This window comes from Bacillus sp. FJAT-29790 (genome assembly GCF_019039215.1).
Classification (GTDB): domain Bacteria; phylum Bacillota; class Bacilli; order Bacillales; family Cytobacillaceae; genus Cytobacillus.
The window spans coordinates 119824-166626 of the sequence record NZ_JAHNZZ010000003.1 but is presented as its reverse complement, the minus strand read 5'-3'; the positions used below and the strand labels follow the sequence as shown (position 1 = coordinate 166626).

44 protein-coding genes and 2 pseudogenes are annotated in these 46803 nt (G+C 39.3%); 38 read left to right on the top strand and 8 right to left on the bottom strand.

From position 1 onward, the window contains the following. Positions 1 to 188 precede the first annotated feature (188 nt). Positions 189 to 710 (bottom strand): MerR family transcriptional regulator, encoded by a 522-nt coding sequence (locus BGM26_RS17525; RefSeq protein WP_217041501.1) that lies wholly within the window; start codon positions 708 to 710, stop codon positions 189 to 191. A gap of 421 nt (positions 711 to 1131) precedes the next feature. Here BGM26_RS17525 and ald point away from each other — a divergent pair, with 421 nt between their 5' ends. Further along, positions 1132 to 2262 (top strand): alanine dehydrogenase, encoded by a 1131-nt coding sequence (gene ald / locus BGM26_RS17520; protein ID WP_217041498.1) that lies wholly within the window; start codon positions 1132 to 1134, stop codon positions 2260 to 2262. Positions 2263 to 2454: 192 nt separating this feature from the next. Beyond that, positions 2455 to 2838 carry a hotdog fold thioesterase gene (locus tag BGM26_RS17515; RefSeq protein ID WP_302053259.1) on the top strand — a complete coding sequence of 128 codons (384 nt, stop codon included), beginning with the start codon at positions 2455 to 2457 and terminating at the stop codon, positions 2836 to 2838. 267 nt (positions 2839 to 3105) lie between these two features. Here BGM26_RS17515 and BGM26_RS17510 read toward each other — a convergent pair whose 3' ends face one another. Then, complete coding sequence (locus BGM26_RS17510) at positions 3106 to 4122, bottom strand: DUF1646 family protein (protein ID WP_217041496.1); 1017 nt, start codon at positions 4120 to 4122, stop codon at positions 3106 to 3108. A 261-nt stretch (positions 4123 to 4383) separates the two neighbouring features. After that, positions 4384 to 4962 carry a hypothetical protein gene (locus BGM26_RS17505; RefSeq protein WP_217041494.1) on the bottom strand — a complete coding sequence of 193 codons (579 nt, stop codon included), beginning with the start codon at positions 4960 to 4962 and terminating at the stop codon, positions 4384 to 4386. A 577-nt stretch (positions 4963 to 5539) separates the two neighbouring features. Between BGM26_RS17505 and kapD the strand changes: the two genes are divergently transcribed. Next, entirely contained in the window at positions 5540 to 6160 is a 621-nt protein-coding gene (kapD, locus tag BGM26_RS17500) for a 3'-5' exonuclease KapD (RefSeq protein ID WP_217041792.1), read from the top strand. Between the two features lie 39 nt (positions 6161 to 6199). On the opposite strand, the gene kapB is transcribed toward kapD, so the two are convergent. Continuing rightward, positions 6200 to 6580: a kinase-associated lipoprotein KapB gene (gene kapB, locus BGM26_RS17495; RefSeq protein ID WP_217041492.1), complete on the bottom strand. Its 381-nt coding sequence runs from the start codon at positions 6578 to 6580 to the stop codon at positions 6200 to 6202. A gap of 402 nt (positions 6581 to 6982) precedes the next feature. Here kapB and BGM26_RS17490 point away from each other — a divergent pair, with 402 nt between their 5' ends. The 4 genes from BGM26_RS17490 (at position 6983) to BGM26_RS17475 (ending at position 9498) form a co-directional block, all read left to right on the top strand. After that, complete coding sequence (locus BGM26_RS17490) at positions 6983 to 7615, top strand: peptidylprolyl isomerase (RefSeq protein WP_483297822.1); 633 nt, start codon at positions 6983 to 6985, stop codon at positions 7613 to 7615. A 153-nt stretch (positions 7616 to 7768) separates the two neighbouring features. After that, on the top strand, positions 7769 to 7981 hold the full coding sequence (locus tag BGM26_RS17485) for a hypothetical protein (protein ID WP_217041488.1): 213 nt from the start codon (positions 7769 to 7771) through the stop codon (positions 7979 to 7981). Between the two features lie 365 nt (positions 7982 to 8346). Next, positions 8347 to 8901 carry a superoxide dismutase family protein gene (locus BGM26_RS17480; RefSeq protein WP_217041486.1) on the top strand — a complete coding sequence of 185 codons (555 nt, stop codon included), beginning with the start codon at positions 8347 to 8349 and terminating at the stop codon, positions 8899 to 8901. A gap of 336 nt (positions 8902 to 9237) precedes the next feature. Next, positions 9238 to 9498, top strand: a complete 261-nt coding sequence (locus BGM26_RS17475) for a DUF1871 family protein (protein ID WP_217041483.1) — start codon at positions 9238 to 9240, stop codon at positions 9496 to 9498. Positions 9499 to 9593: 95 nt separating this feature from the next. Here the strand turns inward: BGM26_RS17475 and BGM26_RS17470 are convergent, their stop codons facing one another. Further along, positions 9594 to 10418 carry an alpha/beta fold hydrolase gene (locus BGM26_RS17470; protein ID WP_483297821.1) on the bottom strand — a complete coding sequence of 275 codons (825 nt, stop codon included), beginning with the start codon at positions 10416 to 10418 and terminating at the stop codon, positions 9594 to 9596. Positions 10419 to 10605: 187 nt separating this feature from the next. Here BGM26_RS17470 and BGM26_RS22005 point away from each other — a divergent pair. From BGM26_RS22005 to BGM26_RS17385, 18 genes and pseudogenes are all read left to right on the top strand, one after another. Further along, positions 10606 to 10712, top strand: a pseudogene (locus BGM26_RS22005) (hypothetical protein); the annotation flags it as partial. 318 nt (positions 10713 to 11030) lie between these two features. Further along, the gene (gene yugI / locus BGM26_RS17465) at positions 11031 to 11435 is read left to right on the top strand and encodes a S1 domain-containing post-transcriptional regulator GSP13 (RefSeq protein ID WP_217041478.1); all 405 of its coding nucleotides are present in this window, start codon (positions 11031 to 11033) and stop codon (positions 11433 to 11435) included. 201 nt (positions 11436 to 11636) lie between these two features. Continuing rightward, on the top strand, positions 11637 to 11777 hold the full coding sequence (locus tag BGM26_RS22000; RefSeq protein ID WP_483297814.1) for a globin domain-containing protein: 141 nt from the start codon (positions 11637 to 11639) through the stop codon (positions 11775 to 11777). Between the two features lie 378 nt (positions 11778 to 12155). After that, positions 12156 to 13025, top strand: coding sequence for a 5-oxoprolinase subunit B family protein (locus BGM26_RS17455; protein WP_217041476.1), 870 nt, complete (start codon positions 12156 to 12158; stop codon positions 13023 to 13025). Next, positions 13022 to 13996 (top strand): 5-oxoprolinase subunit C family protein, encoded by a 975-nt coding sequence (locus BGM26_RS17450; protein WP_217041475.1) that lies wholly within the window; start codon positions 13022 to 13024, stop codon positions 13994 to 13996. The genes BGM26_RS17455 and BGM26_RS17450 overlap by 4 nt, the downstream gene beginning before the upstream one ends. Positions 13997 to 14012: 16 nt before the next feature. Beyond that, positions 14013 to 14255, top strand: coding sequence for an acetyl-CoA carboxylase (locus tag BGM26_RS17445; protein ID WP_217041472.1), 243 nt, complete (start codon positions 14013 to 14015; stop codon positions 14253 to 14255). Positions 14256 to 14281: 26 nt separating this feature from the next. Beyond that, positions 14282 to 15637: an acetyl-CoA carboxylase biotin carboxylase subunit gene (locus BGM26_RS17440; protein WP_217041471.1), complete on the top strand. Its 1356-nt coding sequence runs from the start codon at positions 14282 to 14284 to the stop codon at positions 15635 to 15637. Between the two features lie 5 nt (positions 15638 to 15642). Then, positions 15643 to 16407, top strand: coding sequence for a LamB/YcsF family protein (locus BGM26_RS17435; protein ID WP_217041468.1), 765 nt, complete (start codon positions 15643 to 15645; stop codon positions 16405 to 16407). A 260-nt stretch (positions 16408 to 16667) separates the two neighbouring features. After that, the gene (locus BGM26_RS17430) at positions 16668 to 17114 is read left to right on the top strand and encodes an SRPBCC family protein (protein WP_217041464.1); all 447 of its coding nucleotides are present in this window, start codon (positions 16668 to 16670) and stop codon (positions 17112 to 17114) included. Between the two features lie 33 nt (positions 17115 to 17147). After that, a complete protein-coding gene (locus BGM26_RS17425; protein WP_217041461.1) occupies positions 17148 to 17660 on the top strand; it encodes a (2Fe-2S)-binding protein in 513 nt (170 codons plus the stop codon). Beyond that, on the top strand, positions 17660 to 20005 hold the full coding sequence (locus BGM26_RS17420; RefSeq protein ID WP_217041459.1) for a xanthine dehydrogenase family protein molybdopterin-binding subunit: 2346 nt from the start codon (positions 17660 to 17662) through the stop codon (positions 20003 to 20005). The genes BGM26_RS17425 and BGM26_RS17420 overlap by 1 nt, the downstream gene beginning before the upstream one ends. Position 20006: 1 nt before the next feature. Beyond that, complete coding sequence (locus BGM26_RS17415; RefSeq protein ID WP_217041456.1) at positions 20007 to 20864, top strand: FAD binding domain-containing protein; 858 nt, start codon at positions 20007 to 20009, stop codon at positions 20862 to 20864. A gap of 183 nt (positions 20865 to 21047) precedes the next feature. Further along, positions 21048 to 21380 carry an XdhC family protein gene (locus BGM26_RS17410; protein WP_217041453.1) on the top strand — a complete coding sequence of 111 codons (333 nt, stop codon included), beginning with the start codon at positions 21048 to 21050 and terminating at the stop codon, positions 21378 to 21380. A gap of 25 nt (positions 21381 to 21405) precedes the next feature. After that, positions 21406 to 22227, top strand: coding sequence for an XdhC family protein (locus tag BGM26_RS17405; RefSeq protein ID WP_217041451.1), 822 nt, complete (start codon positions 21406 to 21408; stop codon positions 22225 to 22227). Between the two features lie 11 nt (positions 22228 to 22238). After that, positions 22239 to 22856, top strand: a complete 618-nt coding sequence (locus tag BGM26_RS17400; protein ID WP_217041450.1) for a nucleotidyltransferase family protein — start codon at positions 22239 to 22241, stop codon at positions 22854 to 22856. A gap of 99 nt (positions 22857 to 22955) precedes the next feature. After that, a complete protein-coding gene (locus BGM26_RS17395) occupies positions 22956 to 25004 on the top strand; it encodes a sigma 54-interacting transcriptional regulator (protein ID WP_217041446.1) in 2049 nt (682 codons plus the stop codon). 18 nt (positions 25005 to 25022) lie between these two features. Further along, positions 25023 to 25907, top strand: a complete 885-nt coding sequence (locus BGM26_RS17390; RefSeq protein WP_217041444.1) for a 5-oxoprolinase subunit B family protein — start codon at positions 25023 to 25025, stop codon at positions 25905 to 25907. Beyond that, positions 25908 to 26885 (top strand): 5-oxoprolinase subunit C family protein, encoded by a 978-nt coding sequence (locus BGM26_RS17385; RefSeq protein WP_217041439.1) that lies wholly within the window; start codon positions 25908 to 25910, stop codon positions 26883 to 26885. A gap of 176 nt (positions 26886 to 27061) precedes the next feature. On the opposite strand, the gene BGM26_RS17380 is transcribed toward BGM26_RS17385, so the two are convergent. Continuing rightward, the gene (locus BGM26_RS17380; RefSeq protein ID WP_217041437.1) at positions 27062 to 28483 is read right to left on the bottom strand and encodes a sigma-54 interaction domain-containing protein; all 1422 of its coding nucleotides are present in this window, start codon (positions 28481 to 28483) and stop codon (positions 27062 to 27064) included. Between the two features lie 940 nt (positions 28484 to 29423). Here BGM26_RS17380 and BGM26_RS17375 point away from each other — a divergent pair. Continuing rightward, positions 29424 to 30614, top strand: coding sequence for an ornithine--oxo-acid transaminase (locus tag BGM26_RS17375; protein WP_217041791.1), 1191 nt, complete (start codon positions 29424 to 29426; stop codon positions 30612 to 30614). Between the two features lie 297 nt (positions 30615 to 30911). On the opposite strand, the gene BGM26_RS17370 is transcribed toward BGM26_RS17375, so the two are convergent. Then, positions 30912 to 32075 carry an ROK family transcriptional regulator gene (locus tag BGM26_RS17370; protein WP_217041436.1) on the bottom strand — a complete coding sequence of 388 codons (1164 nt, stop codon included), beginning with the start codon at positions 32073 to 32075 and terminating at the stop codon, positions 30912 to 30914. 396 nt (positions 32076 to 32471) lie between these two features. Here BGM26_RS17370 and gndA point away from each other — a divergent pair, with 396 nt between their 5' ends. The 8 genes and pseudogenes from gndA (at position 32472) to larC2 (ending at position 41233) form a co-directional block, all read left to right on the top strand. After that, positions 32472 to 33884 (top strand): NADP-dependent phosphogluconate dehydrogenase, encoded by a 1413-nt coding sequence (gene gndA / locus BGM26_RS17365; RefSeq protein WP_217041434.1) that lies wholly within the window; start codon positions 32472 to 32474, stop codon positions 33882 to 33884. Positions 33885 to 34238: 354 nt separating this feature from the next. Continuing rightward, entirely contained in the window at positions 34239 to 35507 is a 1269-nt protein-coding gene (locus tag BGM26_RS17360) for a nickel pincer cofactor-dependent isomerase, group 22 (RefSeq protein ID WP_217041431.1), read from the top strand. Between the two features lie 208 nt (positions 35508 to 35715). Then, the gene (locus BGM26_RS17355) at positions 35716 to 36486 is read left to right on the top strand and encodes an SDR family oxidoreductase (RefSeq protein WP_217041430.1); all 771 of its coding nucleotides are present in this window, start codon (positions 35716 to 35718) and stop codon (positions 36484 to 36486) included. Between the two features lie 89 nt (positions 36487 to 36575). Continuing rightward, positions 36576 to 37375, top strand: a pseudogene (gene larE / locus BGM26_RS17350) (ATP-dependent sacrificial sulfur transferase LarE). 116 nt (positions 37376 to 37491) lie between these two features. Continuing rightward, positions 37492 to 38964, top strand: coding sequence for a gluconokinase (locus tag BGM26_RS17345; protein ID WP_217041427.1), 1473 nt, complete (start codon positions 37492 to 37494; stop codon positions 38962 to 38964). 21 nt (positions 38965 to 38985) lie between these two features. Next, positions 38986 to 39759 (top strand): nickel pincer cofactor biosynthesis protein LarB, encoded by a 774-nt coding sequence (gene larB / locus BGM26_RS17340; RefSeq protein ID WP_217041424.1) that lies wholly within the window; start codon positions 38986 to 38988, stop codon positions 39757 to 39759. Further along, positions 39740 to 40567, top strand: coding sequence for a nickel pincer cofactor biosynthesis protein LarC (gene larC, locus BGM26_RS17335; RefSeq protein WP_217041421.1), 828 nt, complete (start codon positions 39740 to 39742; stop codon positions 40565 to 40567). Before larB ends, larC begins: the two co-directional genes overlap by 20 nt. A 201-nt stretch (positions 40568 to 40768) precedes the next feature. Further along, complete coding sequence (gene larC2 / locus BGM26_RS17330) at positions 40769 to 41233, top strand: nickel pincer cofactor biosynthesis protein LarC2 (RefSeq protein ID WP_217041419.1); 465 nt, start codon at positions 40769 to 40771, stop codon at positions 41231 to 41233. Positions 41234 to 41355: 122 nt separating this feature from the next. On the opposite strand, the gene BGM26_RS17325 is transcribed toward larC2, so the two are convergent. Continuing rightward, on the bottom strand, positions 41356 to 42021 hold the full coding sequence (locus tag BGM26_RS17325; RefSeq protein ID WP_217041416.1) for a GntR family transcriptional regulator: 666 nt from the start codon (positions 42019 to 42021) through the stop codon (positions 41356 to 41358). 426 nt (positions 42022 to 42447) lie between these two features. Here BGM26_RS17325 and BGM26_RS17320 point away from each other — a divergent pair, with 426 nt between their 5' ends. The 4 genes from BGM26_RS17320 (at position 42448) to BGM26_RS17305 (ending at position 46658) form a co-directional block, all read left to right on the top strand. After that, positions 42448 to 43464: a zinc-binding alcohol dehydrogenase family protein gene (locus BGM26_RS17320; RefSeq protein WP_217041415.1), complete on the top strand. Its 1017-nt coding sequence runs from the start codon at positions 42448 to 42450 to the stop codon at positions 43462 to 43464. A gap of 257 nt (positions 43465 to 43721) precedes the next feature. Continuing rightward, a complete protein-coding gene (locus BGM26_RS17315; RefSeq protein WP_217041413.1) occupies positions 43722 to 44753 on the top strand; it encodes a TRAP transporter substrate-binding protein in 1032 nt (343 codons plus the stop codon). A 67-nt stretch (positions 44754 to 44820) separates the two neighbouring features. Continuing rightward, positions 44821 to 45381: a TRAP transporter small permease gene (locus tag BGM26_RS17310; protein ID WP_217041412.1), complete on the top strand. Its 561-nt coding sequence runs from the start codon at positions 44821 to 44823 to the stop codon at positions 45379 to 45381. Beyond that, positions 45378 to 46658, top strand: a complete 1281-nt coding sequence (locus BGM26_RS17305) for a TRAP transporter large permease (RefSeq protein WP_217041410.1) — start codon at positions 45378 to 45380, stop codon at positions 46656 to 46658. The genes BGM26_RS17310 and BGM26_RS17305 overlap by 4 nt, the downstream gene beginning before the upstream one ends. The last annotated feature ends 145 nt before the right edge of the window (positions 46659 to 46803 follow it).

The following is a 46803-nucleotide window of genomic DNA, read 5'->3' as shown; positions in this document are numbered from 1 at the left end:
TCAAATTCGCCTTGGCGTATTTGCGCCCAGATTTTTATCGAGCTTGCTCGATAAATTCCTTTGAAAAATCTGAGGCATCCGCCGGAGGCTTAACTTAATTCAGCCGGGGTTTGAACCCAAATTGATTTGGATACCTATTTGCATCCATCTCGCAACTTATAGAAATGGGGAACTTCTGCTGAATAAAGTTAAAAGCCAAACAGCGTGGTAATCAGTTTTCTCTTTTTTGTCTTTTTACTAGGCATCTGATTGTCAAAAACCAACAAATGATCTGTAGTGTTGCTTTTCTTCATGCCATTTTGATTTGCTTCAAGCTTTTCAATCCGCACATTTAGCTTCTTTACCTCGTTTTGCAGGTCTTCAATTTCCCGACGATGCTGTAAAAGCTGGTAGGACACCACATCATCTGCTTTTCCATTTAATTTTTGTTCTAAAACATTTATTTTTTCGAGAAGCTTATCAAAGGCTTGTTCGTTCAACGCAGTGTTAGTTGCCCCTTTACGGATTTTTCTTTTTCCTACAGTTACGTCTTGCAAAATGATTCCTTTATTCAGCTGATCCTGAACCTGCCTAAGTAATTGAATATCTTCTTCGGTAAATATATAATGGCCAAGTTCGTTCCGTTCCATCTCAAGCTCCAGTTGCTTTACCCAACGCTGAACCGTACTTTGTGAGACTCCTAACATCTTTGCGACGACACTTGTATTCAACCTGATCCCTCCTTAAAAATATCTACTATCTCACTTTATATATAAGGCTCAATTCGCAAATATTGTTGTTTTAGCCTTAAAAGTTTGCCCGTTGATTTCCGCTCCAATCAACTCAGATAGTTAAATAAAATCACACTAAAAAGCAACAAAGTTTACGAAAACAGTAATATAAAAGAGAATTCTTTATTAAAAATAGGATTCCTTCACAGTTGACAAAACAAGTTCCCATTCGGCAAAGAAAGTGGTTCGGTGACAGGCACCAACCAAATTTTGTCGGTTATTGTAGAAAAGGCGACTTATTGCAGTAGTTTAGTTAATTTATTTATTCTACTTAAAAATTGCAGTTGCTTAATTTTTTTGCAATTATTATACTTAGGTTAGTTTTAATAATAATCAGATTAAATGAAGGAGGAAGTTTTGCATGATTATCGGAGTTCCAAAGGAAATTAAAAATAATGAAAACCGGGTGGCAATGACACCGGCTAGTGTGTATACCCTTGTAACGGCAGGTCATGAGGTATTAGTTGAATTTGACGCTGGTCTTGGAAGCGGTTTCTCCAATGAGGATTATCAAGAAGTTGGGGCGAAAATCGTTCCTTCAGCAGCAGATGCGTGGGCAGCTGAGATGGTCATGAAAGTAAAAGAACCACTTGCTTCAGAATATACATATTTCCGTGAAGGATTAATCTTATTCACATATTTACACTTAGCTGCGGAGCCTGAATTAGCTAAGGCGCTGACGGATAAAGGCGTTACCGCAATTGCTTATGAAACAGTCGAGGTAAATCGTACATTGCCGTTGCTTTCACCGATGAGTGAAGTAGCTGGCCGTATGGCTACGCAAATTGGGGCTCAATTCTTACAAAAAACGAATGGCGGTAAAGGAATATTGCTAGCAGGTGTTCCTGGCGTTGGGCGCGGCAAAGTAACAATTGTTGGCGGAGGCGCAGTTGGAATTAATGCAGCGAAAATGGCTATTGGACTTGGTGCATCTGTAACGATTATTGATTTAAGCCCTGAGCGTCTGCGCCAGCTTGATGATATTTTTGGAAACAGCATTCAAACATTAATGTCAAATCCATTCAATATTGCTCAAGCTGTTAAAGAAAGTGATCTAGTTGTAGGCGCCGTTCTCATCCCAGGTGCAAAGGCTCCGAAACTAGTGACAGAAGAGATGGTCAAGGAAATGTCTCCAGGTTCCGTTGTTATCGATGTGGCTGTTGACCAAGGCGGAATTTTCGAAACTGTTGACCGTATTACTACTCATGATAACCCGACATATGAAAAGCATGGCGTTGTTCACTATGCGGTTGCAAACATGCCTGGTGCGGTTCCAAGAACATCTACGATCGCCCTTACAAATGTAACAATTCCTTATGCGCTGCAAATTGCTAATAAGGGTGTGAAGAAAGCGGTTGAGGATAACGCTGCTTTGAAACTAGGTGTGAACGTGATTAACGGAAGCATCACATATGAAGCAGTTGCAAGAGACCTAGGCTATGAATATGTACCGGTTGAACAAGCATTTGAAAACGCAAAAGTATCGAATTAATCATTTCCCCTTTGGCCCTTTGGTCAAGGGGGTTTTTCTCGTATTTAACTCAAGTCTGTCCATATTTGTACAAAGAATATATCGTCCAATCACTTATTAAAAAACAAAAATGGAGAGGGTTTCCATATTATGTGAAAGTGAAAGAATATACTGTTATAGTGTAAATAGTTGATGATGAAAGGGGAAATTAGGTTGGAATTGCAAAATACATTAATCCATGCACTAGGTATTGAAATGATCACCGTTGAAAAAGGCAAGGTTGTTGCAACAATGCCTGTAGACGAACGAACAAGGCAGCCATTTGGCCTGCTGCATGGGGGAGCATCAGTTGCCCTCGCGGAAACAGTTGCAAGTGTTGGGGCATTTGAACTTGTAGATAAAGAGAAAGAATCTGTCGCAGGACTTGAGATTAATGCGAATCATATTAAAGCTAAGCGGGATGGGGTTGTCACAGCGATTGGAACCGTACTCCACCAAGGAAGAACAACGATGGTATGGGATATTAAGATTGTAGATGAGGATGAGAAGCTTATTTGCGTCTCAAGATGTACAATGGCAGTGATAAAAAAGAAATAATGCTATTTTCTAAATGATTGCTATTTAAATAGACTTTTTAAGAAGTTGATTGGAGCGGAAAGTGAGCAACCTGGAACGGAAATCAACTAGACCACATTTTGATTAAATAGCAACAAAGTTTACGAAAACAGCCAAAAATAAAGAAAGGTCTGCTTTCCTAAGTTGAAAGCGGACCCTTCTTTGTGTGTGGATTTCGACAAAATTCAGGCGGTGCCTCTTATTCTAGATGACGGAGATCAGAAGCCGGAAATCAGATTTAAAAACGGCTTAGTGAAACAAAAGAATGACGATGAAGTACACTACCATTGTAATTAAACCAACTGGAACTCCGAAACGTGCCCATTCTTTACTTGTAATGTTCAGTTTGCCTGCAGCAATGATATTTGGAATATTTCCGGGGATAAGCATACCGCCACTGATCATTAGTCCGAGTAAAATCGCTCTAATTGTAGGTGCATCCATTGCTGGGCTAATTTCTGCTGCAGCAAGTGTTGCGTTATCCAATATTGCGGAAATCATATTGATCCAGTATAGAATAAGTGGACTAAGTCCAAGTAAATACTTTTCAATGAAAGGTTCAAAGCCTGCACCTAGTAATGTTAATCCCATGACGAAAAGATAGATTTTTAGAGAACGGATAAAAATCTCTTTATAGCTTTCCGTTTGAAGATTTGTAGAAAGCCCATTATCATTTTCTTTCGGGTTAATTAAGATTGCAGTTAGTATCCCAAAGGCAATGACTGCTATGATAACATCTGCACCAATTAGTCTAAGCAAATAGAAAAAGTCTTCATTCAACTTGCTGATGGCAATCGTTGATAATGGCTCTCCAATCGGTGTTAAAGCAGCTCCAAGTCCAATTGAGAAACAAGCCAAGACAACAAGTCGGATTTCAGATTTACGGTCAAGGCGCAAGACGCTAACAACGACGACTAGAACAATAGCGGCGATAATGGCCGTGATTACGCTTGAAATAATTCCGAGGATAATAACGACAAGTGCTAAAAATAACCGGAAGGGCATCGCTTTACTCATTCCGAGTATTCCTTTTTCCATTGGCGTTTGACACCATCTAAACAACAGACCGGCAATTAATACAGCCAATGTAATATGTATTGGATCCTCCAGTGCCTTGATAAATAAAGAACCGTCAAGAACTCCGCTAATATACGCTGCTGCAATTCCCATTAAAAATAAAAACGCTTCCAAATTATGTTCTACAGCTCGAACAGTGAATGGTAAAAATAAAACTAATACTAAGATTACAGTTAATCCTAAAATCATTATTCTCGTTCCTTTACTTTTTTTTTATATTATATCATGAAAACTGAATTTTTTTTCAATGATGTCGAATTAACGTTTTTTTTGTGGACTTTTATAATAAATAGGTAGAAACACGTAAAAAAGAGACAATTTTTTTAAAAAAATATTTTTTAAATAGCTATTTTGATCGAAAAAACAAACATTTTGTACTGATTGATTATGGATAAATTAAGTGAGTCAAATGAAAAAGAGGATGAGTCATTCTCATCCTCCTAAGCCGCTTTAATAATAAATGTTCGTGCTTGTGCTTCTTCCTTTATTATGGAAAATCATGATCAATAATGGCACAATGATAATCAATGAGAGGAAAAACATAAACAGGACTTGGGAGAAGGGGGTCATCGATTTGTCAATATTTTGGACATAAGAATCAAAGAAGCTTTTTACTTCACCATTCATCAGTACATTGCTAGAAGTTAAAAATTCTTTCTTGTCTAAATCATAATAGTAAAAATCGGTTTTTTTGAATGCCCAGAGGCTGTCACGTACTTGTTCAAGCTCAACGAAAGCAACAGCAAGATGAGAGGTATATTCTTCAGTGACTTCTTCATTTTCTTTCGTACCGGGATTATCTTTTTTAACAACCTTTACTACTTTTCCTTGTAAATCAAGTCCGTCAATCAACTGTACTGAATCTTGACGATAATAGTGTACGGTATTGCTTAGCTGTTTATTTAGTGCATTTAAGAATTCAACCTTACTATTTGCATCCATACTATTTGCATGAATAAAAGCCGGTTTCAATGAGGTGGACAATGTCAGAACCATACAGAAAGCAAAAATCATCACTAGTTTTTTCATTTGATTTTCCTTTCTTCAATCATATTAATCTTTGTTTATTCTGTATGCACCTGTGAACGGGTAAGGTTTCAGCAAAAAGTAGACAATCCCCCCTTTCTCTGGAAATGTTTTAACTTTATTCAGCAGAAGTCTCTAAACGATATAAGTGGCGAGATGAATGCAAAAAGGTATCCAATTCAGTGGGGGTTCAAACCCGGCTGAATAAAGTTAAGCCTCCGGCGAGCCTTTAGATTTTTTTTAGGAATTTATCGAGCAAGCTAAGTTAAAAATCTGGGCACAAATACGCCAAGGCGAATTTGATTTTTCTAGTACTAAATCTATGCTGAAAGTCTTGGAAATATACAGTGGAGCCATTTATCATTAAATAAAGATAAAAAAATGAAATTACACAGAAAAATTAAAATATTTCATGGTATAATAAAAGAAAAAATGTGTGCCTTACTATTTATTGATTTTTGCTAACATTCCTGTACTTTAAATAGATTAAATGACTTCGAAATTCATATCTTATATAGGATGGGAATCTAAAGGGAGTCTAGAAGTGATCGGCAAATTTTTAACGAAAGAAGGTGAAAACATGGGGGAGGAGCATCGCTATTTATTCATTGATTTTGAATTTACGATGCCGGAAAAGGGAGGACGTTTCAAGGGGTTTTATCCGGAAATCATTGAAGCTGGGGTCGTTTCTGTGGCAAAGGAACGGATATGTGACCAGTTCTCGTCATATATTGCTCCTGTTCGTTTCCCGAAATTGTCTGAGCGCTGCAAGTCGTTTCTTCATATTTCACAGGAACAGGTAGACCAAGGGATTTCCTTTCTTGAACTTGTCAAAAAGCTAAAGGAGTTCAGCGGCAATCAATCCTGCACGATTATCACTTGGGGAAATATGGATATGAAGGTGCTGCGGAATAATTGTCACCAAGCTGGGCTCCCATTTCCTTTTAAGGGAAACGAAGTAGACCTGTCGATGGAATACAAGCGCTTTTTTGGAGATCAGAACCAAACAGGCTTATGGAAAGCCGTCCAGGAATATGGGAAAGAAGGAACGGGCAAACATCATCGAGCTTTAGATGATGCAATGACTACGTATAATATTTTCAGATTGGTTGAAAAGGATAAAAGATACCTTCAGCGACCTGAACCAACAACCATTGGGGAGCGGGTCGATTTTTCAAAACTACTGAATAAATTTGCATAAAAAAGCCAAATCGCATTCGATGTGATTTGGCTTTTGTTCTTATTTGAAATAATCCTGTTCAAGTGATTCGATATTTTTTAGGCTTTGGTCTGCCCATGGGGTAGAAGTTTCTTTTAGTTCCTGCTTCATTTTTTCTAAAGCAGCTTTTAAAGAATCCTTATAATCGGGAATTTCTTCCTCATAATGTTTAACCATTTGTTTTGGCACATTTGTTTGTTCTCTGAATGCCAATGCCCTGCGCTCGTGAAAGAACATAACTTCGGCATCCTTTGGGCTATGCAAATCCCCTTGCATCGGATGCTTTATGACCCCTAATACACGGACTAAATAATGCTGTGGGCGAATGTCCGTTATCTCTCCAACATATTTCCCTGTTTTATAAATAGCTGTTACCTTGTCACCAATTTTAAATTCTGACATGAAATTCGTCCCCTTTCTTTAACTTTATTCAGCAGAAGTCTCTAAATGATATAAGTGGCGAGATGAATGCAAATAGGATCCAATTCAGTGGGGGATCAAACTCCGGCTGAATAAAGTTAAGCCTCCGGCGGATGCTTCAGATTTTTTAAAGGAATTTATGAGCAAGCTAAGGTAAAAATCTGGGCGAAAATACGCCAAGGCGAATTTGATTACTTAATACTATTATGACGGAGAATTTTGGAAAAACAAAGTGCAAAATTTCACGAAATCAGGTAAGCTAAGAGGGGATATACAGGCTTTGTATGGGAAATGCATTGAAAAATTACCGCGAACTAAAGAACCTTTGTATTATGGAGGAGTAACCTGATGAAATTAAGATTATTTGTCCCGATTTTGGCAATCATGCTATTGTTAGCGGCATGTGGAAAAGAGAACGACAATAAAAACACAAATTATCCACAATTGACGAATGAAGTTCAAAAAGGCGAGAAGTTAGTCGAAATGGAAACGTCAATGGGAACGATAAAAATTAAGTTGTTTCCTGAATATGCGCCAAAGGCCGTTGAAAACTTTATTACTCACAGTGAGAACGGCTATTATGACGGTTTGATATTTCACCGGGTCATCAAGGATTTTATGATCCAGGGTGGGGATCCGCAAGGTACGGGTTTTGGTGGAGAAAGTATTTACGGAAAACCTTTTGAAGATGAGTTTTCCGACAAATTATTTAATCTTCGTGGAGCACTTTCGATGGCTAACTCTGGAGCGAATACAAATGGGAGCCAGTTTTTCATCGTGCAAAACAGTTCCGTTGATCCCAGTTTGGCGGATCAAATGGAGAAGGCTGGCTATCCGAAAGAAATAATAGAAGCATATGGCAATGGTGGTACGCCATGGCTAGATTTCAAGCATACGGTTTTTGGTCAGGTCATTGAAGGCATGGAGATCGTTGATAGTATGGCAAATATAGAGACTGGTCCAAATGACAAACCGGTTAAAGATGTTGTAATTAAAAAGATAAAGGTCGTAAAATAAAGGGATTCATGTAATCAATATGGAGATGAGGAGTTTTTTCCTACAGCATATTGATTGGATAGTCTCTCCATTGTTGATATAATTATTCACTGAACGACTGCTTTGGTTGTTCCGAAGGCGTTTTCGCTTTTCTAACAGAAAGGATCGAATGTTATGTTGCAATGGTATGTACTGTCTTTGTTTTTATATTTTCCACAAGATAAATCAGAATATTTTCCGGCGGCCATTAGTTTTGCAGTTTTTTTTATTGCGTGTATTTTGACCTTTCGCTTTATTCTTCGCATATCCAAACGCCAAGCTGAAAAGGCAAAAGAATTAGAAGAACGTTTAAAGCAAGAAATGAATAATGGTGGTGAGAACAGCTAAACTGGGCTGTTCTCTTTTTTTAGGCTCATTTATAAAGATTGTTGCTTTTATTATTTGATTTTTATTTAATAATCTGAGTTGATTGGAGCAGAGGGTACTTGACTCCTCGAAAATGCTATCACATTTCCTTCGTGCGTGGGCAGATTCAAGGATGTAAATTCAGTATCCTGCGGGAATAGAGGAAGCGGAGACCCCAAAGGCGGTAACGCCGAGGAGGCTTCCGTCCCTCCCCGCGGAAAGCAAGTGCCCGCAGCGGAAATCATCGGGCAAACTTTGAAGGCTAAAACAGTCATTATGAATTTCGTTTATTCAATGATAAATTTGGAAACAATAGAGCCATATAATTAGATGGAGGATTTATCATAATGAAAAAAGTTTGGGTGTTCGTATTATTTCTTTTTCTTACAGGGTGTGGAGAAGAAAACGTTAAAAACGTTGATGTTAAAATGTTTAATTCTGTCAACGATTCGTTAGGCACTATTAAATTAGAACAACAAGCAAAGGGTGTAAAAATGAAAATTAATCTAAAGGGGCTATCTCCCGGAGAACATGCCATCCATCTCCATGATACCGGAAAATGTGACCCCCCTGATTTTAAATCGGCAGGAAACCATTTCAATCCCGAAGATAAAGAACACGGACTGCTGCATCCGAAAGGAGCCCATGCTGGAGATCTTCCAAATCTGATTGTAAAGGGAGATGGCAAGGTAAAGATTGATTTGATGGCACCTAATGTTACGTTAAATGAGGCAAAAAACTCATTATTTACGAAAAAAGGGACATCCATTATCATCCACAAATCATCGGATGACGGCATGACCCAGCCTGCCGGCGATTCAGGAGAGCGGATTGCATGTGGTTCCATTTCAAAAGTTAAAAAGGGCCAGGGACAGAAAAAGGCACAGGATGATAAAAAATAGTGGTGAATAAAATGAGAAAGGCAGCCTGAGAAGGCGGCTTTTCCAAATTAAGAAGATAACAGCGTAATTTTATTTAGAAATTGAGAAGTTCTTAATGGGGATTTTATCCATCTAACAAAATAAAGACCATTTTAGAACCAATATCAGCGGATTTTCGAATATATCGCGATTTCGAGTATTATATCAGCGAAATTCTGGATATATCAGAACTCTATTCAACACGGGCCAATTATAATTATATTCATTCATTTCGTCTCCTCTCCTCCTTTTCATTTGTTTAATCTTATTCTATGATAAGTGATGAAAATATAAAGTAAAAATAAAAAAGGTGATTGGATGCAATTACAGGAAATGAACCTTCAACTTGTGTATATGTTAAATGAATGGGACCCATTCGGAATAGGTCCGGGAAATTATGATACAGAAATCGCGGATATCGTACAAGCAATCCATGGATTGGATGATCAAGAAAAACTGGCTCGGAAAATTCAAGCGATCTATGAGTTTTCCTTTGAAGAACTTATTCCGCTTGAAACATGCAAAGAGATCGCAGGGAAGCTATTAGCCATTAAAGATAGCGGGGCCTGCGCCTTATAAAAGGGAATTTCCAGCTAGAAGGATTCCGGCCGTAAATACGAAAAAAACGGCAACCTTAAAGGATTGCCGCTTTTTTCAATATCTCTGCAACAGTTTCAGTCCATAAATTGCTTAATATACATCAAAACCTCTTCTGGCCGTTCTTCAGGCACGAGATGACCTGTTTCCTTCAACACAATAAGCTCTGAATTTTTTAAGTCTTTATTTAACCGTTCACCGATGGATAATGGTACAACCTTGTCATGCTCTCCCCAAATTAATAGACACGGTGTTTCAATTCCATTCAGCGTTTCCACAGACAAGTCCCCTTCCCGGTCCCTAATCATCCTTGTAAGGGCGTGAAAAATATCATCTTCTAGAAATGGAACTAAATAGCCTTGCTCCATATCTTCGTCAATCAAAGAATGATCATAGACAACTTGTCTTAAATTATTCTTTACTCCAGATCGCTTAAGCCACAGTTTTACATACAAGTGAAAAAAGGGGATATAACTCGAAAAAATGAGCGGCAGCTTAGACTTTTTCAGATAAGAGGAGCTGCATAATAACACGGCTAATTTTACAAAATCGGGCCGGAAGTGCAGAATGTTCAAGGTGATTTGCCCGCCCATGGAATGTCCAATCAAGATGATATTTTGCCCACCTAGTTTTTCTACAAGCTGAATCACGGTATGTGCGAGATTTTCGTAAGAGTAAATAAAGCTCTTGGATTTCCCGCTTTTTCCAAAAGGGGGCAGGTCAACGGATATCACATTAAATTCATTTATTAGTAATGGGATTAGGCGCCGATAACTGAAAGTGGATGAAAGGAAACCGTGCAGCAGAACAACAGTCTCCTGGGAAGATTCATGCCGGTAGTGCTCATAGTATACTTTAGTACCGTTTATTGTCGCATTTCCTGTTATGATACCTTGTTTCATTTTCATCCGTACCTCCTTATTCATACGAAAATTATAACTCAGCTATAAAACAGTCATGAGCGTCTACTCTCAATCCAGTATGTAAATGTCGGCCGACTGACAATTTATTATTTGCACAAAAAAAGAAATTCATCCCTAATTATAGTAGTGTTATTGGTATATTGCCCTTTTTATTCGCTATTAATGACCCGGGAATGTTTTTGGTGAAGCGGGGAGGGGCATGTCCGCTGCTCCTATGCGACATCAATGGAGAAGCTGAAGGAAGCAATAAGAAGGATGATCCTGAAAAAGTAAAAAAGGGACAATCCAAAACGGATTGTCCACTTCAAGAAAGGGGGAATACTCGAAAGCCTTTATTATATAAGGATATCCAGTATTCCCTTTTTCATACAAGCTATTTCTAAAAAAGATTGAAAAACATTCTATTTATAAGAATCCTAATATAATTGCGTTTAAATGGAAGGAAAGGGAATGATCCTTTCAATAATAATGATAAAAAGGAGCAAAATAGAGATAACCCTTAAAAAGAATTTTTGATAATTTAGTTAAACTATGGTATAATTTTTAATTGCGAATAAAGGGATAAATATTAAAAAAATTAGGAGTGTTTTCATGTCGGAAAAAATCGAAATAGGCAGTGTTATTACAGGAAAGGTTACTGGTGTTCAACCATACGGTGCATTTGTTGCATTGGATGAAAACACACAGGGTCTTGTTCATATTTCTGAGGTAACTCACGGATTTGTAAAAGATATTAACGAGCATCTTAAAGTAGGAGATGAAGTAAACGTTAAGGTTTTATCTATCGATGAAAAAGCGGGTAAAATCGGTTTATCGATTCGTGCAACAGAAGAAGCCCCAGCTGCTGCAGCTGAAGCAAAAGTGAAAAAACCACGCAAACGTCAAGCGGCTCCAATTAAAATGGAAGATGACTCAGCACAAGGGTTCAATACTCTTAAAGATAAGCTTCAAGAGTGGATTGACCAATCTCAACGTAATGACTTAATTAAAAAGTAAGATCTGAACCGGGCTTAGGCCCGGTTTTTTGTATTTTTTGGATGGGAAAGAGTAGAATACAATCGGTTTATATTCCAAACAATAATCCCTGTTCATTAAAATGCTAAGGAGTGAATGATACATGGCGGAACAAACAGTTTTTGAAAAAGTTGGCGGGGAACAATCGATTGAAAAGGTTGTGGATTATTTTATTCGGAAGGCATGAATTTAAAGCCCGAACATTTCAACGCGATTGCCCAGCATCTCCAAGACGCCCTTGCCCATTTTGGAGTGAATAAAAGGGAAATTGATCAAGCTTTAAGTAAAATTGCCACACTTAAAGATGATATTTTGTATAAATAACGCCCCTGCTAAGCGGTTTTATTTGTTTGGGCTAAATTATTAATGGTTTTTGAAGAAAGTCATGTTTAATTTTATTGCAGATATGGTAGTTTTATTTTGTCTAAGCAATGTAAGAAATTGAAATATGAAAGACTGCAACATGCTTTAATAAAGCTTTGCGGTCTTTTTTGCATTTTTGGCTTAGTCTTTTTAATCGATAGAATCGCGGATATTATTTCAGATTTGAAAGATTAAATTTCAATTCTGAAATAATACAAGAGTAATCAAGACGTTTAATGATTTAATTGTCTGAAAAATCACTAACTTATATAATTTTTATTCTTGGCACATATCTTGCAACTATATTCAGTGTAAATACAAAAATTGAGGTGAAGTCTATTGACCCGTTACGAATACGGCGGCGATGAGTTTATTTTCGTTGAATTAGCTGAGGCAATGAGTCTAGAAACGAATTTTCAAGCGATGGCAATTACTAAGACACTAAGAGAGGAAAAGTTACCAGGAATACTTGATATATGCCCCTCGAATGCTTCCTACATGATTCGTTTTAACCCAGACCTGATTCATCCTGACGAATTAATTTCAAAATTGAAAGAACTTGAAGAAGATGTTTCATTGGAAAATTTCGAAATCACAGCCCGTGTGGTTGATGTACCCATTTTATTCGAGGATCCTTGGACACATGAGGCGTTAATGCGCTTTAGAGATCGGCATCAGGACCCAGCAGCAACAGACCTCGAATATGTGGCACGTACAAATGGCTTTCAATCGAAAGAAGATTTAATTAAAGCGATCACTGATGCTCCTTACCTTGTGTCGATGATAGGCTTTGTACCTGGGCTGCCATGGTGCTATCAAATGGTACCAAGAGAACAGCAAATTGAAGCACCTAAATATGTCCGTCCTCGGACCTATACACCAGAGCGAGCATTCGGATTTGGGGGTGCATTTGCCGTTATTTACCCGGTACAAGGTGCAGGTGGCTATCAATTGTTTGGTATTGCGGCGGCGCCGATTTTTGAAAAAGAGCAGCGATTGCATGATTTCAAAGATTCAATGACCTTCCCGAGACAGGGGGATGTTTTTAGATATCGAAGCATTACGCTGGAAGAATATGAAGGCATTCGAAAAGAAGTTGAAGATGGGAGTTTTCGTTATTTGACGAAGGATATTACCTTTAAACCTAGACAAGTGCTCGAAAATCCGAAAGCGTTTTCAGATTCTGTGTTAAGGAGGTTGTATGCATGATTAAAGTTATTCAACCTGGTCTTCAAACGACTGTTCAAGATTACGGCAGAATTGGCCATTATGAAGTGGGGATGCCTCCATCAGGAGCAATGGATAAATACTCATACCAGGCAAGCAATTTACTTGTCGGGAACGACGAGAATGCCGCTGTTCTCGAGGTCACCTATATGGGTCCTGTTTTAGAATTTCATCAAGATTTACTTATTGCCATAACGGGAGGAGAGATGCCTCCGAAAATCAATGGACAGTCTGTTCCGATGTGGGAAACGTTGTCGGTCAAGGCTGGAGATGTGCTTTCATTTGATTTTGTTAAACAAGGAGCACGGGTATATTTAGCGGTAGCTGGCGGCTTCGATGTGCCACTTATTATGGAATCCAGGTCTACCTATACATTGTGTGGCATCGGAGGTTACCAAGGACGGGCTCTTCAAGCAGGGGATGAATTGAAAATCGGCAGTGATCAAAGGTCAAACATAGCAATTGGCACGCGCATTAGTGACGAATTGATTCCAGTGTTTTCAAAGACGCATGTGATTCGTGTTGTCATGGGATTATGCAGCTATCGTCTGACTGAGGAAAGTAAAGACCGCTTTTTCTCAATCGATTGGACGGTTACGCCGGAAGCGAACCGTGTTGGCTATCGTTTTAAAGGCGAGCGTCTGAATTTTGCCCCACGTGAACAACCATTTGGAGCTGGCAGCAACCCATCTAATGTTGTGGACCTTGGCTATCCAATTGGATCTATTCAAGTTCCAGATGGTGTGGAACCGATTGCCTTGTTAAACGATGCCGTGACAGGTGGCGGGTATGCGACAATTTGTACAATTATTAGTACTGACTTGAACAAAATGGCTCAAATCAAAACGAACGAAAAGGTCCGATTTATGGCTGTTGATATTCACGAAGCGCTGAAGGCTAGAAAAGAATACCAAGATAAAATCAATCAAATGAAGCAGCAAGTATTAGGGTAATTGAGGAGGAGAAAAAATGGCTGAACAAAAAAGAATTCTAACACCGATTCCAGGCGTTTTTTATCGTAAACCAGCTCCTGATAAGGATGTGTACGTAAAAGAAGGAGATACAGTGAAAGTAGGAGACGTAATAGCGATTGTGGAAGTAATGAAAAATTTTTATGAAATTAAAGCAGAAACGGTTGGAGTTATTGAGAGATTCTTGGTTGAGGACGAAGAACTTCTAGATGCAGGTCAGGAAATTGCGGTAATTATTTAAAAGTTTTGCGAAGGGTGAGAAAACAGATGGGGTATTTTAGTAAAGTGCTAATTGCAAACAGAGGGGAAATTGCAAGAAGAATTATTCGTACATGCAATAAGCTCGACATTAAAACAGTCGCTGTCTATTCCGAAGCCGATGCAGAGGCGCCTCATGTCAGCGAGGCAACCGAGGCAGTATGCATCGGTCCGGCTCATGCAAAAAAAAGCTATCTTAACATTGAGAAAGTGATCCAAGTAGCAAAAGAAACTCATGCCGATGCCATTCATCCTGGTTATGGATTCTTATCTGAAAATCCGGATTTTGCTCGCCGTTGTGAGGAAGAAAACATTGTCTTTATCGGTCCTTCCGCGGAAACGATGCGCATAATGGGCAGTAAGCTTGAAGCACGCGCTCAAATGCAAAAAGCGGGTGTAAGAGTTGTGCCAGGCACGGATAAAAGTCTTGAGTCGGTCGAAGAAGCATTAGAGATTGCAGATGAACTTGGCTACCCGCTCATGTTAAAAGCGAGCGCCGGGGGTGGCGGGATCGGGATGCAGCTTGTTCAAGATCAGTCCGAGCTAATGAAGGTGTTTGATGAAACGAGGCAAAAAGCGAATTCGTTCTTTAATGATGGCACTGTCTTTTTAGAAAAATGGATTTCAAAACCTCGCCATATTGAAGTGCAGATAGTGGCTGATGCATATGGAAATGTCTTGCATTTATTTGAAAGAGAATGTTCGGTACAACGAAGAAATCAAAAGGTGTTAGAAGAAAGCCCTTCTCCATTTCTTAATGATGCACTCAGAAATGAGCTGTTGGAAGCAGCCATTCTTGGTGTAAAACAAATCGGTTATACAAATGTGGGCACAATGGAATTCATCTTTGATGAAAATGAAAAATTTTATTTTCTTGAAATGAATACTCGTCTGCAAGTAGAACATCCAGTAACGGAAGAAATAACTGGACTTGATTTAGTTGAGTTGCAATTGAAAATCGCTGCTAAAGAAAAATTGTCTATCACTCAAGAAGATATAAACAAAACAGGACACGCCATTGAATGCAGACTTTATGCGGAAGATCCGGATACGTTCTTCCCTAGTCCAGGAGTCATTTCTCGTTTAATATTACCCGAAAACGATGTGAGATTAGATTTGGCGATCATTGAAGGCAGTGCGGTTACCCCATTTTATGATCCAATGATTGGAAAAGTTATTGTTCATGGTTTAACCCGTGATCATGCAATTACCAAAATGCAGCGAGTGCTTAAAGAGATAGACATACAGGGAATAAAAACAAACATCCCGCTTCTCAAACAAATAATGAAAAATAGCTCGTTTATTAGTGGGAATTACACAACTGAATTTTTGGCAGAAAATAAAGCTCAATTACTTGAGAGGTGACATATTTGTATAAAGTAGATTTAAACTGTGATATGGGCGAAAGCTTCGGCCTTTATGAACTAGGCAATGATGAAGAAATGATGCAATACATTACTTCAGCCAATATTGCATGTGGATTCCATGCGGGAGATCCACATGTTATGAGGAAGACAGTGGAGCTGGCAAAGAAATATGATGTCGGGATTGGGGCACATCCGGGATTCCCTGATTTATTGGGCTTCGGCCGCCGCTACATGACTTGTACGCCAGGAGAAATAAAAGACTATGTGATGTATCAAGTAGGCGCATTACGAGAATTCGCATCAGCAGTTGACGTCAAAATCCAACATTGTAAACCGCACGGAGCCTTATTTATGAAAGCGGCGGAAGATAAAGCATTAGCACGGGCGATATTAGAAACGATTCATGCCATCGATCCGAACATGATCATCTTTGCACTTAACCACTCTGAAGTGATGGAAGAAGCGATAAAGATGGGCGTTCCTGTAGCGAAAGAAGCTTATGCTGACCGAGAACATACTGAAAATGGATCGATTGTGCTAACAAGAAGAGGTTCACAAATCAACGATTATGAAGCCATGGCGCAGCGAGTGGTACGAATGGTAAAAGAAGAAAAAGTTATCACTCATGATGGAAAAGATGCTTCCATTAAAGCAGAAACGATTTGTATTCATGGAGATACTCCGGGAGCTCCTATTTTGGCTAAACATATTGTATCGGCATTAAAAATGAGCGGTGTTGAGATTGTATCCATTAAAAATATTATTTAACAATTTGTTCGTCCACAAATTTGAAAATAAGTCTGCTATAATTAATCTGAATATTTACTGTTTATAGAAAATTTAGAACAATGTAATGTTTATCGTAAAAATGCGATTGGATAAATTACCCAAATTTCATTTTACTAGTTTCATAAAAACCCTCTGTTATCTCTAAACAATAGTTTAAATGAAAATAGTAATTGCGATATTAATGAATCATACATGTTTCAGTTGAGATAAAAAAAGTTCCAACAAGGAGGAGTTTTACCTTGAATATTGAGTATTCATATACTTTCGAGAACATCTCCAGAGAAGTGCTGTGGAAAACAATTCAGGATAAGGAGGTGTTAAAAAGATCATTACCAGGTTGTAAGTCATTTATTGAAGTGGGAGACAATGTTTTTGAGTCAGAGCTCGGCATCAATATTGGTCCAGTAAAAGGGGTCTTTACCGGGAGCGTTCGCCAAGTTGATCTGAAGGAACCAGAATATTACCGTCTGCTCGTTACTGGTAAAGGCAGGCCAGGTGAGATCGATGCGAATGCTGAAATGGGTTTATCGGAAACAGAGAATGGAACGAAACTTACATGTCGTGCAGAAGTAAAAGTGACTGGTATTCTAGCGTCTGTCGGACAACGGGTCATGGGTGGAGTTGCAAAAGTTATATTAGGTCAGTTTTTTAAAGATGTTGAAAAAGAGGCAAAACAACTAGTCTAGCATTATCAAGAAATCATTTAGGAGGTGCGGTATATGGCAATTGAAAATGTAAAAGTGAAAGTAAAAATCAACGGAAAAGAAAGAAGTGCTGAAGTAGAGCCTCGTACTCTGCTCGTGCACTATATTCGTGATGATCTCGGTTTGACGGGTACGCATATTGGCTGTGATACAAGTCAGTGCGGAGCTTGTTCGATTATGGTGAATGGTGAAGTAGTGAAATCATGCACGATGCTTGCTGTGCAAGCGGATGAGACAGAAATTACTACAGTAGAAGGCCTCGGCACAATTGATAACCTGCACCCGATCCAGCAAAGCTTTTGGGAAAAACACGGACTGCAATGCGGTTACTGTACACCTGGTGTCATGATTGCAATGGTTGGCCTTTTAAAAGAAAACCCAAATCCTAGTGACGAGGAAATCCGTGTCGGTCTTGAAGGTGTGATTTGTCGTTGTACAGGCTATCAATTTATCGTTGATGCTGTCAAACACGCAGCGAAGCTAATGGCAGAATCGGAAATGCAATTAGTAGGGGAGGAGCGCTCATAATGACGAATATTGTAGGTGCTCGGTTGAAGAGAAAAGAAGATCCTAAGCTAATAACGGGGAACGGTTACTTTTCAGATGACATTCAATTACCAGGGATGCTGCACGCAGCAATTTTGCGAAGCCCGCATGCACATGCAGTAATTAAGAGCATCAATGTGGAAGAAGCGTTAAAGTCACCTGGAGTAATTGCTATTTATACAGGAAAAGATCTAGAAGGAAAAATTGGCCCAGTACCTTCATCGTGGCTTGTTCCTGGCGCTAATCTGAAAGAAGCGCCTCAATATCCGCTAGCGATTGATCGAGTGAGGTATGTCGGAGATGGTGTCGCGCTTGTCATTGCAGAAGAGCGCTATGCTGTTCGTGATGCCATGTATCTAATCGATGTAGAATATGAAACGCTTCTTCCGGCTATCGGGCAGAAAAAGTCCATGCAAGATCATGCGCCTCTTGTGCATGATGATATCGAGAATAATATTGCCTTCCATTGGATGGCGGGAGCGGTACCGGATGAGGTTTGCGAAAATGCGGAAGTGGCTATTCGGCAATGCTTTAATGTACAAAGGGTAGCCCCTAGCCCAATGGAGACACGCGCAGCAGTTGGGCAGTATAATCCTGGAAGCGGGGAACTAACTCTATGGTGTACTTCCCAAAATCCTCATATTCATCGGATGGTTGTATCTGAAGTGCTTAGCATATCAGAAGCGAAATTGCGCGTTATTGCTCCAGATATGGGTGGCGGTTTTGGCGGCAAAATCGGCGTTTATCCTGATGAAGCACTTGTTGGTTATGCAGCGCGTGATTTAGGGCGTCCTGTGAAATGGATTGAGGAACGAAACGAGCATTTTATTGCATCGAATCATGGGCGCGATGAAATCATTGATGTAGAGTTATTTGGAAAAAGGGATGGGACGCTGAGTGCTATTCGTGTGAAAAATACAGCGAATATGGGCGCATATTTATCAACGATGGGCCCTGGGGTCCCGACGATTGACTTTGGTTTGATGCTAACAGGTCCATACAAGATTCCGTATGCTTCTTGCGAAACGTTTGGCGTGTATACAAATACAACACCAACTGATGCCTATCGCGGTGCAGGTAAACCTGAAGCAACCTATCAGATTGAACGAGTAATTGATTTATTTGCAAGAGAAATTGGGATGGACCCAGTTGAACTGAGAAGGAAAAACTTTGCGCAAAAAGAAGAGTTTCCTTACACAAATGCGCAGGGACTCGTATATGACAGCGGCGATTATGAAAAGCCGTTGAAAAAAGCATTGGAAATCGTCGATTATCAAAAGCTGCGGGAAACACAGGAAGAATTGCGCAAGCAGGGGAAATTAATTGGAATCGGGTTCTCCACATATGTGGAACTTTGCGGTTTTGGGCCATCAGCAGTGGCTGGGGCCATCGGATTCCAAGGTGGTGTATGGGAAAACTCTACAGTCAGGGTTCATCCTTCTGGAAAGGTTACTGTCTTTTCTGGAACATCCCCTCATGGCCAGGGACATGCGACAACGTTTGGTCAAATTGTTGCGGAGAAGCTGGGGGTTCCAATGGATGATATTGAATTTGTATTCAGCGATACAAAATCTGTTTCCATGGGGTGGGGGACATACGGTTCTCGCTCAACGGCTGTAGGGGGAGCGGCTGTATCGATCGCATGTGATCGTGTCATCGAAAAAGCAAAGAAAATTGCTGCTCATGAACTTGAAGTAGCTGTAGAAGATTTAACATTTGAGAATGGGATCTTTTATGTGGAAGGGGCTCAAGAACAGAAACGCACTTTTCAGGAAGTGGCAAAGTCTGCAAATATGGCATGGAACTTGCCTCCGGGACTTGAACCATCGCTTGAAGGCCAATCCTTTTTTGACCCTGAAAATTTTGTGTATCCGTTTGGCACACATATTGCGGTTGTTGAAGTTGATAAAGACACAGGGGAAATTACCATCAATCGTTATGTGGCCGTCGATGATGTTGGTCGAGTTATCAATCCAATGACAGCAGAAGGTCAGGTCCATGGGGGGATTGCTCAAGGAGTAGGCCAGGCACTATGGGAAGGTGCTGTTTACAGCGAAGAGGGACAGCTTTTATCCGGTACATTTATGGATTACGCCATGCCAAAAGCACGTTTCTTCCCTAAAATCGAAACAGCGTTTACAGAAACCTTATCTCCTGTTAATCCGCTTGGCGCAAAGGGTGTAGGGGAAACAGGAACAACGGCATCCATTCCAGCGATTATGAATGCCGTGATGGATGCGTTAGAGCCATATGGGATTAAAGATATTGAAATGCCGCTCACACCTCAAAAAGTATGGCAGGCCATTTCAGAAAGCGAGGGCAAGTGATTTGATACCTTCTAAATTTGATTATGTTCGCGTAAATTCTATTGACGAGGCGATCCAAAAATTAAAGCAGAATAACGGCGAAGGAAAGCTGATTGCTGGCGGTCACAGCTTAGTTCCGCTTTTAAAATTCAGATTATCGGAGCCTGGCACATTGATTGATATTAGTTGTATTACAGAACTGAGCGGCGTTCGAAAAGAAGGGGATCGAATCGTTATCGGGGCATTGACAACCCATCACCAAGTTGCGAATGATCCAATTGTAAAAAAATATCTTCCGGTGCTATCTGAAACTGTCCGCCAAATTGGAGACTTACAAGTCCGCAATCGAGGCACCATTGGCGGGAATATTGCTCACGCTGATCCAGCTGCTGATTTGCCAGCTGCTGCTTTTGTTCTTGATGCTGAAATAGCCATTCAAGGAGAAGAAGGTCCAGAAACGATGAATATCGATAGCTTTATTATTGGACCACTAATTACTATGTTGCCTGAAAATAGTGTTTTGACAAACATTTCATTTGCGATTCCACCAGCCCATACAAAATCAACGTACCTCAAATTTTATCATCCGGCGTCAGGGTATCCAGTTATTGGTGTTGCGGTAGTTGCGGGAGTAGGGGAACAAGATGTGATTGATTACATTAGAATCGGCGTTACTGGTGTAGGGGATGTCGCTTATCGGGCAACTTCTGTAGAAGAAAAGCTTTTAGGGCAAAAGCTATCTGAAACCGTGATTAAGGAAGCAGCCAAATTGGCGGCAGAAGATGGTGAAATGGCAAGTGATCTATTCGCTTCTGAAAATTATCGAGAAAACTTATGTAAGGTGTATACAGAGCGTGCGTTAAAATCGGTATTTTATTAAAGGATGCTGAATAAAGGTTAAGCCTCTGGCTGATGCCTCAGATTTTTGAAAGGAATTTATCGAGCAAGCTAAGGTAAAAATCTGGGCACAAATACGCCAAGGTGAATTTGGTTAGTAAGAATAGGGGCCCTTCTTTCAGTAGCAAGGCCTCTTATTTCTTTTGAATTTTAGGAGGTAAAGGATATGACTGATAATGAATTAATTTTTGAAGCGATGGATCGAACACGAAAATCAGGTCGAAGATCTGCATTAGCTACGGTAGTGAGTGTTGGTGGTTCCGCTTATCGTCGAGAAGGGTCGAAAATGCTTGTTGATGAGGAAGAAAACATTATTGGGATGATTTCTGGAGGCTGCCTTGAGGGGGATGTCGCTGAAATTGCAAAATCCGTGATTGAATCCGGACAGCCAATTTTAAAGACGTATGATCTTGATGAGGATCTTGTCTGGGGACTTGGACTCGGTTGTCCTGGTACTGTAAAAATTTACATAGAACCTGTCGAACCAGTGACTAGATAGACCTGAAAAAAGATGGAGGGATAAAATGAGTAACCTATCACCATTTGATGCATGGATAAGGAGTTTCAAAGAAGAGCAGGAGAGTGTGATGGCGACCATCCTGCAACTAGATCAATCGCAGGCTGGAAATGAACCAGTGCGTCTATTTATTTCTAGAGAAAACGTTTCGATCGGTGATCTTGGCGATGAGGAAATCAATTTACGTGTGACGGAAATTGCGAGGAGAAAATTGAATGAAACAAACCCGAAGTCTGAAACACGTACATTTACACTCCCAGATGGAAAAGAAATTAATGTTTTCATTGATGTGTATTTTCCACCAGCCGAATTGATGATTTTTGGTGCAGGTCATGATGCAATCCCGGTGGCAAAATATGCGGTTTCTCTAGGGTTTAAAACAACAGTTGTTGACCAAAGAGAATTTTATAATAGCGAGCAACGGTTTCCAGGAACAAACAGGCTTATTGTGAATACGAGTGACTTTCATGAGAACATTAAGATTGGCCGCCGAACCTATATCGTTGTAATGAATCACCACATAGAGAAAGATAAGGAAACATTAAAATTCGTATTGCGTTCCTCATCTCCCTATATCGGTGTTCTTGGTCCGCGCTCTCGCCGTGACCGTATGCTGAAAGCGCTTGAAGATGAAGGAATCTTCTTTAGTGTCAAAGAACTGGAAAGAATGTACAGCCCGATTGGTCTAGACATTGGCGCAGTTTCATCCGAAGAAATAGCTATCAGCATTCTAGCGGAAGTAATCGCGAAAAAAAGTGGCCATACGGGAGGATTCTTACAAGGGTCTGAATTTATTCATCATGCAGCGAACTCAAAAACGCCAGTATGAGAGGGAACAGAATGAGTTCATCAATATGTTCAATCATTCTTGCTGCTGGTACATCTACTAGGATGGGAAAATCAAAGCAATTGCTTTTATTAAATGGGCGACCGCTTTTAGAACATGTAATTCGAAGTGTAATAGCGGGGGGATTTTCTGAAATAATTGCTGTAATCGGCTATGAAGCATCCAATATACAAAAAGCCATTACAATTGATGATCCTCGCTTTCGCTGGATCGTGAATAAGGATTACTTAGTGGGTCAAAGTTCTTCATTAAAAATGGGAATTTCAAACATTAGAAAGCATCACGCTGGCGTAATGGTTTTTCTTGGCGATCTGCCTTTTATTTCAGAAAGAACCGTTCAGTCCATTTTTCAATTAGGTAACGAAATGTTACTAGAATACGAGGAGAGTTTTATTATTCAACCTAAGTATCATGGGGCACCGGGGCATCCGGTCTTTTTTGGGCATATGGATAAAAACCTATTTACACAACTTCAGGGTGACCATGGTGCAAGGAAAGTAATGGATAAAATCGCACATCGCATACATCTTATAGTGGAGGACGAGGGTATTTTGTTTGATATTGATACCCCAGATGCATATGAAAAGGCGAAACAATATACTAAAAAATAGGAATATTTCTATTTTTTAAAATTTTTGTATACCTATTCATTGTTAGAAAAATTATAATAAGTAAAAATGAGGTTTTTTTTATAGGAGGGATCGGCTAACTTGATTATTTGGCAAGATATTCTTAAACCGATTTCTGTCTTCGTTGATATACATAGCACTGTAGGAGCGGTCGTTCAAAAATTAGCAGATCATAACACAGATATTGTATTTGTGAAGGATAAGGGATCATTAATTGGCTATTGTACAATAGAGCTTCTAATGAATCAAATTACGCAGAAGGAAGATTTAACGCAGCTGATTAGTTATAAAAATGATATTTTACAAGTACCACAGTCTTCGCATGTGGAATTTTTCCATAACGTTTCACTTATTATCGGGAAAAATGATAATGGAGAAGTCATCGGCTACACTACAATTGAGCAGGCGCAGCATAAAATTAGTGAACTGAAATTGAAGGATTTAAATCTACTTTTGCATGGAGCTGGAGTAGGGATTATCCGAACAAATATCGATTACAAAATTGAATATATGAATGAAACGGCAGAGAATATTTTAGGTTTCCCAAGTTCGTTTTTGCTGTTTCGAAATTTTAAAACACTATTAAATTTCAATAAGAATCTTGATAGAGTCATGAATGGGGAAACACTTGTAAGTGTGAACTCTTCCTTTAATTTTAAACATATAATTGGAAATTTTTATCCCCTAAGAATTGATGGGAAAATAACTGGCCTTATACATATTTTTTTCTTACGAGAAGATTTCGAAGAATCCGTGCAAGAATTAGATTTTGTTCGTAATCTGAACTCGGATTTACAAGCGGTATATGCCTCTTCCCAGGAGCAAATACTGGTCATTGACGAAAATGGTAAAATTATTCGTGTAGCGGGTATGTTCCTTAGTCATTTTTGGAAAGTGGATAGGCCCGAACAAATTATTGGTAAACATATAAGCGAATATACGAAAAAAAACATTTTTCAGCCTAATGTTTTTGAATTATGTCAGAAACAGAAGAAAAAGGTTACGGCCATTCAGGATTCAATGGGGAATAGGAGAGTCTGGTCTGTCGCAACCCCTGTTTATCACGAAGGGAAGTTAGAAAAAGTAGTTGTACTTTCAAGGGACATAACCCAGGAAAATTCCTCCATTCCAAATCATTCTGACGAAGGTTTCAACCATTCATTGCAAGAACGTGATGATATAAACAATAAAGAAAAACAGCTTGTTTACCGTTCGAAAAAAATAGAGCGGTTAGTAGCAGAGATAAAACGAGTTGCTCAATTTAATTCAACCATATTACTCGAAGGCGAATCTGGTGTTGGGAAAGAAGTATTCGCTCATCAAATTCATTCAGCCAGTCCTCGAAGTAAGCAGCAGTTTGTCCGAATTAACTGTGGTGCTATTCCAGAAACACTCATTGAAAGTGAATTGTTTGGTTATGAGAAAGGTTCATTTACGGGAGCGGACAAAAGTGGAAAAGCAGGCTTATTTGAGATTGCTCATAATGGAACGCTTTTTCTCGATGAAATAGGCGAACTTCCTTTAAATATGCAGGTGAAGCTATTGCGAGTGCTGCAGGAAAGGGAAGTGACTAGAATTGGCGGAGTTCATCCAATTTCTATCGATGTTCGGATCATAACGGCAACGAATAAAGATTTACGAGAGATGGTGAATCGAGGAGAATTTAGGGAGGATTTATTCTATCGATTATATGTTATACCTTTTCGAATTCCATCATTACGTGAGCGAAAAGAAGATATCCTTCCTTTGTCTATTTATTTTTTGGAGCAATTTAAGCAAATGTATGAAATCAAGAAAAGTTTTACCCCAGAAGCAATTGAAGTTTTTGAGACGTATTCATGGCCGGGAAATGTAAGGGAACTCCAAAATATTGTGGAGCGATTAATCTTATTGACCGAAGATGAATGGATTCAACGGGAGCATGCATTGAAATTTATTTACGGAGAAGTACAAAGAAAGAAAAAACAACTGTATGTTTTAGAACTGATGCCACTTAAGGAAGCCGTAGAAGAATTAGAAACCCAACTAATTGAACGAGGGATGCAAACCTATCGAACGGCCGATAAATTATCTAAAATACTAGGTGTTAGTCCAGCTACAATCAGCAGGCGGATGAAAAAGCTGAAATAATAAAGGGGGTGACTTCTATTGTTTAATTTACCTGAAACTAAATTTAATTTCGGCGGCGATGAATACATATATGCAGAAATTTCCCGTGATATGAGAGTTGAAAGTAATTTTAAAGCGCTTGCGGTCACAGAGGAACTAAGAAAAAGGGAGATCCCAGGTATTACTGATATTGTTTCATCTAATGCGTCCTATTTAGTTCGTTATAATCCGGACATCATCGCAGCGAGAGATTTACTCGATTATATAAAAAAAATTGATTTAACGAAAAGCGATCCAGCAGAGTTGAATTTATCCGTTCGCATCGTAGAAATTCCTGCTTGGTATGATGACCCTGTGACGAGAGAATATTCCCGCCGCTTTAAGAATAGACACCCCGAACCTGACTTAACTAATTTCGAGTATGTAATGAAATTAAATGGATTTATAGATAAAGAATCATTCATACAATCTCATTCAGAGACACCCTATTTAATCACGATGGTCGGGTTTCTCCCAGGTACGGCCTGGCATTTTCCGCTCGGCTTGCAGCCAGATGAAATTATTCAAGCACCGAAATACAATAGTCCCCGAATAGATACGCCCGAAAGAAGCATTGGGATTGGCGGAGCATTCAACGTGATTTATCCTGTCAATGGGCCAGGAAGCTATCAGTTAATTGGCCGATCTGCCATCTCTGTAGTAGAGCGAACAAATCATTTAGAAGAACTACAAGAGACTTCTTTTTTGGCTAGGCCAGGAGATATTTGGAAATATCGTCCTATTAATGAATCCCAATATAATGAGATTACAAGTGACGTAAGAGCTGGAAAGTATCGTTATAAAACGAAAGATATTGACCTTTCTCCACTTGAATATGTTGAAAAAGGTAAAAAATACATCCATGAGCTAATGGGGGACTTTTAAATGATTGAAATTAAGGAGCCTGGGTTATGGACAACGGTACAGGACATGGGACGTTTCGGAAAGTATCATCTGGGCGTGCCACCCTCAGGAGCAGCTGATAAATATTCATTTATGATTGGAAATCTTCTTGTAGGGAACCCGGTTGAATTTGCGGCGCTTGAGATGACCTTAATAGGGGGAACGTTTGAGTTTCATAGAAATTTAATTATTGTCTTAACAGGTGCACCAATGGAAGCATACTTAAATAATAAACCGTTACCTTTCTGGGTATCACGCCAGGTAAAAGAGGGAGATATTCTAACGATAAAAGCTTGCCAGAAAGGGGTAAAAAGTTATCTGTGTATCTCTGGAGGAGTCAAGGTTCAGGATGTCTTGGGTAGCAAGTCTACTTATGAACTAAGCCAGATTGGGGGTTTCCATGGCAGAAAGTTGGCTGCAGGCGATAAGCTTCAGATAAATGAACCATTGCCAGGGGCTTCAAAACAGATTGGAAAATCAATTCCATTAGAATTTGTCCCGTCCTTTAATCATTTTCAGGAAATACGCGTCACGATGGGGTTATCTGGTTACTTAATGAGTGACCACGGGTTGAAAACATTCCTCAATTCGGAATGGACGGTTTCGCACGAATCTAATCGAGTTGCCTATCGATATACAGGTGCAAGGGTGTCATTAACTGGGCAACACCCGCCATTCGGTGCAGGAAACAGTTTTTCAAATGTTGTTGATTTCGCATACCCCATTGGCTCGATTATGTTTCCAAACGAGGAAGAACTAATTGTTTTACAAAATGATGCAACGACAGGTGGAGGCTTTGTCACAATTGGCACCGTCATCAGCCAGGATTTAGATCGAATTGCTCAATCAAGACCATCTTCGAAATGCCACTTTATTGCAGTGACCATTGATCAGGCCATTCAAGCACGTGCAGAAAGAAGAAATAGGCTAGAAACACTGGTCAAAATGATTAAACGATAGGATAAGCATAAATATAAAATTAGTAAAAATATATGGGAAAAAGATTAGTGGAAACTTATATTATAGAAAAATTTAGTATGATCAACGGAAATTTAATATATCAGCGAAAATCCAAATATATCCCCCATTGAGCAGGCGGGGGATAAGTTCTTCTCATAAAACTTATAATTACTATATCAATTCTGTCTGCTGATCTGATATTTCTTGAGACGATATTGAAGGTTTTGCCGGCTCATGCCAAGGGATTTTGCGGCTTTGGTTATATTATGATGATGATGTTTTAATATTTTTTGTAAATAATATACTTCTGTTTCTTCAATATATTGATCCAAAGGTTTGATTTGGCAGCCTTTTACAATATGTAGGTGATTCTCAATTCCGTCCGATATAATTTCTTCCGACTTGAATTGCGGCTTATTTCGGAAATGAATCGGCAAATGGGAATAGTCAATTACCTCCTCATGATCAATTAAGTTCATTGCTCCCTCAACAACATGCTCTAATTCACGGACATTTCCGGGCCACTCATATTGTTCAAACTTATCGAGAACACCCTCATCCATTCCTTTAACACCCATCCCGAATAATTGGTTATATTTCACAATGAAATATTGTACAAGATCTTTAATATCTTTTTTTCTTTCTTTTAACGGAGGAATGAACAGAGAAACGACACTTAGCCGGTAATATAAATCCTTGCGGAGTCTGCCCTCGGAAATCGCATCGATAGGGTCTTCATTTATCGTCGCGATAAATCTGACATCCACCTTTCGATCCTTCGTATCACCAATTCGCCGGACGGATTTTTCTTGCAATACTCGTAAAAGCTTCGCCTGGAGAGCGGGATTAAGCGAATTAAGTTCATCGAGCAGCAATGTGCCGCCTTCTGCCTGTTCAAAAAGCCCCGGCCGCTCTATCGCACCAGTAAATGCCCCTTTTTTTGTTCCGAAAAGCAATCCTTCGATTAAGCTATCAGGCATGGCAGCACAATTTTGCGAGATGAATGGTTTTGACGTGCGGCTGCTGCCATTATGAATACTCTGGGCAAATAGTTCTTTTCCTGTGCCTGTATCCCCGATGATCAGAACTGAAGAGCTCGTACGGGTTGCACGTTTGCTGGCTTCGATAACATCCTTAAGCTGGCTGCTGCTCCCAATAATACTGTCGAATGTAAAGCGGGTATCCCCTTTTTTATTCATATTCTCGCGAATGAGTTTTTCTAATTTTGTCACGTCGCGGGCAATTTCCATCGCTCCAATGCGGACGCCATCTTCCGTAATCGGAAATGTATTGTTAATTGTTGTGATTTCCTGGCCCTTATTATTAAAATAGGTTTGTTTGGCATTTTTGATCTCGTCCCCTTTTGCCAGGGCCTTAATAAGTGTACTATCTTCATTCGTGTGAAAAGAAAAAACGTCTAAGAGGTCTTTATCGAGAACATCTTCAAACTCCATTCCCTCGATTTCAGCCATTTTTTTATTATAGATGATGGTTTTCCCTTCATGATCGATGACATGGACGCCAATATCGATTTCTTTAAGGATTTGCTGGAAAATCTCATTTTTCAACTGAAGCTGAGCGATTTCTTTCTTGTGCATACACATGCTCCTTATTTGATTCTTCCCTTAAGTGTATACAGATGAATACTGAGGTGCAATTAAATTTTGCTCTTCTGAAAAATAAAACGATTAAAAGGCAAATATTATTTGCGTGTAAAAATTAAAGGCTCATTTCTAATAGATTGTTACTTCATAGCACCAAATGATTTTTCGATCCTCATCCCCCCATTATGAGGATCGTTTTTCTCTTTTTTGAGTAGAATTTGGTCCTCATAACGCCTTTATGAGGCTCGTTTTTCTGTTTTCGAGTAGAATTTGGCCCTCATGACGCCATTATGAGGCTCGTTTTTCTCTTTTTGAGTAGAATTTGGTCCTCATAACGCCTTTATGAGGCTCGTTTTTCTGTTTTTGAGTAGAATTTGGTCCTCGTGACGCCATTATGAGGCTCGTTTTTCTGTTTTTGAGTAGAATTTGGTCCTCATGAGGCCTTTATGAGGCTCGTTTTTCTGTTTTCGAGTAGAATTTGGTCCTCATAACGCCTTCATGAGGCTCGTTTTTCTGTTTTTGAGTAGAATTTGGTCCTCATGAGGCCATTATGAGGCTCGTTTTTCTGTTTTCGAGTAGAATTTGGTCCTCATGACGCCTTCATGAGGACTATTTTTCCTTTTGCGAGTAGAATTTGGCCCTCATAACGCCTTCGTGAGACCCGTTTTTCCTTTTTTGAGTGGATTTCGGTCCTCATGAAGCTCTATTGGTGAAACTTTTCACCTTTTCAAATTGATTGATCGTATTTAAAAGCAACAAAGTTTGTGAAAAGATCCAAATTAAAAAACTATATTTATTCATTTTTTGAAAAATGGCATACTTCTTGCAAGTTAAATAAATATCAAAAAATCTCCGGGGGTTTAAATTATTGGCGCTTACGTTACAATAAGGGAGATTAACCCGGAAGTAGGAGGAATATATAATGAAGACTGAAATGACTAAATCCAATTCATTAATTGAACAGACTGAAAAGTACGGTGCTAATAACTATCACCCGCTGCCGATCGTAATTTCGAAAGCAGAAGGTGTATGGGTAGAGGATCCTGAGGGAAATAAATACATGGATATGTTAAGCGCCTATTCTGCAGTTAACCAGGGGCATCGCCATCCTAAGATTATTCAGGCATTAAAAGATCAGGCTGACCGTGTAACATTAACTTCTCGTGCGTTCCATAATGACCAGCTTGGCCCATGGTATGAAATGATCTGTAAATTAACAAATAAAGAAATGGCTCTTCCGATGAACACAGGGGCAGAAGCAGTTGAAACAGCGATCAAAGCTGCGCGCCGCTGGGCATATGAAGTAAAAGGAGTAGCGGATAACCAAGCAGAAATCATTGCTTGTGTGGGCAACTTCCACGGCCGTACTATGACAGCTGTTTCCCTTTCTTCGGAGGAAGAATACAAACGCGGATTCGGCCCAATGCTTCCAGGCATTAAGCTAATCCCTTACGGCGATCTTGAAGCGTTGAAGAATGCGATTACCGAAAACACGGCTGCCTTCTTAATTGAGCCAATTCAAGGTGAAGCAGGAATTATCATTCCCCCTGAAGGATTCATGAAAAAGGCTTATGAGGCTTGTAAAGAAAACAATGTTTTATTTATTGCAGATGAAATCCAAGCTGGTCTTGCGCGTTCGGGTAAGATGTTTGCATGTGAATGGGAAGATGTAGAACCGGATATGTACATTTTAGGAAAGGCGCTTGGCGGGGGAGTATTCCCAATTTCTTGCGTAGTTGCGAACAAAAGTGTGCTTGGCGTATTCAATCCTGGTTCACATGGCTCAACTTTTGGCGGGAATCCGATGGCATGTGCGGTCTCCATTGCATCCATGAATGTCCTAGTTGAGGAAAACCTTGCAGATCGCTCACTTAAGCTTGGTGAATATTTTGTGGATAAATTAAAAGAAATCAATAACCCTCTTATCAAAGTAATTCGTGGTCGCGGCTTATTTATTGGTGTTGAACTTACGGAACCTGCACGTAAATATTGTGAGGCATTAAAAGAAGAAGGCTTATTATGTAAAGAGACGCATGATACAGTCATTCGTTTTGCTCCTCCACTAATTATCAGTGAAGAAGAATTAGATTGGGCAATTGAACGCATAAAAAAAGTTTTAGGGTAACGATCCAAAAAAGCGAAAAAATCCTTGCACGGTGCAAGGATTTTTTGCGTATTATTACTTGAATTTTCCTCAAAAAGGTTGGGTGAAATATCATTCGTGACGACTGATATACTTAAATGGAATTTTTGTAACGCTTCCAATTCACTGCTTTTTTCTAGTATTTTAAATCCTTTCAAAAGTGTTTAATGAAAGAACGAAATTGTCGACTGCAAAAATGATTCTTTCTGTTACAGGTATATTTTTAGCTACTTTTGTTCCAGGTAGCCATTGGGATATTCATATAGCCATTTGAACATCTTAGCCTTCGAGTGGTAGATTTAGCATTGGAACATCTAAGAACTGTTTAATTGCAAGTGCACAAGCACCCATACTGCACGCACTGTTGCCGATTGAAGAAATTAACAATTCTCGATAATGACTGATGGAGGAATTCAGATTTTTGTTAATTTTATTTACGGATTCTGGAAACATACGAAGCAGTTCACTATCAAGTACTAGCACGTCTGGATTGTACATGTTAATAATATTATTCAAGCCAATGGAAAGGTAGTAAATAAATTCTTCCATCTGTTCGTATACAACTTTATCGCCTTCATCAAACCAGCTTTGAATATGCTCATAAGTCAGACTCTTAACTTCCTTTTTTTCGGCGAGTAGTTTTAATATAATGGATTCGGACGCGTACTTCTCCCAGCATCCTTTGTTTCCACATTCACATTGCTTCCCTCTAGGTTCAACAATCATATGGCCAATTTCACCTGCATATCCATCATTCCCCCGAAAAAACTCACTGTTCATCATCATCCCGAGACCTATGCCAGAATAGAGGGTTACACATAATAGGTTATCTGTATCATGGTGTGCAAATACTCGCTCGGCAAAAGAGCATAAATTCGCATTGTTTTCGAGAGAAATTGCGATATCGATTTCTTTTTCTAAATCTTGCTTTAGGTTAATATTATGCCACTGAAAACGAGGGACATAGTGAATGACTTCATCTTTTGATATCAGCCCATGGATACCAATAACAATTCCAGCAATTCCGTAGCGGCTTTCTATGAAACCTTCTTTGTATTTGTTAATCTGTTCAATTAATAGACGAAGAATCTCCGAATAGTCGGTCGTATTTATTTCAATAACTGTTGACGAAACGGGTACACCGATAAGATCTGAAAGTGTAAAAGAAATTTCACCATAATCAAGGTCAATACCGATCACATAGCCTGCTTGCCTGTTTAAAGAAAGCATGATCGGTTTTCTTCCGACAGAATTATGCTCAAGTTGTGTCTCTACTAACAGTCCTTCATCGATTAAGTCTGCAACTTGTGCTGAGACGGTCGCTCTCGTTAATGCTGTAACCTTGGATAAATCTGCCCTTGAAATCATCCCTTCCTTTACAATTTCACTGATGATTAAAGACCGATTGATTTTTTTTATATAAGCCGCATCACCGGTAACCATTTATATCCTCCATTCGAGCATCATTCATGCGTCTCTCTTATAACAGTACCTTAAATGATAAGGGCTTGCTGATTCGTATTTACTTACCAATGAGTTCAATTGACGAATTATTATAAAAGTGATAAATTAAGTATATAATTAATTAGTTTAATAAACAAATTAAAATAATAAAACTTTCGTTTACATTTTATTATTTTTGAAAAGGTTTACAGTAGGCCGTGATATTAACTAGGTAGAAAAAGGATTAGCACATTATGAAGGAAGTTTCTTGAACAAACAACAGGGGATATTGGTAATCATAATAAAGAAATATGCTTTTTTGGAACGATAATGGTACTATGTGAAATATTGATATTTATAAAATTATGTTCATTTAGAAAGGAATGGGATTAAGTTATGTCTAAGCAACAAATTGGTGTTATCGGTTTAGCGGTGATGGGAAAGAACTTGGCAATGAATATTGAAAGTCGAGGCTATTCTGTTGCTGTTTATAATCGTTCATACGATAAAACAGAAGCATTTCTTAAAAACGAGGCAGAGGGGAAAAACTTTGTCGGCGCACAAACAATTGAAGAATTTGTGAATTCTCTAGAAAAGCCACGAAAAATACTATTAATGGTTCAAGCAGGTAAGGCAACAGATGCTACAATCGATTCATTAAAGCCATATCTTGAAGAAGGCGATATCCTTATTGATGGTGGCAATACCTTCTTCCAAGATACAATCAGAAGAAATAAGGAGCTAGAAACTGCTGGATTCCATTTTATTGGTACAGGTGTTTCCGGTGGTGAAGAAGGCGCATTAAAAGGTCCTTCTATCATGCCAGGCGGTAAAAAAGAAGCCTATGATCTTGTAAAGCCAATTTTAGAAGCTATTTCAGCTAAGGTTGAAGGGGATCCATGTTGTACATATATTGGGCCAAACGGTGCCGGACATTACGTGAAAATGGTTCATAATGGGATTGAATACGGAGATATGCAATTAATTTCAGAGGCGTATTTCATTCTGAAGAATGTACTTGGCTTAGGTGCAGCTGAGCTTCATAATGTATTCGCTGAGTGGAATAAAGGTGAACTAGATAGCTACTTAATTGAGATTACCGCAGACATTTTTACAAAAGTAGACGAGGAAACAGGTAAACCAATCGTTGATCTGATTTTAGATAAAGCTGGACAAAAAGGCACAGGCATGTGGACAAGCCAAAATGCATTGGACTTAGGTGTTCCGCTTCCATTGATCACTGAATCTGTATTTGCCCGCTGTATTTCAGCAATGAAAGATGAGCGTGTGAAGGCTAGTAAAGTGCTTCATGGTCCAGAAGCGGAAACTTATGAAGGAAATAAAGAAGAATTAATAGAAGCAGTCCGCAAAGCATTATATATGAGTAAAATTTGTTCATACGCACAAGGATTTGCGCAAATGCGTGCTGCGTCCGAAGAATACGATTGGAATCTTCAATATGGTGATATTGCGATGATTTTCCGGGGCGGCTGTATCATTCGTGCACAATTCTTACAAAAAATAAAAGAAGCTTACGACCGAGATCCAGCATTAGCGAATCTTTTATTAGATCCTTACTTTAAAGAAATTGTTGAAAGCTATCAGCAAGCGTTACGTCAAGTTCTTGCAGTGGCAATTGAGCGTGGGATTCCAGTGCCTTCGTTCGCAAGCGCTATTGCTTACTATGATAGCTATCGGACAGAAACTCTTCCAGCAAATCTGTTGCAGGCACAACGGGACTACTTTGGAGCGCATACTTATCGCCGAGTGGATAAAGAAGGAGATTTCCATACGAACTGGATGGAGTAAGAGATTGATTTAATAAATAAAAGTATTCTTCCATAAATATAAGAGGCAATCAGCTTAGTTCAGCTTGGAATTGCCTCTTTTTTTTAGGGAAATGGTTTGGAGCGGTCTTATATTACATGTAATGTGATCTCATGAGGAACATTTTAACTTTATTCAGCAAAAGTCTAAACGATATAAGTGGCGGGATTAATGGGAAAAGGATCCAATTCAGTGGGGGGTTCAAACTCTGGCTGAATAAAGTTAAGCCTCCGGCGGATGCCTCAGATTTTTTAAAGGAATTTATCGAGCAAGCACGATAAAAATCTGGGCGCAAATACGCCAAGGCGAATTTGATAAGAAGGGGTGAGGGAGATCATGGGTATTCTTCAAGAATTAGTAAAAGATATTCCAGTGCCAAAAATGGCAAAAGTTAAAGTGAAGTTTGATGATAAGATGATCGATGATCTTGGGCATGCGCTGAATGAAAAATTACAGCAAGTACATATTCAGAAAAAAGTTCAGCCTGGAATGGAAATCGCAATTGCAGTTGGAAGCAGGGGTCTTGATCGTCTCGTGGAATTAACTGCGGTAACGGTGCAATTTCTAAAAGAATTAGGAGCAAAGCCATTTATCGTACCGAGTATGGGAAGCCATGGAGGTGCAACAGCCGAGGGGCAGACCGAAGTTTTAGCGCATCTTGGCGTTACCGAGGAAAGCGTCGGTTGTGAGATTCGCTCCTCGATGGAGGTAGTTAAGATTGGTGAGTTGCCAAATGGATTGCCTGTTTATGTCGATAAATTCGCAACCAAAGCAGATGGCATTGTCGTCATTAATCGAGTGAAGCCACACACCGCCTTCCGGGGACCGGTTGAAAGCGGAATTATGAAAATGATCAGTATTGGTTTAGGGAAGCAAAAAGGGGCAGAAGCCTGTCATCAATTGGGTTTTAAATATATGGCGGAAAACGTCCCAGCAATGGCACAGATGATTATGGAGAAGCAGCCGGTGCTTTTTGGTGTGGCAACGGTTGAAAATGCTTTTGATAAAGTGGCGATTGTGGAAGTGCTTACGCCAGAAGAAATTAATGAAAAAGAAGCGAGCCTGCAAATAAAAGCAAAAGAATTATTACCAAAGCTTTTCTTTGAACAATTGGAAGTTCTTGTGATTGATCAAATCGGGAAAAACATCAGTGGAGATGGAATGGATCCGAATATTACAGGCCGCTATCCAACCCCTTATGCTTACGGAGGGCCAGATGTCAACAAAATGGTCGTACTCGATTTAACTCCCCAAACTGAAGGGAATGCGAACGGGGTAGGAACAGCTGATTTCACTACGCAAAGACTTGTAGACAAGATGGATTTAGAGGCGACATATGCAAATGGGTTGACATCTACTGTTGTGGCGCCGACCAAAATAGCAACAACATTGCCTAATGATCGCGAAACGATTCAAGCAGCGATTAAAACAAGCAATATCTTAGATTTTAAAAATGTAAAGATGGTTCGGATTAAGAATACTTTAGAGCTAAGTGAGATTGAAGTATCTGAAGCTTTGCTCGAATATGTGGCAAAACATCCGAATATGGAACAGAGTTCAGATCTTTTCGATTTCCCGTTCGACGAAAAAGGGAACTTATTTTAACTTTATTCAGTAAAAGTCGCCACTTCTATAAGTGGGGAGATGAATGCAAATAGGTATCCAATTTAGTGGGGGTTCAAACCTTGGCTTAATAAAGTTAAGCCTCCAGCGGATGCCTCAGATTTTTTAAAGGAATTTATCGAGCAACTAAGGTAAAAATCTGGGCGCAAATACGCCAAGGTGAATTTGATAATTTAGGGAGAGTAGAGACATGACACAATTATTCGATTTAAGCGGAAAAACAGCGGTTGCAATTGGCGGAAACGGTGTATTAGGATCATCAATGGCAATAGGGTTGGCAGAACACGGAGCAAAAATTGCAATTGTTGGCCGTAATTTAGAAAAAGCAGAGGAAGTTGTTAAGGAAATCGAAAATAATGGCGGAGTAGCAAAGGCATTTCAAGCAGATGTTAGCTCACGCGACTCTTTAGTTCAAGCTGCTAGTGAAATTGAACAGTGGTCCGGCGGATGGGACATTCTTTTGAATGCACCAGGTACGAATAGTGCGACCCCGTTTTTTGAACTTGAAATGGACGAATGGGACAAAATAATGGATATTAATTTAAAAGGAATCGTGTTAACATGCCAGATTTTTGCGAAGAAAATGATTGAGCAGGAACGAAAAGGAAGCATTATTAATATCTCTTCTGTTTCTTCGACCACACCATTGTCAAGGGTATTTACGTATTCTGTCTCAAAGGCAGGGCTCAATAGTGTGACACAGTTTTTAGCGCGTGAATTCGCACCAAATGGCATCCGTGTTAATGCAATTATTCCAGGATTTTTCCCGGCGGAACAAAATAAGAAAATTTTAAGCCCAGAAAGAATTGAGTCGATCATGAACCATACACCAATGAATCGATTTGGTTCACCGGAAGAACTACAAGGTGCTACCGTTTGGCTTGCATCTGAAAAAGCGTCAAGCTTTGTTACAGGGACACTGATCCGTGTCGATGGTGGATTTGGAAGCATGACTATTTAATCTAGATACTCACACAGTAACGCCATTATAAAATAAGTTAACATTGGTTGGATTTAGAATAGAGAAAGTAAATAAAGGGAGATGAGACAATGTTAGCAGAGAAATACAAGAAATTAACATCTATTCTCCGAGAAATGGAATCAGTAGTTGTTGCATTCTCAGGAGGAGTCGATAGTACGTTCCTTTTAAAGGCGGCTTACGACACATTAGGTGCTGATCATGTTCTTGCTGTAACAGCTGCTCTGAAACATATCCCTCAAGTGAGCTAGAAGAGGCAAAAGTATTAGCAGGGCAAATCGGTGTTAAACATCAAGTGATTGAAACGTCCGAATTAGCGATTCCTGGTTATGCTGTGAATGATAAAAATCGATGCTACTTTTGTAAAGGTAGTTTATTTGATCATTTAATCCCAGTCATGGAAGAAAAGGGCTTTCAAAATGTAATTTATGGAGTTATCGCCGATGATATGAATGAATTTCGACCAGGCATGCAAGCCGCGAAGGAAAAGGGGATTCGCGGTCCGCTTCAAGAGGCTGATTTATTTAAACAAGAAATCAGGGAGCTTTCACGTGAACTTCATTTGCCAACATGGGATAAACCCTCATTTGCCTGTCTATCTTCCAGGATTGCCTATGGTGACTATATTACTAAAGAAAAACTAACCAAGGTTGAGAAAGCGGAAAGCTTTTTAAAATCCCTTCATATCCGTCAAGTACGGGTCCGAACTCATCAGGATATTGCCAGGATTGAGGTCGAACCAAATGATATGAAAACTGTTCTTGAAAACCATGCCTCTATTGTTAGAGAACTCCAAGATTACGGATATAAATATATAACTTTAGATTTAATTGGCTATCAGAGCGGCAGTATGAACAAGGTTCTTAGTTAAATTAGGTTAAAAAAAGTACAAAAGGCTTTGGAAAGATCCAAGGCCTTTTATATTAACGATAAAGCAGCATTATTAATAACATTATTCTCTATTATTGGAAAAAAGGAAGATGAATCATGTCAAGAGAGTTTGTAATGGGACTTGATATCGGAACGACAAGTGTTAAAGCATGTATTTTTAACACGAATGGAAAGATAATTGCAGAAGCGGAAAAAATGAACACATTTTATTACCCGCAGTCAGGCTGGGTGGAGCAAGATCCAATTGAAATCGAGCGATCTGCTGTATTAGCTATTAAGGAAGCGATCCAGAAAGCCGCTATCGAGAAAGATGAGTTGATTTCGCTCGGTTTTTCTGCTGCGATGCATTCCCTTATTTGTGTGAATGAGGAGGGCAGGCCAATTTCACCTGCACTCATTTGGGCCGATGGAAGAAGCAATAAACAAGCTGAAGAATTATCAGAAACAATACGCAAGAACATTTATTCGAAGACAGGAACACCCATTCATCCGATGACACCATTTGTAAAGTTATTATGGATGAAAGAAACACATTATGAACCATACAAAGAGGCAAAATACTTTATGTCGATTAAGGAGTATTTACTTCAATGCTGGTTTAATGAGCGAGTAATCGATTATTCGATGGCATCAGCAACAGGGTTATTTAATCCGACAAAGCATAAATGGGACCAAGAATTATTAGAGCTAACTGGAATAAGAGAAGAGCAGCTATCGGAAATTGTTCCTCCGACTAGAACATTAACAGGAATCAATCGTCATATTGCTGACGAAATGGGAATTATTCCGGAATTGCCTTTTGTAGTTGGGGCTGCTGACGGCCAATTGGCTAATTTAGGGATTGGTGCGATACTCCCAGGTGAAGTCGCTGTTTCAGTTGGCACTAGCGGAGCCATCAGGCAAATTACAAAGGGAGATAAAATTAGCGAAAATCAAGAAACCTTTTGCTACTCTTTTACTGAGGATTCTTCTATCATTGGCGGCCCGACGAATAATGGGGGGATTGCCTTACAATGGTTAAAAGATCTCTTAAATGACCAAGGAGGCTATGAAGAATTCCTAGCAGAGGCAGAGCAGGTTCCTCCTGGAGCGGATGGGATCATTTTCCTCCCTTATATAAATGGTGAAAGAGCACCGATTTGGAATCAGCGTGCAAAAGGGAACTTTTATGGGTTATCGGTTACACATAAAAAAGAACATTTTATCCGTGCAGTTTTAGAAGGAATTACTTTTAATCTCTATCAAATCGGGAAGGCTTTAGAGAAGCTAGCTGGGGAACCCCAAAAAATTTATGTTAATGGCGGCTTAGCTAGATCCCCATTATGGCTGCAAATGATGGCAGATGTATTTGAAGCGGAAATTTATGTTCCGGAAAGCCACCATAGTGCAGCATGGGGAGCAGCATGGACGGCTTTAGTTGCCATTGGTAAAGTAAATTCCTTTGAGGACATTAAAAAGAATATCCCAATGGGCGAAGCGATTGTACCGAATAAGGAGAGCAGTGAAATTTATAAGAAGATTTATGAGAACTATGAAAACTTTGCAAATGACATGGCTAAGTATTTTTAGGGTAAGTAAGGGGGGAATCGAATGCTTGAGGAAATTTTAGAGAAAGTTCAAAAAGGGACCCTTAGTATAGCAGAAGCAAAAGCAGAATTAGCAACATTCGAAAATTTAGGCTTTGCAAAGGTTGACCACCATCGAAAGAAACGACAAGGCTTCCCCGAGGTGGTTTACGGGGAAGGGAAGACGGCGGAACAAATCATTTCGATTATTCAAGTGTTGAGAGCACGAAATAACCAAGTGCTCGTGACAAGAGTTTCAAAAGAAAAGGCGGAAATGATCCAAAGCGTATATCCTGATTTCATATATAATGAAATTGCTAGCATTTTATTTTGGAAAGAGCATAACAAAAATGTCCAAGACTCTCAAGGGTACATTGCTGTGATTTGCGCTGGTACATCTGATTTAAAAGTTGCAGAGGAAGCGGCGGTCACCGCAGAAGTATTAGGAAGCAAGGTTCACCGTATTTATGATGTTGGTGTAGCGGGGATTCATCGGCTTTTGAATCATCTGGAAGAAATTCAAAATGCGACGGTTTCCGTTGTTGTTGCTGGAATGGAAGGGGCGCTCCCAAGTGTGGTAGGCGGACTTGTTTCCCATCCTGTTATTGCGGTCCCGACGAGTATTGGTTATGGAGCAAATTTCAATGGATTATCCGCCTTGCTTACGATGTTAAACTCATGTGCTTCTGGTATTAGTGTGGTAAATATTGATAATGGGTTTGGCGGGGGATATAACGCGGTCTTAATTCATCAGCTTGCACAAAAAGGGGCAGGAAAAAATGAAGACACTTTATTTTGATTGTTTTTCTGGAATTAGTGGAGATATGGTCATTGGTGCGCTTATTGATGCGGGAGCCGATCCTAATCTGTTAGTAGAAGAATTAAAAAAGCTTCAGATTGAGGATGAATATGAATTGAAGTGGAAAAAGATTGTAAAGAATGGGATTACCAGCACAAAGTTTGATGTGGTGCTGAATGGGCCTAGTCATGAGCATAGTCATGATCACCAACATGGGCTTGACCATCATCATAATCACGAACATAATCACGTTCATTATCATGATCATGAAAAGGAGCATCACCATCATCATGACCATGACCATCGGGCCTACAAAGATATAGTCAGGTTAATAGAGGGTGCTAGTTTTTCCGATCAGGTGAAGGAAACAGCTCTTAAAATCTTTAAAAAAATTGCCGAAGCGGAAGGGCTTATCCATGGCATCCCATTCGAGCAAGTTCATTTTCATGAAGTGGGAGCCGTAGATTCGATTATTGATATTATCGGTGCAGCCATCTTAATTCATCAATTAGAAATATCCGTCATCAAGTCATCACCAATTCCTGTGGGAACAGGGAGAATACACATCGACCACGGTATTTATCCGGTACCTGCTCCTGCGACACTTGAAATTTTAAAAGGAGTACCGATTGACCAGTCGAATATTAGAGCCGAACTTACGACACCGACAGGGGCAGCGATTGTCTCCGTACTTGCAGAAGAATTTTGTTCGATTCCCTCTATGAGGATTAAGGCAATTGGCTATGGAGCTGGTACAAAAACCTTTAAAAACCATCCTAACGTCCTCCGAGTCATTATTGGAGAGTAGGGTTTTGTGTGTGTTTGTGGAAGGCTGTTTTATAATAGATTGTTGCTTTTGTTACCATTGAAAACGATGAGTGGATTGGAGCGGAAGGCAAGTGCCAGTAGCGAAAAGGAACGGTCCGATAACATAAACTTTACCAAAACAGCCTTATGGAATGGGAGCAGGAAAAGACTATATTATCTTAAAGTGAAAGGAGACTGCCTGATGGTCTCTCATCCACCAAATCATGAACATTTCGATAATCAAATGGTCAAAATGGAAGTCAACCTTGACGATATCTCTGGTGAATGGCTTGGCTATGTAATGGATTTGCTCTTCGAGGCAGGGGCCAATGATGTGTTTTATACACCTATTTATATGAAAAAAAATCGGCCAGGCATCTTGCTTCAGCTCCTTTGCAGCAAAAAAAAAGTGAGCCGGATGAAAGAAATCCTTTTTAAAGAAACAACGACTTTAGGATTGCGTTATTTTCCATTAACCGTTCATCGATTAGAGCGGTCGTTTGTGAAAATTGAGACGGAGTGGGGTCCTGTAACGATCAAAGAAGGCATCCATGAAGGACAAATTGTCCAGCGAGCGCCGGAATACGAGGATTGCCGTCAAATTGCAGAGCAGCATGGCATCCCTCTAAAAAAAGTTTATGAGCAAGTTTGGAAAGCTGTCCAATAAAAAAGGTTCATCCGTTTTGGGATGAGCCTTTTATTATGCACTTTTTCTGTTATTCTTTTTATCCATTTAGTTAAAGCAAGCGAATTATGTCATCTACACCGAAGTTGTGTTATCCATTTAACTTAGTTCATTACCTCATTCCACCGCAATTCAGCTTCCTTTTTTAAACTTTCAATATGCAGTGTTAATGTTCCTAAAATACTAGGCAAGTCTCGTTCCAGCATAGCTTCATATAATCGTCGATGATCCTTATGTCTTGTTATTGTACTCTCTAGTGAAGTGGAGTGGACGATTCGGGACAGGGATACGTGTGTGTTTAATGAGGAGTAGATTTCCGTTATTTTTGTATTTTCTGCCAAATCAATTAACATTTTATGAAATTGCATGTCTAATTTACTATACATCTCAAACGGAAAGGGCGTAACTTCAAGCAAAGAATCCATCTCTTGAACAATTCGTCCCCATTCATCTATTTTTTCATCAGTTATTATGTTGATGATTCGTTTTGCTGCCCACATTTCTATCATTAAACGTGCATCAATTACTTCAATAAACTCAGTAAAATTTAATTGAGTCACATAAGTTCCTTTACGTGGAATGATCTCAATTAACCCCTCATGAACAAGATGATTAATTGCATCTTTTACTGGAGAACGGCTGACCCCGAACTCATCGGCTAATTTATGAATATCTAGTTTTTCACCAGGTGTATATTTTCGCCCAATAATTTTTCCGCGCAAAACATCGTACACTTGTTTAGTCAAAAGTGAAGTTTCAATTTTAGACAAGTTGAGTATTCCTCCTGTTTATCCAATGATCATTTATCTAATCAGATGGGATAATAGCCCTTAACAAATCTAACATGAAACATGTCATGGGGAGATTAGACAAAATCAAATTTAAGTTTAATAAGTTTAATTATATCGTTTCTTTTGTAAAAAGAAAACAACTGCTATCACTAAATAAGGAGAAAGTTTTCAAAATATAAAAAAAGTATTGACGAGAGAAAAGAAAAGATAGTATTCTATAAATGTGATATGTAACATTTCACATATCAATTTTATAGAAAAGAAAGCGCCACCATTAAAGTAAATTGATCGTTGCTATTTTCGGTAAATAAGGGGCAGTCGGGACAAATCTATCGTTATCCATAGATTTACCGGTAAATGAGACATTGCATCAATTTTTTTAAAAATCTTAAGGAGATTATCACCATGAACAGTCTAGTTTTAAAAGAGCCAAATAATTTTATCATGACAGATATAGAAATACCTTCATTAAAAGAAGGTGAAGCTTTAATTCGAATTCGTCGGATCGGCATTTGCGGAACTGATTTCCATGCTTTTCGAGGCCGGCAGCCGTTTTTCACTTATCCACGCATTTTAGGTCATGAATTGTCTGGAGAGATTGTGAGTATTCCGACAAATGGGAACGATTTCAAGGTTGGGGATAATGTTGCAATCATCCCTTACCTCGAGTGTGGAAAATGTATCGCCTGCCGCAGTGGAAAGACAAATTGTTGTACGGAGTTAAAGCTGATTGGCGTTCATATTGATGGCGGGATGCAGGAATATCTTGCAGTTCCAATTACACATCTCATGAAAACAAATGATATTACTTTAGATCAGGCAGCAATTGTTGAATGTCTTAGTATTGGTGCACATGCTGTAAGACGTGCAGATATAAAAAAGGCAGAGTTTGCAGTTGTGATTGGGGCAGGTCCAATTGGATTAGGGGTCATGAAATATGCGAAACTCGCAGGTGCTCAAGTGATTGCTGTTGATATGAATGAACAGCGTCTAAATTTTTGCCGCAAATGGGCAGAAGTCGATTATACTGTAAACGCAGCGAATGAAGATGCCTTTGAAGAAATTAAGAAAATAACGAATGGTGAATTTGCAACCGCTGTCTTTGATGTTACCGGAAATGCGAATTCTATGAATAATGCGTATACATTTGCCGCTCATGGCGGACGTCTGATCTATGTAGGACTTGTCCAAGCAGATATTACCTTCCCAGATCCGGAGTTTCACAAAAGAGAACTAACGTTATTATCAAGCCGAAATGCGACGAGAGAAGATCTAGAATATGTCGTACAGACGATTAAGCAAGGGCAAATTAACACAGATGAATTCATTACTTCTAAAACACCATTTTACGAAATTATTGAGAAATTTGAAATGTTCATGGAACCGGAATCAAATACAATCAAGGCCATGATCACTATATAAAAAACAAAGGCTGCTTTCTAAATGATTGTTGTTTTTAAATAGATTTTTATATGAAGTTGATTGGAGCGGAAGGTGCGAGACTCCTGCGGGAATAGCGGGACAGGTGAGACCCCACAGGCGCAGAGCGCCGAGGAGGCTCACCGCCCGCCCCGCGGAAAGCGAGCATCCAGGAGCGGAAATCAACTTCACCACTATTTGGTTCAATAGCAACAAAGTTTACGAAAAACAGCCAAAAACAAAAAGGGGAGTTTAAGAAAATGAAAAAATTAGGACTCGTTTTTGCGTTATTTCTTGTAGTCGCATCCATTTTATCAGCTTGCGGAAATAAGCAAGAAACAGCTTCAAATGAAGCAGATGGAAAAGATCAAACGTACACGATTAAATTAGCGAATTATTATGCACCAGATCATCCGCAAAACATTGCATTGCTTGAGAAATTCAAACCGCTAGTTGAAGAAAAATCAGGCGGTACATTGAAAGTTGAAATTTACGAAAACAATAAACTTGGTGGAGAAAAGGATTTCTACACTGCTGTTCGTAACGGAACAATTGAAATGGGACTTCCAGGCATGATCATGCAAGCGGATGTTCCGAAAATGGGCGTTATTGAATGGCCATTTTTGTTAAATGATTTCACACATGCGAAAGCAGTGTTAGATGGACCGATAGGAAAAGAACTAACTGATGAACTTGCAAGTACACATGGTGTTCATCCATTAGTATGGAGCGCGAATGGATTTAGAATGGTTTCCTCTAGTAAAGAAGTTGCAAGTATGGATGATTTTAATGGTCTGAGACTTCGTATGCCAAATACACCTGTATTTGTTAAATTAGGTCAATTATTAGGAGCGAACGTTTCTCCGATGCCTCTTTCAGAAGTATTTACAGCACTTGAGCAAAAGGTTGTTGATGGACAAGATAACCCGATCGGGGTTGTTAAATCTTCAGGATTTAATGAAGTTCAATCGCATATTCTAGAGTCACGTCACGGATTTACTCCAAACGTATTAATCATTAATCAGAAATTCTGGGAAAAATTATCCGACGATCAAAGGAAGGCTATTGAAGAAGCGTCAAAAGAATACTCAGATTATGAGTGGCAATTATCAGAAGAAAGCTATGAAGATGATAAGAAGTTCCTTATTGAAAAAGGGATGAAATTTATTACTCCAGATGATCAATTCAAGCAGCAAATGAAAGATGCAGTTCAACCAATTTACGCAGATTACTACAGTGAATATCCATGGGCTAAAGAAATGGTCGAAAAGATTAAAGAAGCGGGAAAATAATCATTTAGTAGAGATTTTGGGTTCTATATGAAGAACCCTTCTCTACTTTTGTAAGGAGTTGTCACCGATGAAAGGATTAGTATACAAGATTGATGCTCTTTTAAAACTCGTAATCGTGATTTGCTTGTCACTGATGGCAATCTTTGTATTCACAAATGTTGTCTTGCGATATGCTTTTAATTCAGGAATCACCTGGTCTGAAGAAGTATCACGGTTCTTGTTTGTTTGGTTAATTTTTTTAGGTGCGATCCTTGCATTTAAAGATAATGAGCATTTGGGAGTAGATTCATTCGTTAAAAAGCTGCCATTAGCAGGCAAAAAAGTAGTTTATACCATTAGTAATATTATATTGCTTATAACACTAGTATTCCTTTTTGATGGAAGTTGGAAATTAACATTACTTAATGTGGATTTATCAGCACCAGCTACTGGAATGTCTTACGCATATATTTACGTATTCGGTGTAATCATGAGCGGCGCAATGATACTTATTATTCTATTTAAGTTATTTAGATTTATTTTTAAAAAGGATATGAGCCAATTAATAATGACGACAGGTTCTGAGGAAATTGTAGAATTAGCAGAGCTTGAAAATGTCAAAGACAAAACGGAGGCGAAGAAGAAATGACATTAGCAGTCTTTATTATATTCTTGCTAGGTGCCATGGCTTTGGGAATTCCGATCGCCTTTGCATTAATAATTAGCGGTATTGGACTTATGTTAGCAATGGGCATTTTTGATACCCAAATTCTAGCCTCTAACTTAATTCAAGGTGCTGATAATTTCCCTCTTATGGCTATTCCTTTCTTTATTCTTGCTGGAGAGTTGATGAATGCAGGGGGAATCTCCAAACGAATTATTAATTTTGCGATGGCCTGTGTGGGACATGTTCGTGGCGGTTTAGGCTATGTAGCAATTATGGCGAGTGTTTTGTTTGCGGGTTTATCTGGCTCAGCTGTTGCGGATACGGCAGCACTTGGTGCTATTCTAATTCCGATGATGGTAAGTCAAGGGTATAATCGAAATCGTTCAGCAGGATTGATTGCAGCTGGCGGGATCATCGCTCCAATTATTCCACCGAGTATTCCGATGATCGTCTTTGGGGTGACGGCTGGCGTTTCCATTACAAAATTATTTATGGCTGGGATCGTACCTGGCCTGATTCTCGCAGTTTTCCTAACAATTACTTGGACAATTGTTGTAAGAAAAGAAAAAATGGAGTCTAAGCCGCGTAAATCTGGTAAAGAAATATTAAAAGCTACGATCTCCGCATTTTGGGCATTACTATTACCTGTTATCATTATTGGTGGTTTACGCGGAGGGATCTTTACACCAACGGAAGCTGCTGCAGTAGCAGCGTTCTATGCTTTATTTGTTGGTTTGGTTATTTACCGAGAATTAAAGTTCGCGCAGCTTTATGAGGTACTTGTAGCGGCTGCAAAAACTACGAGCGTTGTTATGTTATTGGCTGCAGCAGCGATGGTGTCAGGCTGGTTAATTACAGTTGCAAATATACCTGGGCAATTAACAGGAATACTTGAACCTTTTATGCATAATCAAACGTTATTACTGATCATCATCGTATTTATTGTACTTATTATAGGAACATCGATGGACGTAACGCCTACAATCTTAATTCTTACACCTGTACTTATGCCAGTTGTTATTTCAGCAGGAATCGATCCAGTCTACTTTGGGTTAATTTTTGTGTTAACTACTTGTATCGGGCTATTGACTCCACCTGTAGGAACGGTCTTAAACGTCGCCGCTGGTGTTGGGAAAATTGGAATAGACGATATTGTGAAAGGCGTTTGGCCATTTTTACTAGCAGAAGTCATAGTTGTCTTTGTCCTTATAATGTTCCCTTCACTAGTCTTAGTTCCATTGGAATGGTTTACGAAATAAGAAAAGTATTACATTGTGGAATTGAAAAAGGTGGCAGACTCCAACGCGATTATGAATTGCGTTAGAATCTGCCACCTTTTCGTTGTTTATAATCTAGGTTATTTTCATAAACTTTGTTGCTTTTTAAGTATGATTTTATATAACC

Bases quoted from the DNA above. Each gene is read 5' to 3' on its own strand.
- BGM26_RS17425 (WP_217041461.1), top strand. From the start codon at position 17,148: ATGGCAATTGAAAATGTAAAAGTGAAAGTAAAAATCAACGGAAAAGAA.
- BGM26_RS17385 (WP_217041439.1), top strand. From the start codon at position 25,908: ATGATTGAAATTAAGGAGCCTGGGTTATGGACAACGGTACAGGACATG.
- BGM26_RS17400 (WP_217041450.1), top strand. From the start codon at position 22,239: ATGAGTTCATCAATATGTTCAATCATTCTTGCTGCTGGTACATCTACT.
- kapB (WP_217041492.1), bottom strand. From the start codon at position 6,580: ATGTCAGAATTTAAAATTGGTGACAAGGTAACAGCTATTTATAAAACA.
- BGM26_RS17355 (WP_217041430.1), top strand. From the start codon at position 35,716: ATGACACAATTATTCGATTTAAGCGGAAAAACAGCGGTTGCAATTGGC.
- BGM26_RS17420 (WP_217041459.1), top strand. From the start codon at position 17,660: ATGACGAATATTGTAGGTGCTCGGTTGAAGAGAAAAGAAGATCCTAAG.
- BGM26_RS17505 (WP_217041494.1), bottom strand. From the start codon at position 4,962: ATGAAAAAACTAGTGATGATTTTTGCTTTCTGTATGGTTCTGACATTG.
- yugI (WP_217041478.1), top strand. From the start codon at position 11,031: ATGTCGGAAAAAATCGAAATAGGCAGTGTTATTACAGGAAAGGTTACT.
- BGM26_RS17410 (WP_217041453.1), top strand. From the start codon at position 21,048: ATGACTGATAATGAATTAATTTTTGAAGCGATGGATCGAACACGAAAA.
- ald (WP_217041498.1), top strand. From the start codon at position 1,132: ATGATTATCGGAGTTCCAAAGGAAATTAAAAATAATGAAAACCGGGTG.
- BGM26_RS17475 (WP_217041483.1), top strand. From the start codon at position 9,238: ATGCAATTACAGGAAATGAACCTTCAACTTGTGTATATGTTAAATGAA.
- BGM26_RS17490 (WP_483297822.1), top strand. From the start codon at position 6,983: ATGCTATTGTTAGCGGCATGTGGAAAAGAGAACGACAATAAAAACACA.
- BGM26_RS17510 (WP_217041496.1), bottom strand. From the start codon at position 4,122: ATGATTTTAGGATTAACTGTAATCTTAGTATTAGTTTTATTTTTACCA.
- BGM26_RS17345 (WP_217041427.1), top strand. From the start codon at position 37,492: ATGTCAAGAGAGTTTGTAATGGGACTTGATATCGGAACGACAAGTGTT.
- BGM26_RS17480 (WP_217041486.1), top strand. From the start codon at position 8,347: ATGAAAAAAGTTTGGGTGTTCGTATTATTTCTTTTTCTTACAGGGTGT.
- BGM26_RS17440 (WP_217041471.1), top strand. From the start codon at position 14,282: ATGGGGTATTTTAGTAAAGTGCTAATTGCAAACAGAGGGGAAATTGCA.
- BGM26_RS17375 (WP_217041791.1), top strand. From the start codon at position 29,424: ATGACTAAATCCAATTCATTAATTGAACAGACTGAAAAGTACGGTGCT.
- BGM26_RS17380 (WP_217041437.1), bottom strand. From the start codon at position 28,483: ATGCACAAGAAAGAAATCGCTCAGCTTCAGTTGAAAAATGAGATTTTC.
- larC (WP_217041421.1), top strand. From the start codon at position 39,740: ATGAAGACACTTTATTTTGATTGTTTTTCTGGAATTAGTGGAGATATG.
- BGM26_RS17485 (WP_217041488.1), top strand. From the start codon at position 7,769: ATGTTGCAATGGTATGTACTGTCTTTGTTTTTATATTTTCCACAAGAT.
- BGM26_RS22000 (WP_483297814.1), top strand. From the start codon at position 11,637: ATGAATTTAAAGCCCGAACATTTCAACGCGATTGCCCAGCATCTCCAA.
- larB (WP_217041424.1), top strand. From the start codon at position 38,986: ATGCTTGAGGAAATTTTAGAGAAAGTTCAAAAAGGGACCCTTAGTATA.
- BGM26_RS17310 (WP_217041412.1), top strand. From the start codon at position 44,821: ATGAAAGGATTAGTATACAAGATTGATGCTCTTTTAAAACTCGTAATC.
- BGM26_RS17315 (WP_217041413.1), top strand. From the start codon at position 43,722: ATGAAAAAATTAGGACTCGTTTTTGCGTTATTTCTTGTAGTCGCATCC.
- BGM26_RS17470 (WP_483297821.1), bottom strand. From the start codon at position 10,418: ATGAAACAAGGTATCATAACAGGAAATGCGACAATAAACGGTACTAAA.
- gndA (WP_217041434.1), top strand. From the start codon at position 32,472: ATGTCTAAGCAACAAATTGGTGTTATCGGTTTAGCGGTGATGGGAAAG.
- BGM26_RS17360 (WP_217041431.1), top strand. From the start codon at position 34,239: ATGGGTATTCTTCAAGAATTAGTAAAAGATATTCCAGTGCCAAAAATG.
- BGM26_RS17450 (WP_217041475.1), top strand. From the start codon at position 13,022: ATGATTAAAGTTATTCAACCTGGTCTTCAAACGACTGTTCAAGATTAC.
- BGM26_RS17320 (WP_217041415.1), top strand. From the start codon at position 42,448: ATGAACAGTCTAGTTTTAAAAGAGCCAAATAATTTTATCATGACAGAT.
- kapD (WP_217041792.1), top strand. From the start codon at position 5,540: ATGGGGGAGGAGCATCGCTATTTATTCATTGATTTTGAATTTACGATG.
- BGM26_RS17405 (WP_217041451.1), top strand. From the start codon at position 21,406: ATGAGTAACCTATCACCATTTGATGCATGGATAAGGAGTTTCAAAGAA.
- BGM26_RS17305 (WP_217041410.1), top strand. From the start codon at position 45,378: ATGACATTAGCAGTCTTTATTATATTCTTGCTAGGTGCCATGGCTTTG.
- larC2 (WP_217041419.1), top strand. From the start codon at position 40,769: ATGGTCTCTCATCCACCAAATCATGAACATTTCGATAATCAAATGGTC.
- BGM26_RS17370 (WP_217041436.1), bottom strand. From the start codon at position 32,075: ATGGTTACCGGTGATGCGGCTTATATAAAAAAAATCAATCGGTCTTTA.
- BGM26_RS17445 (WP_217041472.1), top strand. From the start codon at position 14,013: ATGGCTGAACAAAAAAGAATTCTAACACCGATTCCAGGCGTTTTTTAT.